Below are 57671 nucleotides of genomic sequence, written 5' to 3' on the forward strand. Positions count from 1 at the left end.
CTATGCGGAACTCGGCACCCTGACGATGACGGGCAACGAGTGGCTGGGCGCGAAGGGCCGCAAGGAGCTGCTCCAGGAGACCGTCTGTCTGATGGGCGCGGACGCCGTGCTGCTGCCTCACCCCGCGGAGCGGAAGCTGGCCAGCGGCCATGGGGCCGGCGGCCAGCGCCTCAGGGAGTACGAGGCCCGCTTCGTGGCCTGGACGGATGTGCCCGCCCGCGTGGCGCGGCTCGAGGATCCGCCGCCCCTCGACCAGCGCCCCCCGCTCACGGCGGAGGACGGCTACCTCATCATCCCCGTGGACCCGGAGTGGACCGGCGAGTCCATTGGCACCGCGGTGCGCGAGGTGAAGCCCGCCGACGCCGCGAAGCAGTAGCCGGGAAGCTCCAGCGCACGAGCACACGCTGGAAACACGAAGCCCCGCGTCCCAGGGAAGGGAGCGCGGGGCTCGGTGCGACGGGCCTTGGGAGCCGGGAGTCTTAGACCTTCGCGCCCGGGGTGGGCTGGAAGACGTCGTTGAACTCCACGATGGCCTTGTTCAGCGAGGCCTTGATGTCGTTGGTGAGCTCGCGCTTGGAGGCGATGTCCTTCGAGAGGTTCGGGTACTTGCCGTCCGTGAAGTCCAGGAACTCACGCATCCAGCGCACCACGTCCGCCACGGGAATCTCGCGAATCCAGCCGCGCTTCTTGGGGTCGTCGCGGTTGGTGGCGGCGTAGATCTGCATGACCTGACGCTCGACGGGCAGCGGCTCGTACTGGCCCTGCTTGAGCAGCTCCACCATGCGGGCGCCGCGGGCCAGCGTCTCCTGCGTGGCCTTGTCGAGGTCCGAGCCGAACTGGGAGAAGGCGGCCAGCTCGCGGTACTGCGCGAGCTCCAGCTTCATGGTGCCGGCCACCTGCTTCATGGCCTTGATCTGCGCGGCGGAACCGACGCGGGACACCGAGAGACCGACGTTGATGGCCGGGCGGACGCCGGCGAAGAACAGGTCCGTCTCGAGGAAGATCTGGCCGTCGGTGATGGAGATGACGTTCGTCGGGATGTAGGCGGACACGTCGCCGGCCTGCGTCTCGATGATGGGGAGCGCCGTGAGCGAGCCCGCGCCCTCTTCGTCGGACAGCTTGGCGGCGCGCTCCAGCAGGCGGCTGTGCACGTAGAACACGTCGCCGGGGTACGCCTCACGACCCGGGGGGCGGCGCAGCAGCAGCGACAGCTGGCGGTACGCCACGGCCTGCTTGGACAGGTCGTCGTAGATGATGAGGGCGTGCATCTTGTTGTCGCGGAAGTACTCGCCGATGGCCACGCCGGCGTACGGCGCGAAGAACTGCATCGGGGCCGGGTCGGAGGCGTTGGCCGCCACCACCGTGGTGTACTCCATGGCGCCGAAGCGGTTGAGCTTCTCCACCACCTGGGCGACCGTCGACTGCTTCTGGCCGATGGCCACGTAGATGCAGTAAACGTTCAGGCCCTTCTGGTTGATGATGGTGTCGATGGCGACGGCCGTCTTGCCCGTCTGGCGGTCACCGATGATGAGCTCGCGCTGACCACGACCCACCGGCACCAGCGCGTCCAGCGCCTTGATGCCCGTCTGCAGCGGCTCGTGCACGCTCTTGCGCTTCACGATGCCGGGCGCCTTCACTTCCAGGCGGCGCATCTCGGTGGCCTCGATGGGGCCCTTGCCGTCCAGGGGCAGACCGAGCGGGTCCACCACGCGGCCCAGCAGGCCCTTGCCCACCGGCACGGAGGCGATCTGCTGGGTGCGCTTGACGGTGTCGCCCTCGCGGATGGCCTGGAAGTCGCCCATGATGGCGACGCCGACGTTGTCCTCCTCGAGGTTCAGCACGAGGCCCTTCACGCCGTTGGTGAACTCCACCAGCTCACCGGCCTGCACGCCCTCGAGGCCGTAGATGCGCGCGATACCGTCGCCCACGGACAGCACGGTGCCCGTCTCCGCGACGGTGACCTTCTTGCCGTAGTCCTTGATCTGCTCCCGGATGATTCTGCTGATCTCGTCGGCGCGGATTTCCATGGGCGTTTTGCGTCCTCGAACAGGGGGCGGGCCGGGTCGGTTCGGGTCCGCCGAAAGCTAGAAGTCGGGGCCCCTTACCATGCACCCCTACCCACTGCAATGCGCACGACATTCGGGGCTTGGGGGCCTAGCGGCCGGGGGGCTCTCGGGGCAGCCAGACGACGAAGCGGGTGCCCCCTTGGGAGGACTCCACCGTGAGGCGTCCCCCATGGGCCACGGCCACCTGCCGGGCGATGTACAGCCCCAGGCCCAGGCCCTCCGCGCTGGCGGGGCGGCCCCGCCGGAAGGGCTCGAACAGGGTGGCGTGGTCCTCCACCGGCACCGTCAGCGAGTCATTGCGGATGGAGAGCGTCACGCCCCCCACCGCGCCCACCAGCTTCAGCAACACGGGCGTGGTGTCCGCGCTGTGCTGCAGGACGCTGCCCAGGAGGGTGTCCGCCAACTGCGTCAGTCGCGTCTCGTCCCAGTGGCCGCGCAAATCTCCCTGCGTCTCCATCAGCAGGGTGCGGCCGGGGTGGGCCTGCCGCCGCTCCTCCAGCACCCGCTCCACCAGCCGGTCCAGCATCAGCGACTCCGGGCGCACCGGCAGTCCGCCGGCCAGCCGGGCCCGGGTGAAGTCCAGCAGCTCGTGGATCATCCGCTCCATCCGCCGGGCCGCCTGGGCCATGTGCCCCACCAGCCGCTGCTGGGGCTCCTCCATCCCGCCGAGCCGCTGCAGGGCCCCGGTGCCCATCTGGATGGTCTGCAGGGGCGTGCGCAAGTCATTGCCCACCACGCCCAGGAGCTGCTCCCGGAAGTGCTCGGTGCGCTCGGCGCGCTCCTCCGCCGCCTTGCGCCCGCTGATGTCCCAGATGGCGGCCAGCCGCACCTGCCGGCCCTCCCACGTCACGTGCTTGCCCAGCACCTCCAGGGGGATGCGCTGGCCGTCCCGGCGCACGCACAGCACCTCGTAGGGTGTCTCCACCCCCCGGGCGACGGCGGACATGACGGCGGGGCGGTACTCCGGCGCCACCCACTCCACCAGGTGGTGGCCGATCAGCTCCCGGGGCGAGTCGTGGCCCAACAGGTGCGCCAGGGCGCGGTTGGCGTCCAGGACGACGCCATTCTCATGCAGGAAGTGCCCGTCGCAGGCCACGTCCGCGAGGCTGCGCATGTGCGACTCGCGCTCCTGCAGCCGCGTCTCCTCGCGCACACGCTCCGTGTCGTCGCGCAGCCACAGCACCACGCCCGCGAGCACCCCGGCCTGGTGCGCCGGAGACAGGCCCACGCGCAGGTGGAGCTCCCCGCTCGCGGGCGACAGCACGCCCGTCAGCGGCGCCTCCACCACGTTCTCCCCGGACAGGGCGCGCGACAGCAGCGGGGCCAGGGACACCGCGACCCTGGGCCATACGTCGACGAGGGGACGTCCCAGGTGCGCCCGCACCTCCATGCCCGACAGCGCCGCCAACGCGCCATTCACCCACACGGGCCGCAGCTCCCTGTCCAGCAGGGCGATGCCACAACCCGTCGCGTTCAGCAGCGCGCCAAGGAAGGGCCAGGCCTCTTCGGGGGCGACCGCGAAGAGCGGGCCACCGGGAAGGGGGTGAAACAGGGACTGCGGCATGTTGAGGTCGTCCAGAAAACCCGGGGTTACCCCGCGTTCCCTTGAGTATACCTCTGACCCAGGCCTACTGGAAATGCCGGTTTGCCCCGGACTGCGGGGTCCAGGGACGACCTGCGGAGTGGGCCACCAGGCGGCGGCCCGTACTCCGGGTGTTGCTAGTGGCGCTTCAACTCGCGGCGCATCTCCTCCAACTGGGTGCGGAGGCTGCCGTCGTAGAGGATGCTGCCCACCTGGGCGGAGACGCCACCGAGGAGGCTGGGGTCCACGCGCGTCTCCAGGATGACGTCGCGCTGGGTGATCTGCTGGAGCGACTGGCGGAGCTCGGCCAGGGTGTCGGCGGGCAGCACGGCGGCGGTGGTGACGTTGCCGCGCACGCGTCCGGCCCGGGCGTCGGCCATGTCGCGGAAGACGCGGGCGATGTCGGCCACGTAGGGCAGGCGGTTGCGGTCCACCAGCAGCCGCAGGGTGTTGGCCAGCACGGGCTCCAGGTGGGGGACCAGCTTCATGACCCCTTCCACGACCTGGGCACGCTGGGCGCGCGAGTAGATGGGGTTGTGAAGCACGTCCGCCATCTCCGGGTTCTTCGCGAAGATATCCGCGAAGGAGGAGAGCTGCTCGGATACGGCGTCGATGCGGCCCACCTCCGACGAAACGTCGAGGAGGGCACGGGCGTAGCGGCGGGCAATGGACACGTTCACCATGGCGGTCGCGCCCTTAGCATGGTGACCCAGGGCCGTCCACCTCCGCCGCCAACGTGCTCGGACGGACAGGGAAGCGACGTGCGGAGGGCAGGTCTGACGAGAGGGGGCTTGGCGAGGAGGCGGCAAGACCCGTACCGTGGGGTCCCGACCGCCCCCATGCACGACCCCGTCATCGGCATCGACCTGGGTACCACCAACAGCGCCGTCGCCACCGTGGAGGACGGCCGACCGCGCCTCATCCCCTCACGCGCGGGAGGCCGCCTCACGCCTTCCGTGCTCGGTGTGACGAAGGCCGGCGAGCGCGTCGTGGGGCAGCAAGCCCAAGCGCTCGCGGAGGAGCATCCCGACTCCGTTGTCTGGGCCACGAAGCGTTTCCTTGGCCGGCGCTACACGCCGGAACTGGTGCAACAGGCAAAGGCTCTCGTTCCCTATCCATTGGTCGCCGGCCCCTCGGGCGACGTGCGCGTGAAGCTGGCCGGGCGCGTGCTGCCCGTCACCCAGGTCTCCGCGATGATTCTCGGCGAGCTGGCACTCGACGCGCAGGCGCACTTCGGCCGCACCGTCACCAAGTGTGTCATCACCGTCCCCGCCAACTTCGACGACAACCAGCGCCAGGCCACGCGTGAAGCGGCCACCATCGCCGGGCTGGATGTCGTCCGGTTGGTGAACGAGCCCACCGCGGCGGCGCTCGCGTATGGCCTGTCGCGCGGCTTCGAGGGCAGCGCGCTGGTGTTCGACTTGGGCGGCGGCACGTTCGATGTCTCCATCCTCGACGTGAAGTCCGGCGTCTTCGAGGTGCGCGCCACCGGTGGTGACCCGCGCCTGGGTGGAGAGGACTTCGACCAGCGCATCGTCCAGTGGTTGCTGGCGCAGGTGGATGACGAGCTCCGCCACGTCGTGTCCCAGGATGCGCAGAGCCTGCGGCGCCTGAAGGTCGCGGCGGAGGCGGCCAAGCGCGAGTTGACGGAGCACGAGGAAGCGACTGTCACCGTGTCGGGGCTGGGCGACCATTCCGCGGGTGGGCGGCGCACGGAGCTGGAGACGGTGCTCACGCGCTCCTTCTTCGAGACGTTGTCGGAGCCGCTGTCCCGCCGCTGCCTGGAGGTGTGCCAGGGCGTGATGCGCGAGGCGAAGATGGACCCGCGCTCGGTGGACGTGGTGCTGCTGGTGGGTGGCATGACGCGCGTGCCGCTGGTGCGCCGGCTGGTGGCGGACTTCTTCGGCCGCGCGCCCTCCACGGACGTGCACCCGGACGAGGCGGTGGCGCTGGGCGCGGCGGTGCAGGCGGACGAGCTGCTTCGCCAGTCGGGTCAGGCGCTGCTGTTGGACGTGGCCAGCCAGAGCCTGGGCGTGGGCGTGCTGGGCGGACGCGTGAAGCGGCTCATCGCGAAGAACACGGGCGTGCCCGTCGTCGCGCGGGACATCTTCTTCCCCGGGACGTCCGGCCAGGCCGAGGCGCGCATCCCCGTGTACCAGGGCGAGAGCGAGTTCCAGGACGAGAACCACAAGCTGGGTGAAGTGGTGCTCAAGCACCTGCACGTGGCCGCGCGTGGTGACGTGCCGCTGGAGGTCGTCTTCGAGCTGTCCGGCGAGGCGATTCTTTCCGTGAAGGCCACGGACCTGACCACCGGCAACATGGAGACGGTGCGCCTGGAGGCGCGCGCGGGCCTGCCGCACGGCGAGGCGGAGAAGCTGGGCGCGGAGCAGGCGAACTACGCGAAGTCGCAGGGCGTGGTGGATGCGAAGCGCGCGGAGGAGCTGTTCCGCAAGCTGCTGGAGCGCGGCGAGAAGCTGGCGCGGATGCTCCAGAAGAGCGCGCAGGAGAACCCCAGTCCTGAGGCGGAGGCCGCGGTGGGCACGGTGCAGCGGCTGCTCGACGGCGGGCGCACCGCGCTGGAAGGCAAGGACGCGGCGAAGTGCGCCGCCATCGCCCGGCAGCTCACGCAGTTGTTGTCCGGCAAGCAGGAGCCGCGCGCCTGACCATGAATGTCCCCACCTCCACCACGCGCGAGGCCGTGTTCGTGGTGGATGACTCGCGCACCGCGCGCGAGGTGGTGAGGCTGCATCTGGCCAGGCTGGGCTGCGAGCCGGTGACGCTGGACGGCGGCGAGGCGTGTCTGTCCGAGCTCGCGCGCCGCGCGCCCATGCTCATCCTGATGGACCTGCGCATGGAGCGCATGCAGGGCGATGAGGTGTGCCGCGCGGTGAAGGCACACCCGGCCGGCCGCAACGTGCCCGTCATCATGTTCACCTCCGCGGGCGAGCCGCACGAGGTGATGCACTGCTGGCGCGCGGGCGCCGACGACTTCCTGCCCAAGCCCGTGGCGCTGGAGGCGCTCCAGGCGAAGCTCGTGGCCGTGCGCGGCGCGAAGGAGCGCGCGAAGGAAGGCCCGCCGAAGGGGCGCCGCATGCTGCTCGTCGAAGGCGGGCGCTTCCTCCACACCTTCCTGGGCGGCGCGCTGGAGCAGGAGGGACTGCACGTCCTCTACGCGCGTGACGCGGTGGACGCGGAGAAGCTCGCGAACGAGCACGCCGCGCAGTTGGACGGCTTCCTCGTGGATGTCTCTCGTGCGCCGCGCGAGACGCTGGCCCTGGCCGCGCGGCTGCGCGACGCGAACCCGAAGAAGCCGCTGGTGCTGTTGTCTCGCGCGGAGGAGTCCACGGACGTGCTCGCCCGTGCGCAGGCGCTCGCCGGGGCGCCGCTGTTGGAGAAGCGGCACCTGGGCGCGGATGAGTTGCTGGGGCGCGTGCTGTCGCGGCTCGTCCCGGAGCGCGTGCCCCTGCGGGCCGCGGAGCGTGTGCCCTTCTTCACCGTGGTGGAGTTCGCCCCGGTGGGCGGTGGCGCGACGTTGACGGGCTTCAGCCACGACGCCAGCCCCGACGCCCTCTTCGTGCGCACCCTCACCCCCGCGCGCGAGGGGACGAAGCTGACGCTGAAGGTGCTGCTCGCCGGGCAGCGCACGCCCTGCTCGGCCGAGGCCACCGTCGTCTGGTCCAACCCGCCCCGCACCCCAGGCCCCTTCCGTGCTCCCGCGGGCATGGGCCTGCGACTGGAGCGCATGGACCCGGCGCTGACGCAGCAGTTCGTCCGCTTCGTGCCCAGGACCCACGGTTTTTCCCCCTCGGGGACTCCTCGCTCCTCAGGTTTCTGAGAGGCCTCGCCTCCCGCAACCCCCTGGAAATCCCGGAGTCCGCTGTCTGCCCGGTGCTGGCATGACGGTGGCAAGAGCGCGCCCGGACCGCGCAGCCACCCGGACGTAGCGGGCTGGACGAGCCAGCTCGCGCACCGGGTGGGGCCAAGACGCGACAAGGGAGAAGCCTCATGCGGCAATGGAAGCGCTACGGGTGGGTGGGACTGGCGGCGGTGGCGGCGGTGGGCTGCGGGGATGACCCGGAGTACGCGAAGGTAGAGAACGAGCCGGTGCAGCAGCAGGCCCGGCTGGAGTCCTTCGAGGAGTGTGCTCCGCTGGAGCAGTACATCGAGGACACGGCGACCCGGCGCATGCGCGCGTCGCTGGAGCAGGCCCGGCCTCGACATGGCGGCTGGCTGTTCGGTGATGGCTCGATGCCTCCGACGGTGGGCATGCCCACGGAGGGCGACGCCAACGGCGGCGGGGCGCCGCGCGGGCCGGATGACTACACGGGGACCAACAACCAGGTGGCGGGCGTGCACGAGGCGGACTTCGTGCAGAACGACGGCACCCGCATCTTCGTGCTGTCCGGGCCCCGACTGTACCTGCACCGCTCCTGGCCCGCGGAGCAGCTCACCCTGGCCTCGTCGATGGAAATCCAGGGCTGGCCCCGGGAGATGCTCTACGACAAGGAGCGCCAGCGACTGGTCATCACCTCGCAGGTGGACGACGACCGTCCGGGACGTCCCACGGTGTGGGGTGGCTCGCTGATGACCGGCGCGCCCGTCATGGACTGCGCGGGCGTGGGCTTCCGGTGTGGCTACATGGGCGGCGACACGCTGAAGGTCACCGTGGTGGACGTGTCGGACCTGGCCGCGCCCAAGGTGAAGCAGCAGGTGTTCCTGCCGGGCTCGTATCTCAGCGCCCGTCGCGTGGACGGCGCGGTCCGGCTGGTGCTGTCGGACGACTTCCGTTGGCCGGCGGACGTGCGCTTCTACCCCGAGTACTCGCCGTCGCTGAACCGCAGCCAGAAGAAGATGAACGAGGCCATCGACGCGCTCATCGCGAAGAATGAGCAGCTCATCCGGGCGCAGACGCTGACGGACTGGGTGGCGCCGGGCAAGCACGTGGCCGAGGACGGAACCGTCACGCCGCTGCCCGTGTCGTGCGGGGACTTCTACCGCTCCAACGCGCCCACCGGGCTGGGCTTCGTGACGGTGCTGTCGCTGGATTTGGACGCCGCGGAGGGCGCGGCGCCGCTGGGCCGCACCAGCATCGTGTCCGCGCCGGGCACGGTGTACGCGTCTCCGGACGCGCTCTACCTGGCGGCGTCCCACTGGTGGTGGTGGCCGGAGGCGAACCAGTCCGACCACACGTACCTGCACAAGTTCGACCTCAGTGCGCCGAACCGCGCGGCGTACGCGGGCAGCGGCACGCTGGAGGGCAGCCTGGTGAACCAGTTCGCCATGGACGAGCACGAGGGCGTGCTGCGCGTGGCCACCACGGTGAGCACCTGGCGCGTCGACCCCAACACCAACGGCAATGGCGTGTCGGCCCCCAACACGATGGAGACCCACAGCCGGGTCGTCACGTTCGGCGCCGAGGGCGGACACCTCCAGGAGCTGGGCCGTAGCGAGGACCTGGCGTCGGGCGAGCGCATCTTCAGCGCGCGCTTCGTGGGCAAGAAGGGCTACGTCGTCACCTTCCGCCAGACGGACCCGCTCTTCACCTTCGACCTGAGTGACCCCGCGCACCCGCGCAAGGTGGGCGAGCTGAAGATTCCGGGCTTCTCCACGTACATCCACCCGCTGGGTGACACGCACCTGCTCACCTTCGGCGAGGACCGCGCCGAGGACGGCAGCTGGACGAGCCGCGCGCTGAAGCTGTCGCTGTTCGACGTGAGTGATTTGGCCCACCCGAAGGAGGCCTTCACGCACCGGATGGGCGGGACGAGCAGCTACAGCGACGCGCAGGGCGACCACAAGGCGTTCAACTTCTTCCCCGCCAAGGGCCTGCTGGCGCTCCCCTTCACGGACTGGGATTACAGCGGCTACGACTACTGGACGGGCTTCAAGAGCGAGCTGCGCGTGTTCCGCGTGGACACGGCCACGGGCTTCACGCCGGTGGGCGCGCTGTCGATGAAGGACGTGTACCAGAGCTTCAACGAGCCGCAGTGGAACTGGTACTGGTCGCCCTCCGTGCGCCGCAGCGTCATGGCGGATGACTACGTGTACGCCATCTCCGACGCGGGCATCCGCGTGTCGAAGGCGGACTCGCTCCAGACGCCCGTGGCCACCACGCGCTTCCAGCCGCCCGTGCGCTGAAGTCGCACCCGCGTCGAGACGACGTGGCGATGACGTGACGGGTCGGGGCCCTCGGGACCGTGGATGTCCGGGGGCCCCTCTCTTTTTTTGACGAAGGAGTCCCCCGCCCGGGCAGGTCAGGTGGGCGAGCGGCGAGGCGTCCCTCGCGATTGGCGCATTCCATGCCGGAAGGCGCTATAGGCCGGGCCGTCATGTCCACCGCCGTCGCACCCTCCGCTCCGTCGCAGCCGCAGACCCGTCGCGGGCTCATCGTCGCGGAGTTTCGCGCGCTGACCCGGCTCGCCGTGCCCATCGCCATCGCCCAGGGCGGCCAGGCCCTCATGGGGTTGGTGGACACGCTCGTGGTGGGGCGTGCGGGCACCTCCGCGCTGGCCTCGGTGGGACTGGGCAATGGCCTGTTCTTCGCCATGAGCGGCTTCGGCATCGGGCTGATGATGGGCTTCGACCCGCTGCTGTCCCAGGCGGTGGGGGCCAAGGCCATGGCGCGGGCCCGGGCGCTGCTCTGGCAAGGCGGCTGGATGTCCCTGTTCGCCGGCCTGCTGCTGGGCGGCCTGCTGCTGTTGACGCCGTTGCTGCTGCCACTGGCGGGCATTGGCGCGACGGAAATCGACGGCGCCTGGGACTACCTGCTGTGGCGCGCTCCGAGCATGCCCCTGATGCTGGCCTTCATGACGATGCGCTCCTATCTCCAGTCCACCGCTTTCACGCGGCCCCTGGTGGTGGCGACGGTGCTGGCCAACGTCCTGAACCTGTTCGCGGACATCCTGCTGGTGTTCGGTGGCGCGGGGCTGCCGGAGTACTTCGGGCCGCTGCGCGCGGTGCCCGCCATGGGCGTCGCGGGCTCGGCGCTGGCGACGACGCTGTGCACGTTGTTGCAGTTGGGCGTGGTGATGTTCGCGGTGTCCAGGCTGCCCGCGGAGCGCGGAGCGCGGCCCACGCGCCTGCCGGTGTGGAAGGACCTGGCGCAGGCGGCGCGGGTGGGCGTGCCCATCGGCCTGCACATCGCGGCGGAGATTGGCGTCTTCGCGCTGGCGGGCGTGCTGGCGGCGGGGCTGGGGCCGGCCAGCGTGGGCGCGCATCAAATCGCCATCGCCTTTTCGAGCGTCACCTTCACGGTGGCCATGGGCATCGGCAACGCCGGCAGCGTCCGGGTGGGCTGGGCGGTGGGCGCGCACGACACGCCCAGGGCGAGGCTGAGCGGCTTCATGGCCTTCGCGGGAGGCGCGGGCTTCATGGCGGTGGGTGCCCTGGTGTTCGCCCTGTTCCCCACGGCGCTGGCGAAGCTGGCGGGAGCGCCGGATGACGTGCTTCCGCTGGTGGTGCCCCTGCTGATGGTGAGCGCCATCTTCCAGGTGTTCGACGGCGTGCAGGGCGTGGGCGCGGGCGTGCTGCGCGGCGCCGGAGACACCCGCTTCACCTTCCTGGCCAACCTGGTGGGGCACTACGCCATCGGCCTGCCGCTCACCTGGCTGCTGGGCTTCAAGCTGGGGCTGGGCGTGGTGGGCATCTGGTGGGGCCTGTGCGCGGGGCTCATCGCGGTGGCCCTGTCGCTGCTCTGGCGCTTCAACCATGTGAGCGCTGGCACGCTGCGTCCGCTCGATGCCTGATTGGGGCCCGGGCCCGGCGACTACCAGGGCAGGTACTGCTGAATCATCTCCCGCCACACGGGCCAGTCGTGGTTGCCGCCCTGCCAGATGGCGAGCTGGTGGGCCAGGTCCTTCTTCCACAGCAGGCTGGAGAGGTGCTCGTTGGAGCCTCGGCAGAAGTCGTGCTCTCCCACCGCGAGCACCATCTCCACGCGCTGGAGCGCGGCGAGCTGCTGGCCGTCGGTGACGTTGGGCAGCCACTGCGTGGCGGAGTGGTAGTAGACGTCCGTGTCCTGGTGGCCGTCGAGGAACTCGTCCGTCTCGAACTTGCCGCCCATGGAGATGAGCCGGCGGAAGACGTGCGGGTGGCGCAGGCCCACGTTGTACGTGTGGAAGCCGCCGAAGCTGCACCCGGCCAGGGTGAGCCGGCCTCCCGTGCCGCGACTCAAGAGCAGCGGCACCACCTCGTGCAGCAGGTAGGCCTCCCACTCCTGGTGGCGGGCGATGCGGTCATGCGGATGGATGGACTTGTTGAACCACGACTCCTCGTCCACCGAGTCCGGACACACGACGACGTAGCGGCCGGACTGGATGCGGTCGGCGATGGCGCCGATGAGGCCGAAGTCCTCTGCCTGGAAGAAGCGCCCCCGGCTGGTGGGGAGCAGCAGCACCGGTTCCCCGGAGTGGCCGAAGACCAGCAACTCCATGTCCCGATGCAGGCGCTCGCTGTGCCAGCGGAGGTATTCGCGGTTCATGGGCGGCAACTTAACCGCGCCGCGTCAACGACTGGCAATGACATGCGGGCTTCGCGTCCGCACTACGTACGAGTGAACACCTCGCGTCGCGCGTGACGCCCCTGGGGTCCGTGACGTCCCACCCCTGATGGCGAGTCACGGGGACGTCGCGAGCCCTCGCGCGACAGGGTTGTGGCGTGTGGAACCGCTCCGAGGGCGTCGGGCCATCCTTCCGGGTCTGGTGGGGTGGGCGAAACTCTCCGGATTTCCGGGTGATAATCGACGAGGGGATTTCTCGTGGTTTTACCTGAGGGCCGGACATGTCCAGTGTGAGCGGCAGTACCAGTGGCAGCAGGGGCGCGGACAGCGCCAGCAGGTCTGGCTCCTCCACCCGGTCCGAGTCGACCGAGTCCGCCCGCGCGGATGCGGCGAAGGCGGAGGCCGCGAAGGCCGAAGCCGCGAAGGTCGAGGCGGCGAACGTCGAGGCGGCCGCGGTGGCTCAGGCGGTCCAGGCGTCGCTGAAGGTGGACGCCTTCACGGCGGCGCCGGCCGCGGCGCCGGTGGAGCTCAACCCCCAGCTGTCGATGCTGTCGCCCACGCCCATCTCCCAGCAGGCGGTGGCGGAACAGCCGCCGAGCATCACGATGGACTCGATGCTGTCCGCCACGCCCCTGGGGACGCCGACGTCCTTCACGGGCACCCTGAGCACGCAGGGGCTGATGGCGGCGGCCAACAGGCTGGAGACGCCGGCGATGCGCGAGGCCTGGAGCGGCTCGCAGCTCGCGGCGCAGCGGGCCAAGGACATCGCGACCGAGATGGGCTTCTCCGTGTCGAGCACCAAGCGCACCAAGACGGGGTCGATTGGCTCGAAGTCCACCTCCGACCACCACACGTCGCAGACGAACGCGTATGCCTATGACTTCCCGGCGGAGGGAGCGAAGGGCACCCAGTTGGCCGAGGCGATTGCCAAGGCGTATGGCTTTCCCGTCGACCAGCTCGGCACGTACCACAAGCAGCCGTTCACGTTTCAGGACAAGGAGTACCGGGTCCAGGTGCTCTGGGGCTCGGGCATCGACCACGACGACCACGTGCACGTGGGCGTTCGCAGCCTGGACTGACGCGCGCGGCGTCACCGGTTGATGCGAGGGCGGGCGGCCCGGGGAGTGATTCCCGGGAGCCCGCCCTTCGCCTTTTCGTGGACCAGGCTGTCGTGCTCAGTCCGGCCAGTTGCCTTCGAGGGGATGGGGCCCGTCGGTGAAGGCTCGCACCAGGTGCGTGCCGCCGACGAAGGCGCCGGCCCAGGAGCCGCCCTTGCCTCCGAAGGACTCCTCGCGGTCTCCGCGTGAGCGCAGCTTGTTGATGCCGACCTTGAAGGCGTGGAGCCGCGCGGCGATGCGCTCGGCGAGGCCGGGGTCGTCCGTGGCCACGGAGGCCACGAGCGCGCCGTTGGAGACGTTGGCCTCTTTCACGAGCTCCTCCTCGGAGTCGACGGAGATGAGCACGTCGATGGGTCCGAAGGGCTCGCGCAGGTACAGCTCACTGTCGCGCTGGACGCCGAAGAGCAGGGTGGGCGGGAGGTAGGCGCCGCGCTCCTGTTGCGCGGTGAAGGCGTCCTCGGCGAGCTCACCCTGGAACAGCACCGCGGTGCCGTGCTCTTTCGCGTCCGCGATGAGGGCGCGCAGCTCCTCGCCCTTGCTGGATGAGATGAGGGGCCCGAAGTCCACGGGCGCGCCGAGGAGCGGATTGCCGACGCGCAACGTCGACACGGCGTCCACGTAGGTGCGCACGAACTTGGGGACGAGGGACTGCTCGACGACCCAGCGCGTGTAGGCGGTGCAGCGCTGCTTGCCGAAGTCGAAGCCCGCGCGAATCTGCTGGCCGAGCTTGTCCCAGTCCGTGAAGGAGGTGATGGCGTAGGCATTCACGCCTTCCATCTCGAGTGCGTAGCGCTTGTCGGTGGCGCGCAGGCGGCGGTGGACCTCGGCGCCGTTGGCTCGGCCGCCGATGAAGGCGACGCCCGCGATGCGCGGGTGGGCGACGAGTGACTCGGAGAGGTCCCTGCCGCGTCCGCCCGCGAGCGAGACAGGCAGCTTCGCGCGGCGCAGCAGGGCGAAGGCGATGGTGAGCGAGACGCCGCCACCCTGGGTGGGAATCTTCGCGATGACCGAGTTGCCCGCGAGCGCCTGGACGAGCACGTTGAGCAGCAGCACGGAGAAGGGATAGTTCCAGGAGGCGATGTTCGACACGAGGCCGAGCGGTTGCCGGCTCTCGAGCATCGGGCCTATCTGCTCCAGGTACCACTCGATGCCCGCGAGGCACCGGTCCACGTCGTTGTAGGCGGTGGGCAGCGTCTTGCCGATATCCCACGCGAGGATTCGCACGAGCAGGTCGCGGTGCTCCTCGAGCAGGTCCACGGCCGCGATGACGGCGCGGCTGCGGTCCTCGAGGGAGCGGGCCGCCCAGGGGATGAACTCGGAGGCGGCCTTCTCGACGCCCGTGGCGACCTGGGCGGCGTCGAGCAGTGGCAGCTCGGCGAGGACCTTGCCGTCGATGGGAGAGATGGCGTCGAACCAGGCGGGTGGCTTGACCCAGGCTCCCGCAATCGGAGAGAGCAGTCGTCCTTGAGAGTCGAAAGCCTCTGGGACCACGCGTCTGGCTTCAGCCAGCAGACGGCGGCTTTCGAGGTGAAGAAGGGGCTCGCCAACGAGTTCGGTATCCAGCACGGTGCACCTCCTCGTGCGTCGGGATTCACTCTGAATCCGCTCAAACCGAGGCCCATGACGAGCCGCGGCGTGGGCGGAATATCGTCACGCGAGTTCGGTCTGTCTGGGCAAGCAGGCAAGGGCCCGGCGGGACGGTGGAGAATGGGACGCTGAGCAGACGAGGGAGCGGACGCGATGATTCGGCTGAGTGCACAACAGAAGGTCCAGAGGCTGCTGCGAGTCTTCACGCGAGGCGGTGGGCCGGGTGAGCGGACCCGTTCGTTCGAGGACTTCCCCGTGGAGGTGCAGGGACAGCTCCTGGAGTTGGCGAGGCTGCGTGAGGGGGAGCTTCCGGTGCTCGCGTGCGTGCTGGAGGAGGCGCGGTGGGTGTTGCTCACCACGAGCCGGGTGGTGATTCGGCGAGTCGAGGGCGTGCGAGAGGTCGACTGGGGGGAACTCAAGGATGCGACGACGGATGGCTTGCACGTCGATGCGGCGCTGGCGTCGGGAGCGCGCGGGAAGCTGGCGCTGAATCGGCTGAAGCTGGTGCGGCATGAGGGCGAGGCCGTCGAGCTGGAGCTGGAAGCGGGGCCTCCGTTCTTCGGCATGTGGAACGCGCTGAAGGCCGTGGCGTCTCCGCACTCGCCGAACTGGACGCAGTGATGTCGCGGGTGCCGTCCATCCCCCTCGGGGAGTAGAGACGCCCCGAGCGGGCGGTGTCATACCTCTTCGTGATGTGAGGAATTGACCGCTCCGCGCGCCGCGCGGTGACGACCACCCACGCGTGCGCTGTACGGTGATTGAGATGACCTGGGCGGTTCAGTCAGGTCATGGGGGATTGCGATGGCAGAGGATGAGGCGCCGCGTGTCTTGACGGAGGAGCCCCTCGCTCATGTCACGGAGACGATGCGCCCGCATCTGCTCCGTGAGCATCTGGAGGCTGTCGGGAGTCTCGCCGAGGAGTTCGCCCCTCGCGAGGACATGAAGGTGCCAGCGCTCGCGTCGGGGCGCTGGCATGACCTGGGAAAATACAGACCCCCGTTCCAGTTCCGCATCCGGAAGGAGAATGGCTTCGAGGCACACCTCGAAGGCGATGCATTGGCGGACCGCGACCATGCGACCGCCGGGGCGCTGTGGGCGCTGGGCATGGACCCCAGGCTCCTATCCGTGGCGATGGCCATCGCGGGTCACCATGGTGGCCTGTCGGACCTGGAGAAGTTCAAGGAGCGCATCGGACGTCCGGAGAAGAAGGCGCTCCTCCAGGAAGCCCTGGCTTCGGGCATTCCCGAAGGACTCCGCGCGTCTCCGGTGGGACTGTCTGGCGAGTCCCTGCTGAAGCGCTCACGGCACCGGCTCGAGTTCTGGACGCGGATGCTCTTCTCGTCGCTCGTTGACGCCGACTTCCTCGACACCGAGGCGTTCTTCGACGCCACCCGTGGCACGGAGCGGCGGGTCGGCGTGACGCTGGAGCAGCTCACCGCCGCGCTGCGCGCGTTCATGGATAGGAAACAGGGTGGGGCGCCAGACACGGAGGTGAACCGTGTGCGCCGGGAGGTGCTCTCCTCGGTGTTCGCGGCGGCTCCGAATCCTCCAGGAGTCTTCAGCCTCACCGTGCCCACGGGTGGTGGAAAGACGCTCGCGTCCATGGCCTTCGCGCTGGAGCACGCCCGCGCCCGCGGGCTCCGGCGCGTCATCGTCGCCATCCCCTACACGTCCATCATCGAGCAGAGCGCCGCCGTTTACCGAGAGGCTTTTGGTGCGCATGGAAGCGCGGTCATCGAGCACCACTCCGCGGTGGACCCGCGACGCGAGACGCCGCGCAACCGGGTGGCCAGTGAGAACTGGGACGCGCCGGTCGTCGTCACCACCACCGTGCAGCTTCTGGAGAGCCTCTTCGCGAACCGTCCGTCGGCGTGTCGCAAGCTGCACAACATCGCTCGCAGCGTCATCGTGCTCGATGAGGCGCAGACGCTTCCGCCAGCGCTCCTGATGACCATCCTGGATGGACTGGGCACGCTGGTCGAGGACTACGGCTGCTCGGTGGTCATCTGCACCGCGACGCAGCCCGCGCTGGGACAGCGACCGGATTTTCCGATGGGGTTCCCGGCCGTTCGAGAGCTGGTGCCGCCGGTGTTGCGCGCGTTCGAGCGCCTGCGCCGCGTGAAGGTCCAGTGGCCGAAGGGACGGGAGAAGACCTCCTACGCCGAGCTGGCCGAGGCCGTGGCGCGCGAGCAGGACGTGCTCGTGGTGGTCCACAAGCGTGATGACGCGCGCGTGCTCTATGAGCGGGTGGAGGCCCTGCTGGGGAATCCCGGGACGACGCTGCACCTGTCCGCGCTGATGTGTCCCGAGCATCGTTCCTCGGTGCTGCGAGACATCAAGGCGCGCAAGCAGCGCGGGGAGCCCGTGCGGCTGGTGGCGACCCAGTTGGTGGAGGCGGGAGTGGACCTCGACTTCCGCGTTGTCTACCGGTGCATGGCGGGATTCGAGGCACTCGCGCAGGCCGCGGGGCGGTGCAACCGCGAGGGCCTGTTGAGTGGGCTCGGGGAGCTGCGCGTCTTCGAGGCGGAGACGGAGCCTCCGCCTGGAGTCCTCCAGACGGCGCTGGGCGTCGCCAGGACGATGCTGGCTCAGCGGCCGGACCTGGACCTGTTCGCGCCAGAGACCTTCAAACGCTACTTCGAGCGGCTCTATGCCACGGCGGTCAGCGACGGCAAGGGCATCCAGGACATGCGCAAGGCGCTGCGCTTCGAGGCGGTCTCCGAGCACTTCAAGCTCGTGGAGGACAAATGGAGCGCGCCTGTCGTCGTGCCCTACGCGGGCTGCGAGCCGTTGCTGGAGGAGCTGCGGTTGCTGGGGCCTTCACGTGACCGCTTGCGAGCCTTGCAGCGCTTCACGGTGACTGTGCCTCGCAAGGTGCGCGAGCAGTGGGTGGCGCGCGAGCTGGCGCGGTTCGTCGCGGACACTGTGGTGTTCCTCGGGCCGGAGCACGTGCCCGCGTACGACAAGAAGTTCGGCCTGGTGCCGACCCGGGTCGGGGTGCTCGACCCGGGAGTGCTCATCCCCGGTTGATGGACTTCTGGAGGTGTGGATGAAGACAGCAGCGAGCAGACGGTTCCGCGTGCGTGCCAGCGGCCCCGTGGCGTGCTTCACGCGGCCGGAGATGAAGGCCGAGCGGGTCAGCTACGAGGTCATGACTCCCTCGGCGGCGAGGGGCGTGCTGGAGGCCATCCTGTGGAAGCCGGCGATTCGCTGGCACCTCCACGAAATCGCCGTCCTGAATCCGGTGAAGTGGACGAGCTTCCGCCGCAACGAGGTGAACAGCCGCGCGGTGGTGGGGAAGTTCGACTACGCGGCGGATGAGGACCGCGCTCAGCGCAACACGGTGGCGCTGCGTGACGTGGACTATGTCCTCACCGCGTCCTTCACGCTGGTGCCCGGCAAGGCGGGCGCCGAGGACAACGTCCGCAAGTTCGAGGAGATGTTCGAGCGGCGGTTGGAGAAGGGCCAGTTCTTCCACGCGCCGTATCTGGGATGCCGCGAGTTCGACGCCCGGGTGGAGCCCGCCGGGGAGGACTTGAGTCCCTCGGAGGCGAGCCTGGGACGCAGACCTTTGGGGCTCATGTTCTACGACTTCGCCTTCGGTGACGCGGCGGCGCGGCCCCTGTTCTTCGACGCGTACCTGGACCACGGCGTGCTCCAGGTGCCGACGTGGGAGCAGGTGCTGGAACGAAATGGAGGTCCGTCATGATGCTCACGGCGCTCAACGACTTCGCGCTGGAGCGGGGGCTCATGGATGACCCGCTTTATGAGACGCGGCCCGTGGACTTTCAGATTCGGCTGAGTCCGGAGGGCAAGTTCCTGGGTCTGGTGCCCACACAGGATGAGCGCGGGAAGGGTCTGCCCGTGCTGATTCCGCGCATTCCCCAGCGCTCGGTGAACATCGCGGCGGGCTTCGCGGTGGACAACTCCAAGTACGTGCTCGGGCATGAAAAGGAGGAGCCCTCCGCACGCGCGGGAAAGGCGGGGAAGGGCGCGGTGCGCTTCGTGGCCTTCTTGAAGCTGCTGCGCGAGGCCGTGGCCCAGACGGACGTGCCCGAGCTGCGCGCCGTGGAGGCGTTCCTCGCGAACGAGAAGGCGCGTGCGAAGGCGCTCGCGGAGCGGCCCGAAGACGAGTGGACCGGGTCGGAGATGCTCGCCTTCGTCGTCGGGGACTCCGTCACGCCCGTGCACCAACTGCCGGAGGTTCGCGCGTGGTGGGAGCGGCGAGGCGAGCAGGCGGCGGCGCTGGGGCGCACGGGGCTGTGCCTGGTGAGTGGCCGGAACGCGGTGCTGGCGGAGACCCATCCCAAGCTCAAGAACGTTCCCCAGGCGCAGAGCTCGGGCGCTTCTCTGGTGTCCTTCAACGCGAACGCGTTTGTGTCCCATGGGCTCGAACAAGGAGAGAACGCTCCCATCTCCCAACAGTCGGCGTTGGGCTACACGCTCGCGCTGAATGACCTGCTCCGGAAGTCGGAGGAGCGCCGTTACCGACAGGGCATCCAGCTCGGAGAAGACTCGGTGCTGGTGTTCTGGACGAACAGCACCGCGGAGCAGGAGAGCCTGTTGCTCAACTGGGCGGACCCCACGGAGGAGACCCTCCGCCGCTTCCTGGAGGCGCCTCGGCGCGGACTGGAGCCGGGGGAGCTGGACGAGCGGAGCTTCTATTCCGTGACGCTCGCGGGCAACTCCGGCCGCGTCGCCGTGCGCGACTGGTTCCAGACGAGCGTCGGTGAGGTGAAGCGAAGCCTCCGCCGCTACTTCGAGGACCTGCGCCTGGGCGAGGCGAAGACGGACCAGCCCATCCCGGTGTGGCGACTGCTCAAGGCCGTGGAGGCGCCTTCGGGCAAGGGGCTGTCTCCGGACCTCGCCACCCGGATGATGGGGGCCGCGCTTCGGGGACATCCGTTCCCGCGCCAGCTCCTCTCCGCATCCCTGGACCGACTCCGGCTTCCTCCCGCCGACGGGAAGCTGGAGCGAGAGCAGCTCCGTCTTCGTGTCGCGCTCATCAAGGCCACCCTCATTCGCAGCCATGCCTTTTCTCAGGAGGTCACCGTGTCATTGGACAAGAACAACCGGCTCCAGCCGTACGTCCTGGGCCGTCTCTTCGCCGTGTTGGAGCGCTTGCAGGCCGTGGCGTTGGGGAGCGACCTCAACTCCACCATCCGCGACCGTTACTTCGCCTCGGCGTCGCGCACGCCCGCGCTGGCCTTCTCCCGACTGCTGCCGCTCTCCGTCCATCACGCCGCCAAGGCAGGTGACGAGGGCAGGTGGCTGGAGCGGACCAAGTCCGAGGTGATGGCCCTGGTGGAGCCCGACTTCCTGCCCAGCGTCTTCGACCTCAACGCGCAGGGCCTCTTCGCGGTGGGCTACTACCACCAGCGCGAGGCGTTCTTCTCCAAGCGCACGCCCTCCGAGTCCAAGCCTCCGAAGGGCGAGCCTTCCGACTCCGCCGACTGACCCCGCTTCCGCTTCCACCCATTCCAGAGAGAGAACGCCATGACCGAGCTCAAGAACCGCCACGACTTCGTCCTGTTGTTCGACGTCCAGGACGGCAATCCCAATGGAGACCCCGACGCGGGCAACCTGCCGCGCATCGACCCGGAGACGGGCCACGGGCTGGTGACCGACGTGAGCCTCAAGCGCAAGGTGCGCAACTTCATCCAGCTCACGCAGGATAAGAAGCCAGGGTTCGACATCTTCGTGAAGGAGAAGGCCATCCTGAACGTGTCCATCAACGACGCGTACAAGGACCTGGGCATCGACCTGAACGAGAAGCCCAAGGTGGAGAAGGACGGCAAGAAGCGCGACACCAAGGGAAAGGCCCAGGGCTCAGAGGTCGAGAAGGGGCGCGAATGGATGTGCAAGACGTTCTTCGACGTCCGTACCTTTGGCGCCGTCATGTCCACGGGCCCCAACGCGGGGCAGGTGCGTGGACCCGTGCAGCTCACCTTCGCCCGCTCGGTGAGTCCCATCGTTTCGCAGGAGCACTCCATCACCCGCATGGCCGTGGCCACGGAGGCGGAGGCGGAGAAGCAGGGCGGTGACAACCGCACCATGGGGCGCAAGAACACCGTGCCCTACGGGTTGTACCGCGCGCATGGCTTCATCTCGCCGCACCTCGCGAGGCAGACGAAGTTCAACCAGGCGGACCTGGAGCTGCTGTTCAAGGCCTTCGCGAACATGTTCGAGCTGGACCGCAGCGCCGCGCGAGGGCTGATGTCCATGCGCAAGGTCATCGTCTTCAAGCACGGCTCCGAGCTGGGCAACGCGCCCGCGCATGCGCTGTTCGACCGCGTCCATGTCGAGCCCGTGCAGCCGGAGAAGCCCGCTCGGGCGTTCAAGGACTACACGGTGAAGGTGGACACGGCGAAGCTACCCGAGGGCATCGAGGTGATGGACCTGGCGGGATGAGCGACGCTCGCGAGACCTGGGTGGCGCTGTCCGCCTTGCAGCACCTGTTGTTCTGCGAACGGCAGGCGGCGCTCATCCATGTCGAGCAACTGTGGCGGGAGGATGTGAACACCGCCCTGGGCCGGCTGCTCCATGAGCGGGTGGACCTTCCGGGGCATGACGCCCGGCCGGGCTGCCGCGTGGAGCGCGCGGTTCGGCTGGGGTGCTCGCGGCTGCGTGTCTCAGGCCGCGCCGACCTGGTCGAGTACCACCCGGACCCCGCCAGTCCCATGGGCTGGCGGCCGTACCCGGTGGAGGTGAAGCGCGGGCGGCGGAAGTCGCACGACGCGGACGCCGTGCAGCTCTGCGCCCAGGCGCTGTGTCTGGAGGAGATGCACGGCGTCGAGGTTCCCGAGGGTGCGCTCTTTCATGGCGCGGAGCATCGGCGACGGGCGGTGCTCTTCGATGCGCGACTCCGGGCTCGGACGGAGGAGGCCATCGCGAGGATGCATGAGCTGCTGGCGCGACGGTGCGTGCCCGTCGTGCCGAGGGCGCCGAAGTGCGCGGCGTGCTCGCTGGAGCCGATGTGTCTGCCCCAGGTCACCGCGGGCCAGCGGAGTGTCTCCGAGCACTTGCGGCGGATGGTGGAGCCCGTGGACCCCTGAAGCGCGGGCCCTGACGTGTCACTGGAGGAGGACTGGCATGACGACCGCGCTCAATACGCTGTTCATCACCGTGGAGGGCACCCGCCTGAACAAGGAGGGCGAGCGCGTGGTGGTGACGATTCAGGACGAGAAGAAGGCGGAGGTGCCATTGCGTCATCTGCGCTCGGTGGTGTGTCTGGCGCGTGCGTGGATGACGCCGGAGCTCCTGGAGAGCTGCGTGGAGGCGGGGATTCACGTGTCGTTCTTCGGGATGACGGGGCGATTCCTGGCGCGAGTCGAGGGGCTGCCTGGCGGCAACGTGCTGCTGCGGCGTACGCAGTTCCGCGCCGCGGATGACGGGGCTCGTACGCTGGCCATCGCTCGGGCGATGGTCGTGGGGAAGTTGGGGAATGCTCGCCAGTTCCTCTTGCATGCGCGGCGGGACGCGGCGGAGGAGCGCAAGGCGTCGCTGGAGGAGGCGGCTCGGCGACTGTCTGGTCATCTTCGCGCGCTGGAGCGGGCGGATGACCTGGACCAGGTGCGAGGGCTGGAGGGCATCGCGGCGCGGGACTACTTCGAGGTGTTCCCTGATTTGTTGAAGGGTGATGCTCGGCGGTTCGTGTTCGATGGTCGGAACCGGCGGCCTCCGAGGGACCCGCTGAATGCGCTGCTGTCCTTCGGGTATGCCCTGCTGGCGCAGGACTGCGCGGGGGCGCTGGCGGGCGTGGGGCTGGACCCGGCGGTGGGGTTCCTCCATGAGGACCGGCCTGGGCGGCTGTCACTCGCGCTGGACTTGATGGAGGAGCTCCGCGCGCCCGTGGTGGACCGGTTGGTCTTCTCACTGGTGAACCGGGGGCAGCTCAAGCCGGAGGACTTCAAGACGGAGGCGGCGGGAGCGGTGATGCTCAAGGACGACGCGCGCAAGACGTTCCTCGTGGCGTACCAGGGCGCGAAGCAGGTCGAGGTCCAGCATGTGTTCCTGGGGCAGCAGACGAGTTGGGGGCTGGTTCCCCATCTGCAGGCGTTGCTGCTGGCTCGAGCGCTCCGGGGCGAGCTGGATGGCTATCCGCCCTTCGCGGTGCGCTGATGCGAAAGGTCACTGTGCTCGTGTGTTACGACGTCCGGGTCTCCGATGCGGACGGGCCACGCCGGCTCCGGCGGATTGCTCGGGCGTGCAAGGACCATGGGGTCCGGGTGCAGTATTCGGTCTTCGAGTGTGTGCTGGAGCCGAAGGACTGGGTGGTCTTGCGCGCACGGCTGCTCGCGGAGCTGGATGATGCGAGCGACAGTCTGCGGTTCTATTTCCTGAGCGAGGATGTGGCTCGGAAGACGGAGCACCATGGCGCGAGGGTGCCGTTGGATGTGGAGGGACCGCTCATCCTGTGAGGGGCTCGCGTGCCCGGATTGGGGCGCGCGGACCTGTGCCGGTGTGGGCTCCGTCGGAGGTTCGCGTTCTTTGAAATCTCCAATAGGATTCAGAGGTTGCGCGGGGGGGCTCGGTGAGCGCCGGGTTTGGGGTCGCTCGTGGGGAGTTGGGTTCGCGCGAAGCGGCTGGATTCCCTTGGAGTTCTGGTAGCTTGGACGGGCAGAGTCGCTCCTCGTGACCGCGAGGAGCGTGGGTTGAAACAACGATCATCAGCGTGTAGTGGTGCATGTGCGTAGTCGCTCCTCGTGACCGCGAGGAGCGTGGGTTGAAACACGAGTGGGACGCGCCGACGGGCCCACTGGGCGGTCGCTCCTCGTGACCGCGAGGAGCGTGGGTTGAAACGCCATCATCGCCACGCCAAGCACTCGGCTGGTGTCGTCGCTCCTCGTGACCGCGAGGAGCGTGGGTTGAAACGTAGTGGTGCTGGCCGTGCTGCTCGTGCTGGGCGGTCGCTCCTCGTGACCGCGAGGAGCGTGGGTTGAAACGAAAACGTGCGGCGCTCCGACGTGGCGCGGCAGAGTCGCTCCTCGTGACCGCGAGGAGCGTGGGTTGAAACTACAGCGACGGCAGCCAAGTCTACTCCGTGGGCTCGTCGCTCCTCGTGACCGCGAGGAGCGTGGGTTGAAACTGCCTAGTTAGGACAAGGGCCGTATTCACCTCGGTCGCTCCTCGTGACCGCGAGGAGCGTGGGTTGAAACATCAAGCGGAACACAGAGGGAACCCCGCAGGCCAGTCGCTCCTCGTGACCGCGAGGAGCGTGGGTTGAAACGTCGCAGCCGCCTGCGCCGTCCCCACTGCCGTCTGTCGCTCCTCGTGACCGCGAGGAGCGTGGGTTGAAACTCGAACTGCTCAGCGAACGTGCGCATCTTCCGTCGTCGCTCCTCGTGACCGCGAGGAGCGTGGGTTGAAACGACGCGTGGCGCATGGAATTCGGCGCGTGGGCGCTGTCGCTCCTCGTGACCGCGAGGAGCGTGGGTTGAAACCGCCGCTGGGACGCGGCCACTGGCCACCTCAACGTCGCTCCTCGTGACCGCGAGGAGCGTGGGTTGAAACTGCGCGGCGGTGATGAGGTATCGACGGCCGGTGAGTCGCTCCTCGTGACCGCGAGGAGCGTGGGTTGAAACTGCCTGCCGGAGCACTCCAGCAGGCCGTCGGGGCGTCGCTCCTCGTGACCGCGAGGAGCGTGGGTTGAAACTGCCGTGCGAGACGAAGGACCATGGGCGCGCCAGGTCGCTCCTCGTGACCGCGAGGAGCGTGGGTTGAAACGCTCGGGACACGGAGCAGACGCTCATCGCCCGGGTCGCTCCTCGTGACCGCGAGGAGCGTGGGTTGAAACTGTTTCAACAGCTCGGCGTCGTCGAAGTCGCCGAGGTCGCTCCTCGTGACCGCGAGGAGCGTGGGTTGAAACAAGGACACGCCGTCCGGCTGGGCGCAGCGCTGGGTCGCTCCTCGTGACCGCGAGGAGCGTGGGTTGAAACCCGCAGTCCCATTGAGGTCCGCATGGCGTGTCAGTCGCTCCTCGTGACCGCGAGGAGCGTGGGTTGAAACCTCTCGCGCCTGGCGCGCTCCTCCTCGGCGGTGGGTCGCTCCTCGTGACCGCGAGGAGCGTGGGTTGAAACGATGCATTGGCGCGCGGGGACGTCAACGAGCCCCAGTCGCTCCTCGTGACCGCGAGGAGCGTGGGTTGAAACCGAACATGGTGACTCCGCGGGTGACTGGGTGAGGTCGCTCCTCGTGACCGCGAGGAGCGTGGGTTGAAACCATTGGTGGGAGCCACGTTGTCGTCTGCACCAAGTCGCTCCTCGTGACCGCGAGGAGCGTGGGTTGAAACGAGGAAATCTGGCTGGTGCGCAACCGGCTGGAGGTCGCTCCTCGTGACCGCGAGGAGCGTGGGTTGAAACACCGTTTTGACGCTCGCCCACCCGTCAGGGGCCGAGTCGCTCCTCGTGACCGCGAGGAGCGTGGGTTGAAACCGCCGAGACGCCTTGCAGCGAGCGCACCGAACCGTCGCTCCTCGTGACCGCGAGGAGCGTGGGTTGAAACTGGAGGCCACCGAGCTCGTCCCTCGCGGCCCGGGTCGTCGCTCCTCGTGACCGCGAGGAGCGTGGGTTGAAACCGGATGTCTGTGAGCCCGAACCCATGGAAGGTGAGTCGCTCCTCGTGACCGCGAGGAGCGTGGGTTGAAACAGGCCGAGCTCCAGGCGGACCTGACGCGCACCCAGGTCGCTCCTCGTGACCGCGAGGAGCGTGGGTTGAAACGCGGGTCCCGAGCTTGCTACAGACGTAGTCGCTGTGTCGCTCCTCGTGACCGCGAGGAGCGTGGGTTGAAACGAATCGTGGGCGCGCGGACAGCAAGAGGCAGACGAGTCGCTCCTCGTGACCGCGAGGAGCGTGGGTTGAAACGCGTCCATGGACCAGAACATCCTGCTGCTCTGCCGGTCGCTCCTCGTGACCGCGAGGAGCGTGGGTTGAAACTCCACAAGCGCCCCAGGGCACGCCCCACCGAGGTCGCTCCTCGTGACCGCGAGGAGCGTGGGTTGAAACACCAGATCGCGCCCACCTGGAGCGGGAGTTGAAGTCGCTCCTCGTGACCGCGAGGAGCGTGGGTTGAAACTGGCTCGCCAACTTCAGCATCTGGAGGGCACGGTTGTCGCTCCTCGTGACCGCGAGGAGCGTGGGTTGAAACACGTCCAGCCCTGCCAGGAAGACGCCGTTCTCGTCGCTCCTCGTGACCGCGAGGAGCGTGGGTTGAAACCAGCTCGCGGAGTCGAATCGTGAGACTGTCGTAGTGGTCGCTCCTCGTGACCGCGAGGAGCGTGGGTTGAAACGGCGGCGTGCCGTTGGAGCAGGTGGTGGTCCAGTCGCTCCACGTGACCGCGAGGAGCGTGGGTTGAAACGGGTTCCCGGCAGGGTCCCTGTCGTTGGCGTCCGTCGTCGCTCCTCGTGACCGCGAGGAGCGTGGGTTGAAACAGCAATGCGACGCAGTTGGGGCGACGGTGGCTCAGTCGCTCCTCGTGACCGCGAGGAGCGTGGGTTGAAACTCTTCGTCCGTGTAGAAGAGGTAGTGCCCGGCCGGTCGCTCCTCGTGACCGCGAGGAGCGTGGGTTGAAACCAGATTCTCACGAAGCAGCGCCAACGCACCCGCAGTCGCTCCTCGTGACCGCGAGGAGCGTGGGTTGAAACGCTGGCGCGGTGGCGTTGCCCAACGTGGGCATGGTCGCTCCTCGTGACCGCGAGGAGCGTGGGTTGAAACCGGAACGGGACCATCGTCATCAACGTCGACTCTTGTCGCTCCTCGTGACCGCGAGGAGCGTGGGTTGAAACGCGGTGAAGAACACGTACTTCAGCAGGTTCCGCAGTCGCTCCTCGTGACCGCGAGGAGCGTGGGTTGAAACCGATTCAGATTAGTGGGCCCCAGTAGTCGTCAGGGTCGCTCCTCGTGACCGCGAGGAGCGTGGGTTGAAACCACGTGTTCCCGCGCCGCCAGCGAAGCGCTCCGGTCGCTCCTCGTGACCGCGAGGAGCGTGGGTTGAAACTACGCGGCCCTCCGGGACTGCTACATCGTGTACGGTTGCTCCTCGTGACCGCGAGGAGCGTGGGTTGAAACACGGAGGACGACCACTCGGGCCTCGTCAAGTCGCTGGTCGCTCCTCGTGACCGCGAGGAGCGTGGGTTGAAACTCTTTGGCCGTCGCGATGGTCTGGCGGTACTGCGTCGCTCCTCGTGACCGCGAGGAGCGTGGGTTGAAATCAGCGCGTCAGCACCGGCAGGAGCGCGTCGAGCAGTCGCTCCTCGTGACTGCGAGGAGCGTGGGTTGAAATTTCACAGCGCTGTCAGCCGTCAAGTCGCGCAGGTCGCTCCTCGTGACCGCGAGGAGCGTGGGTTGAAATGCCAACAACCGGACCACGGAGCTCTGGGTCGGACGCGTCGCTCCCCGTGGCCGCGAGGAGCGTGGGTTGAAACGTGGCGTCCAAATCGCCACGGAGGGCCAGACGCAGGTCGCTCCTCGTGACCGCGAGGAGCGTGGGTTGAAACGTGGCGCTCCAGCAGAGGAGCTTTCCCGCCGCGAGGTCGCTCCGCGTGACCGCGAGGAGCGTGGGTTGAAACCACGAACGTCAAGGCCGCGTCGGGAGTCATTGGTCGCTCCGCGTGACCGCGAGGAGCGTGGGTTGAAACTACCGTCAGAAGCCCGGGTACGTGCGCGACCTGGAGTCGCTCCGCGTGACCGCGAGGAGCGTGGGTTGAAACGGCAGTCGGAATGCCGCCCCCAAGTGGTACGAGGTCGCTCCTCGTGACCGCGAGGAGCGTGGGTTGAAACTCGCCGCCCATGGGGGCCGGGACGCTGACGTCGTCGCTCCTCGTGACCGCGAGGAGCGTGGGTTGAAACCGCCACCAGGTGCTGCACGTCGCGCTAACGGACGTCGCTCCTCGTGACTGCGAGGAGCGTGGGTTGAAACCAGGAGCTTGATCGAGCCGGAGCCGGTCGAGTCGCTCCTCGTGACTGCGAGGAGCGTGGGTCGAAACAAGGGATTCGCGTCCGACGCGCAGTCGAGACGGCGTCGCTCGTCGTGACCGCAAGGAGCGTGGGTTGAAACTGCGATCAGGGCGGCAGCCACCTCTGGGTGGTGCGTCGCTCCTCGTGACCGCGAGGAGCGTGGGTTGAAACCAGAAGCTTGATCGAGCCGGAGCCGGTCGAGTCGCTCCTCGTGACAGTGAGAAGCGTGGGTTGAAACGAGCACGCCTCTTACCTGCTGCGTAAGTACAACGGTCGCTCCTTGTGACCGCGAGGAGCGTGGGTTGAAACGCGTTGGTGCCCGCCTCCGTGCCGCGTTGGCGCAGTCGCTCCTCGTGACCGCGAGGAGCGTGAATTGAAACTGGCTGGCCTCAAAGTCCGCCGACAGGAGTCGCGTTGCTCCTCGTGACCGCGAGGATCGTGAGGAGTCTTCGCGCAAGCTACACCCGGGTGAACGTCAGGCCTGTAGCCTTCGCCCGCTCCAGGGCCTCCTTGATGTCCTCATGGATGATGAGGGCGAGAGGCCAGCCCCCTGTGCGGAACGTCCTGGCCTCTCCCACTTTCGTCGGGTCGATGTGCAGGTCGTCGACGGCGTAGTACTGCCCCACCTTCTCAGCCAGGCCGTCTTCTGGCATCCAGAACTGCACCGCCGACGCTTTCTCGTCGATGCAGTGGATGAGCTTTGTTGCCACCAGGATGAGGTACTGGTCCGCGTGACCTTGGAGATCCACGGGAATGAGCTGTACGTCGCCAGGGGCCAGCGCCGTGAAGATCTCCGCGACCTTGATGTGGACGATGGGAACGCTGAGCGCCGTCAAGGTGAAGTCCAGCGGCTTCCCTGGATGTTGAATGGGGACCTTCAGTCCCCCTTCAACAGGAACCGGGTGCCCTGCGTTGAAATCTCGCGGGTCGTCCACCTCGCGCCCATGACGGTCCGTAGGGTCATCGAGATGCCAACGGCCTGGAGCATGGACATCCTCCTTCAACCTGAAGAAGCGCTGGGACATGGCGGGCATCTAGGGCAATGAACTCTTGGTGAGAAGCTGGTTCAGTCTTGTTCCTGGCGTGCGGACCTCCACCGCCAGTCTATTGAGGGCCCTCGTCAGGACTTCCCTGCACTCCGAAACCTTACGGCAATGGAGGGTCGCGCCGTAGAGGCGTTCGTGGACCAGGTCGTGGTACTCCTGGGGATGCGGCCCTTTGTGACCTTGGAGGGACACGATGTTCTCCACGTCATCCAGCTCCATCCCCGCCTTCCGGAAGATCTTCTCGAACTTGGGTGTCCAGGGACCACCACGTGCCTTGGAGACACTGTTCTTGTTCGTGGCGAGGTGATGCTTCTCCGTGGGGCCGTCACTCATTCCCCGGGCCGCCATCGCCACCGCGTTGGGGGCCAGCGCGATGGTGAATCCCTCGGCCGTCAGCGCCACGGACCGCACGCCGCCAATCGCCATGAAGCGGTAGCCCGCCTGTGCCTCGACAGCGAGTGCCGCTTGCGCGGAGCCCGGCAGTCCCGATGCTTTCGCAGCCAGGCCGAGGGTGCCCCCAATGGCCGCCGTTGCCAGCATGACGAAGATGCGCGCGGCGTTCTCTCCCAGGACTTCCCCATACGCTTCACCAGCCTCACTGAGCTGAGCGAAGTTGGTGGCACGATCTACCTGGCGCACCAGCGAGATCCAACCATTGAGAATCCGCCACACCGTATCCACACCCAGGTAGGCGATTGCCGAAGCCGTCAGCAGGGACGCCAATCCCTTCGAGAAAGGTTCGGGCAGCGTCCAAAGGAGCATGTACATGCTGACAGATGCGGTCACCGTCGCGAGGAGCGCTTGTGGGTCGGCCATGTCCTCCAACGCTTCGGCCGTCTCCTCCCACACGGAGCTCATTGCGATGGCCATGGCCAGCGAGTACTTGCCATCACTGGCCAGCAGAGGGCCTTCGGCAAGCAGATGCAGGCAGTCGCCTGGTTGGTCTTTGCGTGCGCACCACTTGCCATAGGATTGTGTCAGTTCCTCATCCGCATAGGACTCCAGGAGCCGCAGACCCTCAGATGAATCATCCTCCTTCAGCGGGATGAGGCGTGGGCCTCTGCTCTCATACTGGTACACCGCGCTTCTCTCAGGAACCCCGAAGAGCTGGCGGGCTTCGCGAAGGGGATTGGTGAAGACCCGCACATCACGAGCGAGTACCGCCACCGCTTCTTCGAATTCGTCGCCGTCAAGCTCCACGGGCCCTGCATCATCTTCAATGATGGGAGTGTGCACGAGAGTCGGCTCGTTCGCTGTCTCCAGTCGTACCACTCGTGCCGCGGAGCAGCCCACGCTGGCAAGTGCCAGGAACAACCAGACGACCCAACGGGCCTTCATCCGCGTCCTCCAGTTCAGGGGGTACCCTCGACGGCCGAACTCAGGATGCCAGCATCGGCTGACACGTCACGGTTCGAAGTTCTCTGGGGGGCGCAGTGAGGACTCGGCTCGATGTCCCTGGATTGAGTCCCTGTCTCTCACGCCCCCCAGGGACGCAGGAACTCTTCCGACTCCGCGAGGATTCGCGGGAGGGACGCGGTCAGCTCGTGACCGTCATCCACCTCCACCATCCGTACATTCCTTCGCCCCTCCACCCACTGGCGCGAGTAACGGATGTCGCAGGTGTCGTCCTTCGTCCCGTGGATCAACAGCGTCGGCACTCGCACGTCCGGCCAGCCTCCCGTGCGCGCGTCCACCGTCTCCGCATCGTCGATGAACCCCGCGTGGATGCGCACCTTGCGCTTCTCCGCGAAGTCGTCCGTCTCAATCCAACCCGACGTCTTCCAGTGCCCCCACGCAGCCTCACCCATCCGCTTGCGCAACTGCGACACCACGTGGAACGCCGGGGCCAGCAAGACCAGCCCGCACACCCTCGCGTCCTCCGCCGCGATTCTCGCCGCCGTCAGGCCTCCCAGGCTGGAGCCGAAGAGCACTGCCCGGTCCTCCTTCTCTCCCAGCGCCGCTCGCACCGTCTCCAGCATCGCGCTCAACCGGAGCTGCTCCATCGAGGGGACTCGCAGGTTCAACCTCGCGACGTGGACACCTCGCGCCTCGAAGTGCCTTGCCACGGCCACTCCCTTGGCCGAGTCGGGCCCCGATGCGAAGCCGTGCAGATACAGCCAGCGCGGTGCGACGGGCTTCGGGACGGATGGAAGGTCACTCATGACCATCCACTGTAGCGCCTGGCCCTCATCCTCTCGGGGCCTCACCCTCGGAACGCGTTAGCCGCGCTCAACCGAGGCATGAGGCCCGTCGAGGCCCTTCGCTACTTCACTTCGCGCGTGAGCCTGGAGTCCCACGGGCACCAGTGGCTGCCCGGCAGGAAGGCGCCTCCCGCCTCGTCCAGGTGGTCCTCCACGTACACCATGTTCGCGTCGCAGACCTCGATGGCCATCGAGAAGAACTGGATGGTCGACGGGTCCAGATGGAACGAGAACTTCGGATTGTACGGCTGCATCCTCTTGATGATTCGCCCATGCACGTGGACCTCGTTCGTCTCCTGGCCGGAGAGAATCTTCCGTGCATGGTTGATCGTCTTGTCGTCCGTCAACTCGATGATGAACTCGGTCCCAGGTGAGCTCGGCTGCGTGAATGCGAAGCGGGTGGCGGTCGCCATGGCGCAACTCCTGTGAGGGTGGGGCGCCCGGTGTAAAGGGTCACCTCCTCACGCCACAACGCACCCGCGCTCCCCGCAGTGGAAAACCCCTCAATGTCTTGTGCGGGGTTGTGAAATCACACACATCAATCCGTCCAGCGACTCACCCACCCCGAGGCTTGCGGTACCTCGCGAGGCGAGTCGCGTGCTCGGGATTCAACATCCCCACATACGCCAACATCCCGTCGATGCGCGCGCTCCGCTTCGCATCCCCACCGTCCCGGTCCTCCTGGTGAATCATCGCCCGCAGCTTCCGCCGCTCCTCCCGCGACAACCCCAACCCCTCGTTCACCGTGACGCCCGTCACTCGCTGCCGCCCACCCTTGCGCTGCACGCGTGTCTTCTCGGCATTCACCTCGAAGCCTTCTTCGCGCACGTACCTCGCGGCCAGCGCTCGCACCTTCTCCAGCGCCCCCACGTCATCCCCGGAGAACGTCAAATCATCCGCGTAGCGCGTATACGCATAGCCATACCGCCGCCCCAGCCCCGCCAACCTCCGGTCCAGCCGCGTCAGCACCGCATTGCACAGTCCCGGACTCGTCGGCGCGCCCTGCACGCAGACTCGCGGGCCTACCGGGACGTGAAACACCGTCCCCTCTACGTCCACCCGCTGACGCTCCGCCTCCGTCATCAACACCGCCAGCGTCGCCGCCACCGGATAGCCATACCCGAAGGCCAACAACAGCCCTCGCACCCTGCTCACCGTGACGGATGGGAAGAAGTCCTTCAGGTCCAGCTTCAACACCACCCGCTTGCCCACGTGCGGCGCCGCTCCCGTCTTGATGGAGCGCCCCGTCACGAAGCCGTGTGCCTGCTCGCTCACCGGGAGCTTCGACACCAGCACGTCCAACAGTCGGCGCTGTATCGCCTTCAGCTTCCGCTTCGGTGCATGCAACAGCCGCTGGCCTCCGGAGCGCTTCGGCACGGTGAACGTCACGTAGTGCGACACCCGCTCCCGCGCCCGGTGCGTCGAATAGTGCCGCAGTTGTCCCACCGACAAGCCCAGCGCAGTGGCCACGTCCTCCTCCGTGCGCCACACGGGCAGCCCGTACCGCGCGAGCTGTGCCTCGTCCGGGAGCAAGTCGCGCACGTTCCGATTCCGCGTCCGGAACGCCGTGGAGAAGAAACGCCGCGCCTCAAGCGCGCTGAAGAGCCGCTTCCGCTTCTTCGTGTAGACCCGCTTGCCCTTGGGCAGCAGCCGCGCGTCTCTCAGAATCTGGCGCAGGTGGCCGGGCTTCAGCGGTCCCGAGGTGGCCACCGTCTCGCGCACCACGTCGGGTGGACGGTCGCTCGCGTCGCGCTCGAACGGCGCATCCAACCGTGAGACATCGCGAGTCACCGGCTTGGGGGAGAACAACCCCTTGAACCAATCGAGCCAGCTCATGGTGCTCCGGGAGGGGCCAGGGGACGACCTGCGAGGCGCTGGACCCGGGGCTCCCTGCGTTCCGTACGCAGGGACCCTGGAGAAGAGAAGGAGACAGAACACCGCCGCGGCGAAACACCACGGCACCGACGGCTCATCCGCGAGCCCAGGCCCTTCCCGAGAGCATCACCGGTTATCGTCATCGCCGCCGTCCTCGTCAAGCGCCTCGGTGTCGTCCGCCTCTGAGTCATCGTCCGTGTCGGCGTTCCTCGGCCTCCGCGCCGCCGCTTCCGCCGCGCTCACCGTCAGCGCCTCGGCCGAGGCCGGCACCGAGCTCGCCAGCTCCTTGCGCCGCGCCTTCGCCAATCGCAGCAACGCCAGCAGGTGCGCGCACGGCCCCTGATTCATCAGGTGCTCACGGAAGTACTCACAGCCGCACTTGCCGAAGAGCAGCCGGTCCTCGTCGTTCAACACCAGCTCCACGTCCTGCTGGGTCCCCGCGTGCCCGTGCACCACCCAGTCGCGGTAGACCACCTCGCGCACCACCGCGCCCGCGGGTGTCGGCAGCTTGCGCACCTTGCGTGTCTCTCGCGTCGTCTCCGACGTCACCTTCACTGCGTCCGCCGCCGCCAGGCGCTCCGCCTCCTCGCGCCTCGCATCCGGCGGATACAGCCGGCCCAGGTCCACCGGCGCGGTGAACAGTTCGCGGTGCCGCCAGCTCCGCGCCTCCACGTCGAAGATCGCCCGCCCCGCCGCGCACAGCCCCGCCAGCGCCCCCGCGGCTCGTGCCTTGCTCACGCCCAACGCCTGCGCGACCTCCTCCGTGGACACGTGGACGCGCTCGCGCAACAACCCGAGCACCCGCTCCGTCAGCTCGCTGTCCTGCTCGGGCTCCAGCAACAGGTCCATCCCCGCCGTGCCCGTCCACCGGTTCGCCGTCCATCCCGACAGCCCGAGCACGAAGCGCACGCCCGGCCCCAGGTGCACCGCGTAGAAGTGCGGCAGCGCCCGGCCCTTCAGGTAGATGTCCACCTTGTCCGCGTACGGCAGCAACGGCTCCAGCAACCGCAGTCGTCTCCGGCCCCACGTGCGCACCGTGCGCGGCTCCGTGGCGCCATGGGTCGCTCCTCGCAGCGGCACCTCGTGCTCCCACGGCTCCAGCACCAGCTTCGCGTCATGGCCCGGCGTGAGCACGTAGCGCAGCGCTCGCGGGGACACCTTCGCCTTGGTGAAGGTGAGGTGGCGCACCGCCGAGAGCAGGTCCACCGGCCGCACCGTCAGCTTCGTGCCCGGCATCGCCATGCCGCCCTGGAGCTGGAGGAAGCCTCGCACCCACTCGTCCGGCACCTCCACCTTCTGCTCGAAGCGTCCTCCCGAGCCCTTCGTGCGGACCTCGAAGCCCTCCGCCCCCACTCGCAGGTGCGTCTCCCGGCTGGAGCGCATCTCCGCCAGCGCCGCCCACAGCCACGCCGTGAAGTCCACGTTGGTGGTGCCGCAGCGCACCTCGCCCTCGGGCTCGAAGCGGCTCCGGTCCACGATGACCATTCCGTACGAACTCTGGTCCTGACTGAACGCCTCGAAGAAGACCCGGTCCGGATGCACCGTGATGATGGGGTCCATCAATCCCCCCATCCACTCCGAGCTCCACTCGTCCGACTGCCAGATGAGCTGCCCCAACGCCTGGAGCGCCAGTCGTATCGGCAGCACGTCCTTCGCCACCTTCGCGTGGAAGCGCACCGGGCGATGCTGGTCCGCCGACAAGCCCAGCAACGCACGCTCCCGCGTGGACTCGAAGACCGACGGCGTCGCGTAGAGGAGGTCGACCACCGTCATGGCGCGGCCTCCTTCGTGGTCGCGGAGAAGACTCGGGGAACCTCCGACGGGCCTCGCAGCTCGGGCCAGCGCGTGAGCACCTTCGCCAGCAGCTCCACCAGGGCCTCCTTCGGATAGCGCTTGTCCGGCAGCGCGAAGGCTTCACGCATCCGGGGCAACAGCACCCTCGCGGTGTCCTCGTGATTCAGCGCGGCGTTGGCCAGCGCTCCGAAGGCCGCGAGCCGCGTGCGCCGGTGCAGGGGCCTCAACAGCGTGGCCTGGAGCAGGTCCAGGTTGAGTATCGCCAGCGCACTCGCGCGCGCCGAGTCCCGCCCCAAGAGTCGGAACGCGAGCGCCTGCACGTGAATCTGCGGCGCCTCCAGCAAGTCCCTCACCGCCAGCGGGTCCGCCAGGTAGAAGTCATCCGAGCGCTGGAAGAACAGCCGCGCGAGCCGGTTCCGCGACAACAACCCGTCGAAATCCCAGATGGAGAACGCGGGCACCGCCCCCAGGGCGTTGGCGGCCCGACGCGCGAACACGCCGCCTTCCTTCGGCAGCTCCTCGTAGTGCGTCGCCAGCGCCTCCAACACCCGCGTCCACTCCTTCTGTCGCTTGTTCGCGCCATGCTCGGGCACGGGCTGCGTGGCGGCTCGGCTCGCGATGAAATCCAGCAGCTCCTCGTCGCGCCGCTCCAACACTCGCGCCACCAGCTCCGGGTACGCCGCGTGCCAGCCGGAGGCCACGTGCATCCGGAAGGGGCCGCGCACCAGCTCCGGGAAGCGCTCGTACATCGCCACCGCCGTCGCGTCCGTCAGCGGCAACACCCTCGCGAAGCCGAGCCCTGGCAGGTTCCATTCGGCCCCCGCCCCCGCCACCTGGAGGAGCCGACGCCGCGCCACCTGCTCGTCCCGGTCCGCGTCCTTCACCAGCTTGCGCACCTCGGTGTCGAATGTCTCCTCCGTCGCGGAGGTGCGCAGCGCCGCGCTCCACACGTCCTCCCAGCCGCGCACCCGGCACAGCTCCAGCAACTCCGGCAGCGCCTTCGCGTTCTTCACCCCGTTGATGCTCCCCAGGCCCGCCCAGCGCGGGAACACCGAGCGCAGGTGCTCCAGGACATAGGGCACCACGTCGCGCCCGCGCCGCTCCACCAACTCCACGAAGACGTGGGCTGCCACGGTGGGGGCGAACTCCGGATGATGCTCGTCCAGCGCGCGCACCAGCGCCTCCGGCTCCTGGATGGACTGGGTGAGCGCCAGCGCGTCCTCGCGCCAGGCCTCATCGGACACCAGCCGGCGATACACCGTCCACGCCTGCTCCATGTCTCCCCTGGCGAAGAGGCGCTCCCGGTAGGTGCTCCACATCGGCACCGGCTTCTTCGGCCGGGACCAGGTGGTCCCCGGGAAGGGCAGGTGCTGACGGATGAAAGGGCGCGCCGCCTCCGGGTCCACCGCGTCCAGCGCGAGCGCTGTCGCCTCATCCAGCCGGAGGTGGAGCTGCTCCACCTTGCTCAACTCGAGGTGCCGGGCGCTCCGCGTCTTCGCGCCCCGGAAGCGCCGCGCGACGTCCTCGCGCCACACCGGCTCCTGCTTCTTGCCCAGCCCCTGCAGCTTCCAGCTGTACAGCTTGCGGAACACGGCCACGTCGTCGGCGCGGTCCGCATCGTTCAGCCACGTCTCCAGCGCGGCGGTGTACTCGCTCTTCCACGGGTCGAAGAGCTTCCCGCTCGTGGTGACGTTGGCCGGCATCAGCCAGGAGAGGATGAGCGGACGGAAGAGGACCCGGTCCCTCGCGTTCAGCGCCGGTCCCCACAGCCAGGGGAAGCTCCGGAAGCGTGGCCTCTGGGCCAGCGACTCCAGCTCCGCGCGCAGCTCCAGGTCCGACTGTCTTCGCGCGAAGGCGCTCTGGATGGCGGCTTCCATCTCCCGCGCTTCGCGTCGTGCTCGCTGCTCCCAGCTCTCGCTCACCCCCGGTTTTCTACACCGGCCGAGACACGCGGCGCATCAGTCGAGTGCGCTCGCGGGTGTCTCAGAAGCGCAGCACCGGGCCCACAATCACCGACTGAATCAGCTTGGCGCACTCGTCCACTGAGTCCCGTGTGAGCTTCACGTCGCAGAACTGGAAGGCCGTGGCGGCGGAGATGCCCCAGCGCTGGCTGAACCAGGCATCCACTCCCACGCGGAATGCCATGCTCGTGGTGTCCACGTTCTCCCGCAGGAAGTTGCCGAACTCGTCCGGCGTGAAGGTGCTGCCCCAGCTCTTCGACAGCCGCGCGCCCACCCAGGGGGTGATGGGCTTGTCCCGGAAGAAACGCAGCCGCGCCTCGATTCCGACGGCCTTGTAGTCCAACTGGGTGCGCTCCAGCCGGTCCTCCCTCGCCGCGTCTCGCAGCTCCGTGCCCCACGTCTCCGAGACTTCGGCCAGGAGGCCCAGGGACAACCCCGGCGGGGACTCCACGCCCAGGTAGGCATGCAGCGCCGGCCCCTTCGCGCGGAAGTCACTCAGGTGGTCCAGGGAGATGCCCGCGCCCAGCGAGGCATAGCCATTCCAGCCGTCCGCCACCGCCTGGGTGCCCACGCCCAGCACGCCCACCACCGCCACCCACTTCGACACCGTTTTCATGGCCGGCAGTCTATGTCCGACCCGCGCCCGGAGCATGAAGTGGGATGCCATGTCATGAAGCAAACCGCCCTCCGTCACGCAAGGGTCGTCCCGTTTTCGCACCCACCCCCATCGCCAGGCAGGCGTCCCGGCACCGCGAGGCCGGTGGACGTCCGCTGGTGTTCCTTCGTGGGGGGTGGGTGCGCTTCGCGCCGGTGGAGTCCGGCGGTTAGGCTTCGTCCATGTCCGTCACCTTTGAAGCCGCGGCCAGCGCCGTCCGCGACGCCCTCTCCGACGCGGGACGGGGACTCGTCGAGCGCGAGGCCATGGTGGAGCTCATCGCGCTGTCCGCCGTCGCAGGGGAGCACCTGCTGGTCATCGGTCCCCCCGGTACCGCGAAGAGCGAGGCCGTCCGCCGCACCGCTCGCGCGCTGGGCGGCTCGTATTTCGAGTACCTCCTGGGCCGCTTCACCGAGCCCTCCGAGCTGTTCGGCCCCGTGGACCTGCGCAAGCTGCGCGAGGGGCTGGTGGAGACGGAGACCACGGGCATGCTGCCCGAGGCGGATATCGCCTTCCTCGACGAGGTCTTCCTCGGCTCCACCGCCATCCTGAACACGCTGCTGGGCCTGCTCAACGAGCGGACGTTCCGCCGGGGCCACACGCGCATGCACTGCCCGCTGCGCGTCTGCGTGGGCGCGGCCAACGCATTGCCGGAGGACGAGTCGCTCGCCGCCTTCGCGGACCGCTTCCTGGCGCGCATCTTCGTCGAGCCCGTGCCGGACCCGCGACTGGAGGACCTGCTCGCGGGCGGGGCCTCGCTGTGGGGCGACGGTTCGGGACGCCGTGCCTCGCTGGAGGCGCTGGATGTGCTCGCGCAGGCGGCGCGCGAGGCGGACCTGGCGCCCGTGCGTCCGCATCTGGCCCACGCGCTGCGCTCCCTTCGCGGGGCGGGGCTCGCGCTGTCGGACCGGCGCGCGGTGAAGGTGCAGCGTCTGGTGGCCGCGGCGGCCGTGCTCGCGGGACGCTCCGTGCCGAGCACCGCGGACCTGTGGCCGCTCGTGTACGCGGTGCCGACGAAGGAAGGCCAGGCGCTCGCGCGGGATGTGCTGCGGGAGTTGCTCGCGGCGACGGAGAACCCGGCCCTCTCGGCGGCGGCGCTGGAGGCCAGTGCGGGGCCGTGGGCTCGGGCGCAGCGAATCGCCCAGGCCGGGCAGGTGCTGCTCGCCGAGCGGCCCAGTGACACCGACGCCGAGGCCTTCTCCGCGTGGCACCTCAAGCTGGAGGGCGTGGCGCGGGAGATGGATGCCAGCTTCGCTCCCGAGTTCCTCACCGAGGACCTGAAGGTCCTGCGCGCCGGGCTCACGGAGGCGCTCGCGCTCGTGTCTCCGGTGTCGCTGGAGGCTCGCGGCGCCGGGCTCTCCTGACCGGAGATGTCGTGGCGGCGCGGTCCGCGTCGACGACGTGAGGGACGGGTCTTCAAGACGTGCGAGAGGGCGGTGGAGTGGAGTCATGAGCAGTGAAAGTCAGGGGGCCCTGCCGGTTCGCTGGGGACCGCGCGCGGAGCCGATGGAGCCGCTCGCCGTCGTCGGCGTGGGAGAGGTGGCGCACGTGCTCGCGCGACGGGCTCTCCAGGAGGACGACGCGAGGCTGGGCGCGTGGCGCGGTGTCGCGGGGCAGGGCGTCCTTGTGCTGTTGGGCGCAGCGGAGTCCCTGCCTTGGGTGGATGGTGTCCTGTACCTGGGCCGCGACAGCACCGCGCCGTCACTGCTGCTGCCGTGTGCGCTCGCGCCTGACGTGGTGGCCTCGTTGCTGGAGCGTGCGCTGCTTGCGCTGGTGGGGAACACCGCGACGCCGCTCGCCGTGCTTCCAGGCCCGCTTCAGCTCGTCTCGGTGGCCTCGGCTCGGCCGGTGCATCGCGCCACGCTCGTCGCGTGGCTCGCTGGCGAGGAAGCCGTCGCGGGAAGGGACGGGGCGTCTTGAGCTCGCTGCCTCCCGCGCTGCGCCCGTGGGCGGAGTCGCTCGCGCTGTTCCCCGAGGAACTGGCCGTGCACCTGGGACCGTTCGTGGCCCGGCTGTCCGCGGCCATGGGGACGTTGCGGCCGCGTGGAGAGACAGAGGGTGGCGAGCCCCAGGGCTATGACGGAATCACCCGCCGGGGCTCCTTCGACCGGCTGCTCGTCAGTGAATGGCTGTGGGCCCTGGAAGCTCCGGACGAGCTGGTGCGTCGCGCCGCTTACGGTGAGCTGTCCTTCCTCAAGCCCGCCTTCCGCCAGCCCCAGGGTGCGCGCCGCATCGTCGTCCTGCTGGACGCGGGACCCGACCAGCTCGGCAACCCTCGCATCGCGCACCTCGCGCTGCTCATCGTCATGGCCCGCCGTGCCCAGGCAGCCGGAGCCTCCTTCGCGTGGGGCGTGCTTCAGGCCTCGCCCGAGCGCGGCACCTATTCCGAGGTGACTCCCAGCGTGCTGCTCACCTGGCTCGCCGCGCGCGACGTGGAGCCCCCCACCGCCGAGCGACTCGCCGCATGGCATGCGGCTTTGTCCCTGGGGGACGCTCCGGAAGAGACGTGGCTGGTGGGGAGTGCTCGCCTCGCGCGGCTGCCCGGTGCTCAGTCGATGTCCCGCATCGAGGTGATGGAGGTGCTGGTCCCCGAGGAGCGCAAGCTCACCGTGGACGTGCGTCCCGCCTCCCGTCCGGTGCGTTCAATCGTGCTGGACCTGCCGCCTCCAGACGACAGCATCCGTCTGCTGAGGGACCCGTTCCAGAGTCGCGTCGCGAAGCCCGTGTCGATGGCCGGACGTCCGAAGGCCAGCTCGTTCCACTTCTCGGCGGACGGCTTCCGGCTCGTGATGTTCCACTCCGACGGCGGCGTGTCCGCGATGGCGATTCCCGACTCGGTCAGCTCCACCGCGCCTCGGCCTCGACGCATGAAGCTCCAGCCCGGTCATCTGATGCTGGCCGCGGGGTGGCGCTCGAATGGTGGACTGCTCGCGTTGATGGAGCGGGCGGACCGCTATGTCCTCCACGGCACGCTCAAGTCCCAGCCTCCCCGGGCCGACGCGAGTGAGCGGCGCCCGGTGACCGAGCGGTGGACGCCGGGCCACGCGTCGGAGCGCCCCGCCGCGCATTCAGGCCTCGGCCGGCTGTTCTCGTGGAGGGACCGCGATGGAGAGTCGGTCCTGCTGCTGACGCGGACCGGAGAACTCTTCCTCGTCTATCTGGTCAAGGCCGAGCACAAGGTCGAGTTGATGGCGCTGGACAACTCGGTGACGGCGATGGCTCGGATTCACGGCAAGCTCGTCTACGTCCGGAGTGGCCCCAGCGTCCCCGTGGGCACGGGGTTGCGGGGCTTGTATCCCGTGTCTCCGAATCCGCCCAATGTCTGCAAGCCTGTCTACATCGCGCCCTTGGAGGGGCCGCCCTCGCCCGCGCGGACGACGCTCCATGTCGTGGGGCCGGACGCGTCGACGAGCACGGTGCTGGAGGCACGAGGGGGCGAGGCCTTCTTCGGTCACGCGGTCGGAGTCAAGGTGCCTGGGGACTCGGGGTTGCTCGCGATGAGTCACGGGCCGAGAGTGTGGCGACTGTTTCTAGAGGGCTCCGTCCAGGACATCATGGTGCCTCCAGGCTTCTTCGTGGTCGGCGTGGGCTGCTGGCACGGCGCTCCGGGGCAGGCCGGGTTGGTGGTGCTGGGACCGGATGAGCGCACCTTGTCGTGGTTCGGCGCGAAGGAGCACCACGTGCTCACTCGGGCCTCGGCTCCGGTGGTGCACGCGGAGACCAGCCACGCCACGTCGCTGCTCGGCTTGCTCACGCAGACCGGGGAGATGGTGTTGCTGGACCTTCGTGACGGACAGGTGCGCTATCGCGCGACGGCGGAGGGCTCTTGAGGAACTTCGCGCACGCGAGGACCGCGCCGCGCCAGCACGTGCACCGGGGCACGGTGAATGCCTCGGCGTTCTGGTTCGACCCGGAGCTGCTCGGCGAGCAGGTGGCTCGGCGTCGGGTGATGGCGCTGTGGGCGCCGGGCATGTCCGTGCTGTTCGTGGCGGGGGGATATCTGCTGCGGTCTCCGCGCGTGCAGCGCGTCTCGACGGCGTCGAGCCCGGGGCTGCCCCTCACGCTGGAAGGCGGTGTGCTCACCTCCGCGCCGCTGACCGCGTCGGAGTGGGGGCGGTTGGGCGCGGCGAGGGATTCGCTCGTGCTCGTGCGCTCGGGCCACGCCCAGGTGCATTCGCTGTCGGGCGCGCGCGTCGTGGACCTGTCCTCGTGGTTCGACGTGTCCGCGTGGACGGTGCTGCCCACGAAGGGGTTGGGGGCGCCACCACCACCCGTGGCTTCCGCCGTCGAGCCCATGGCGCCTGTCACCCGCGCCTTCTTTGGTGGCTCCATTCCAGAGCCGTCGCGAGAAGCACGTGTGGTGATGGCGCGGATGGAGGGGCGCGCTCTTCCGCCCGAGGTCGTGGTGGCCAGGCGTCCGGGATTGCTCGCGCGGCTGCGCTCCGCCTGGAAGAGGTCGTCCGCCGCGGGCCCGGGTCCTCGTGATGATGTCGTGGGTGCGCGCGCCGGGATGTTGTCGCGACTGCGTGCCCTGTGGGGAGCATCGTCGAAAGTGTCGAGCGGGGCGACGTCGGGAAGCGAGGGCCCTGGAATCGTCGGCAGGTGGCTCGGACTCCTGGCGGCATGGCTGGGCCGTGCGTCCTCCACGGCGGGCGCGCTGCCCTCGGGGGACGGCAAGGGCACCTCCACTTCTGGCGCGCGGCGCAATGCCCTGACTCCGAGGACGCCATCCCTGCTGAGCCGTCTGTGGGCGGTGTTTCGTTCTCGCTCGGGGACGCAGCAGGCCCCCGGAAGCGGAGCGGGGGCTCGTCCCACGTCACCCCGGCCCTCGGGTCCTCCTCCGGGCCCCGGGCCGCTGTCGCGCCTGTCCCAATGGCTGGTGCGCAACACGCCCCTGGGAGACCTGCTCGGGCGCCGCAAGGCGGAGTACCTGCGCCGCCTCTTCGAGATGTTCGAGGGCGGCGACCTTCACGAAGCGCTGCGCCACGCCATCCCCCTGGGTGGGAACCTGACCGCCAACACCCGCGAGGCGCTCGGCCTGCCGGGGCCGAGAGAGGAACTCAAGCTCCAGCTCGGACCGCGCGGTCCGGCCTCGACCTTCGCTGGAGGCGACGCGCTCTTCGAGGCGCTCCGCCAGCGCTACCGCGCCGCCTTGCAACGCTTCGAGCGCGAGGGTCGCATCGACGAGGCCGCGTTCATCCTCTCCGAACTGCTCGGCGCTCACGAGGAGGCCGTCGCCTTCCTGGAGCGGCACGGGCGCTTCAAGCTCGCGGCCGAACTGGCCGAAGGACGCGGACTGCCACCGGGGCTGGTGGTGCGTCAGTGGTTCCTCGCGAAGGACTTTCGGCGCGCCATCGATATCGCCCGGCGCCACAACTGCTTCGCGGACGCCGTGCTGCGCCTGGAGCGCACGCACCCCACCGAGGCGAACGCGCTGCGCCTCTCTTGGGGCCAGTCACGCGCCGACGCGGGAAACTGGGCCCAGGCCGTCCACGCCATCTGGCCGGTGCAGGAGGCTCGGCCCCAGGCGCGCGAGTGGCTGGAGCGCGGCGCGGAGGTGGGCGGCGTGAGTGGCGCGCGGCTCCTGGCGCTGTGGGTCGGCTCGATTCAGGGAGGGCTGGAAGCGGCGCGCCCTCGCGTGCTCGCGCTGCTGGACGATGACTCCTCGCAGGGCCCTTCGGAGCGGCTGGCCTTCGCCCAGGCCCTGCTGAAAGAGCCTGTGTCCGCGGCCCGCGCCGCCGTGCTCGTCCCCACCGCGCGCGCCCTCCTGCGGGACCGCTCCCTGGGCCGGGCCCACTTCCTCTTCGAGTTCATCCCCCAGCTCCTCCAAGGCCTGCCGGACGGCGCGCTGCGCGCGGACCTGCCCGCGCTGGTCCCTCCAGCCCAGTCCTCCTGGGTCCACGACACCCGGCGGACCCTGCTGATGGCGACGGCCTCACTCGCGGACGCGGGACCCTTCCCCATCCACGACGCGGTGGCGCTCCCCGGAGACCGGCTCCTGCTCGCGCTGGGCGAGGCGGGCGCCGTCCTCATGAGCGCCGAGGGCCGGAGGCTCGCGCACTTCGATGTGCCCGCCTTCTCCCTGGTCGCCTCGCTCCATGGAGACCGGGTGCTGGCTGTCGCCCCGCGCGGCGAGGTGCACCATGTGTCCCGGGTGGACGTGGTGCGGCGTCGGGCCACCACGTGGTGCGACGTGTCCATGAACGCGTGGGCCCCCACCTACGACGGCGAGGTGTGGTTCGTCGCGTCCAGGCACACCGTGATGATGCTGGATGCCCAGGCCCCCGAGCCGCGTGCCCTGTGGCGCGTGTCGGAGGTGCAGGGGCTCGTCGCCTGGCTGGCCGCGAGCGAGACGCACGTGTGCTTCGTCACCTCCGATGCGGAGCGCTGGGTCTACGAGCTGGGGAACGGTCCCACCCTGCGCGTGCGCGACTCGTTCATGCCCCGACGGGAAGGCGTCTCCGTCCTGCTCCTCTCCTGCGCCCTCACCGCCGATGGCGAGGTGCGCGCTTCCGTCCACTTCAGCGACCGCGAATACCCCCGCATCACCGACGCGGACTGGCTGTGGGTGAAGCCGCTGGGGTCCCGCCTCGCCACGGCGCTGCCCGCGGACCAGGAGTCCCTGGAGCGCGTGAGGGGCTTCCTCTCGGAGTCGTGGCGCGCGGAGCTGGTGTTCGTCAACGAGGTCTGGCGCGTCCGCCTGTTCGACGCGCGTGACATCCTCCGGGCGCGGCTCACCTTCACCACCGACGGGGATGAGCAGCTCCCACGCGTCCAGCTCACCTCCACCGCGCTGCTCGTGTTCGACCCCCGGGGCCGCCTGCTGTGGCTGGACCTGGAGCACGGCACGGTGCGCAACGGAGGGCCCGCGTGAGCCGCGTCGTCAGGACGGCTTGAGCAGGTGAGCGGGCAGGTCCACCGACGTGCCGCGCAGCACGCGCGCTTCGTCGTCCACCTCCAGCACCACCCGCACGCCCTCCACGGAGACCATCAGCGCGGGAGGCGTGCCCGGCAGCGCCATCAGCCACGTGGACGCCATGGGCAGCTCGGTGCCCACCAGCTCCGCCGCGTGGAGCAGGTGCATGCGCACCGCGTGCCCCACCGAATGCGGCAACAGGCGCAGCGGCAGCGCCACGTCCTCCGCCAGGCTCAGCGCATACGGGCCGGAGGACTCGCGCGCGCTCAGCTCCGGCGGATACCGGAGGTTCGAGCGCAGCGCCGTCAGCATCGCCTCCGGCACGTGGGGCTTGCGCAGATAGCCCACCACGCCACCCAGCGGCACCTCCTGTCCGCTGAGTGACTCGGAGAACATCAGCACATTCAGGTGCCGCAGCCGCGCATCCGTGCGCAGCTGCCCGTACAGCTCCCAGCCATCCATCCTCGGCAACACCAAGTCCAACAGGATGAGGTCGGGGTGCCCCGCGCGAGGCCGCGTGCGCAGCCAGTCCAGGGCCTCCACGCCGTCCGAGGCGTGGCTCACGGCGACGCCCTCCGCGTGGGCCGCATCGGCCAGCCGTGACCGCCAGGAAGGGTCGTCCTCGACGAGGAGCAGGTGACGTAGGGCCTGAGACATGGTGCCGGGGGGAAGAGACCTGTTTCAGATACCGCGCGCCAGCATTTCCCGCCTGTTGGACGCAGCGGGGCCCGTTCGGTGGAAGACAGCCGGAGAGGTGACGCACGGCGGCGCGCGGGAAGTCCAGATTCGTGGAAGTTGGAAGAGCACCAGTCTCATTGACCCTGGGCACGTCTTGTTGGCCACGCCCAAGGTGGTCACCCTGAGTAGGACCATGGCTCTTCGTCTTCAGCTCGCGCCTCCTGCATTGCGTACGCTCGACAAGTGTCCGGCCCCGGTCCGGCAGCAACTCCAGGGGGAGCTGGCCGCGCTGGCCGCCGGACTGCCACTCGAGGGGCCGCTGCTCCCGGAGGAAGTGGGACTGGTGGTGCTGGGCTCCGGCTTCCGCGTGCACTACCTGCTGGAGCAGGAGCACCGCCTGCTGCGGCTCACGGATGTGATGGCGCCCGCGTCGTCACATTGAGCGACAGTCGCCGCGAGCCTTCGGGGATGTCGACACGAAATGAAGTGTGGCCTGGATGGCGCATGGCTTCTGCTCGGTTGTAGACGGGCGGGCGAGTGCCCTAAATCCACGCGCACCTCGTGCCCGGCCCCGGGGCACTCCTTCCGACACGCCCTTGCCCATCCCCCTGGCTGACTTCCTGCTTCAGAACCGCGACACCATCCTGCAAGCGTGGGAGGCGGAGGTCCGCTCCATTCCCGCGGCCCAGGCCCTGGCGCGCCCCGCGCTGCGCGACGGACTGCCCCACCTGCTGGAAATCATCTCGGCGATGATGCGCGGGCCCGACTCGGAGCTGGCCGCGGGGCTGAAGGCCATCAGCGACGACCACGCCCTGGAGCGGCTGGGCGGGGGCTTCGACCTTCGGCAGGTCGTCGCCGAGTACCGGCTCTTGCGAAGCTGCGTGTTGCGCCTGTGGTCCGCGCGCGGCCACCCGACGCCCCGTCCGGAGGAGGAGCGCATCTTCCACGAGGCGATGGACGAGGCCGTCGCCTCCGCCGTCAGTCGCTACACCCGAGCGCGCGAGCGCACGTTGCATGCCATGGACCTCATCAGCGCGGCGGCGCTGGGCAGCCCCGACGTGGCGGGCTTCCTGCTCCGGCTGCTCCAGGTGCTGCGCGACACGGTGCCCGCGGTGGACGTGGCCGCGGTCCTGCTGCGCGACGGCGAGGACACCCTGCGCGTGGAGATAGGCGTGGGGGAGGGCGTGGAGGTAGGTGGGCGTGTGTCCGTGGGGCAGGGCTTCGCCGGCACCATCGCCGCCACACGCCAGCCCTTGCTGGTGCACGACGCCAGCCTCGACGAGCGGGCCCACTCGGCCGTGGTGCGCACCGCCGACGTGCGCGCGCTGTACGGCGTCCCGCTCGTCCTGAACGACGCGCTCATCGGCGTGGCCCTGATGGGCAGCCGTGGCAGCACCGAGCTGTCCGAGGAGGACCTCCTGTTGTTCCGTGCCATGGCGTCGCGCGCCACCGCGCTGGTCGCCCAGGCCCAGGCCCGCGCGGAGGCGAAGGCGTCCCTTTCTCGCCTGCGCGAGAGCGAGGCCGGCCTGCGGCGCTGGGAGGAGGTCTTCTTCGGCCTGGGCGTCGGCGTCGTCGTGGTGTCCGCCCAGGACGACACGATGCTGGACGTCAACCCCGCCTTCGCGCGCATGCACGGCACCACGCCGGAGAGCCTCATCGGCCGGCCGCTGGAGACGACGATTGCCCCCGAGGCCCGTGGAATGCTCCCGCGCCACGCCACCGCCGCGAACTCCAAGCTCTCGCACGAGTACGAGTCGCTCCACCTGCGCGAGGATGGCAGCCGCTTCCCCGCCTTCTCCCACGTCACCGCCTTCCGCGACGAGACGGGGCGGGTGTCACGGCGCGTGGGCACCGTGCTGGACATCACCCAGCGCCGCGTGGTGGAGGCGGACCGGCAGCGGCTCTTGTCCACCATCGAATCGGAGCGCGCGCGCCTGGCCGCCGTGCTGGAGCAGCTGCCCGCGGGCGTCTTCATCGCGGACGCGCCCAGCGGCCGGCTGGTGCTCGCCAACCGGCAGGTCTCCGAGCTCACCGGGCGTCCCTTCCTGCCCATGTCCAACGTGGACACCTTCACCAGCGCCTACGGCGCCCGCCATCTGGAAGGGGCGCCGTATGCGCCGGACGCGTGGCCGCTGGCGCGCACCCTTCGCACGGGCGAGGTGGTGCAGGGAGAGGAGGCGATGCTGAAGCACGCGGACGGCCGGACGCTCACGGTGCTCGTCTCCAGCGCGCCCATCCGCGACAGGGACGGAGCGCTCATCGCCGGGGTCGCCACGCTGGCGGACGTCACCGAGCGCCGCCGCGCGCAGGAGGCCGCGCTCCAGGCCGCCCGCTTCGGTGAGCGCCTCATCGCCATCGTCAGCCACGACTTGCGCAACCCCCTCAACGCCATCCACCTGTCCACCACGCAGCTGCTCCACAGCGAGGTGCTCGCGGAGCGGGAGCGCCGCTTCGTCACGCGCATCGCCCGCTCCAGCGCGCGGATGACGCGGATGATTTCGGAGCTGCTCGACTTCACGCGCGGGCGGCTGGGCGGAGGCATTCCCATCCAGCGCACGCCGGGAGACCTGCGGGCGGTGGTGCGCCAGGGCGTGGAGGAGCTGGAGGCCGCGTGGCCGGAGCGCTCCCTGCGGGTGGAGGGCGGCGCGGGCCGCTATGACGGCCAGTGGGACGCGGACCGGTTGCTCCAGGTGGTGAGCAACCTGGGCGGCAACGCGCTCCAGTACAGCAAGCCGGAGGCGCCCGTCACCCTCACGCTGACGGACCTGGGCGACGAGGTGAGGCTGGAGGTCCACAACCCCGGAGAGCCCATCTCCGCCGAGGCGCTGCCCCACCTGTTCGACCCGTTCCGCCGCGCCACCAGCAGCCACCAGGGCAGCAGCATCAGCGGCGGCCTGGGCCTGGGCCTCTACATCGTCGAGCAGGTGGTGAAGGGCCACGGGGGCCGCATCCAGGTGACCTCCACCGAGGCGCACGGCACCGTCTTCCAGGTGACGCTCCCGCGCGCGCCTCCGCCGGCCTGAGTCGTCAGTCCCTCAACCCGCGGCGTTCACCACGCGGGCGAGCGTCGCGCGCAGCTCCCACAGGTCCACCGGCTTGGGCACGGCGGCCTGCACACCGTCGGGCAGGGGCTGGCTGCTGCCGGCGCCGGATACGACGACGACGGGCAGGGCGTTCAGCGTGGCGTCCTCGCGGACATGGCGCATCAGCTCCCACCCGCTCATCACCGGCATCATCAAGTCCAGCAGCACCGCGTCCGGACAGGGTGGACGTCGCAGGCGCTCCCACGCCGTCTGGCCGTTGCCCGCCGTCTCCACGGCGAAGCCCTCCATCGTCAGGAACTCCTCCAGGAGCTCCCGGCTGTCAGCGTGGTCTTCCACCAGGAGGACGAGGCTTGGCGTGCACATGGAGACTGAGACTCGTACCGAAGTCTCAGTCCTGCCAGCCGCACCGCGTCGATACGTCCTCGCGGGGACGGTGCGGGTGTTCGCCAGCGCACGCTTCCGAAAAACAAGGGGTGTGCGGGGATCAGCTCGCGGGGTCCTCCTCCGGCAACAGCCTGTCCTCCAGCACCTCCTCGGGAGACTCCCCGGCCTGTACGCGCAGAGAGGCGTACCTCAGGCCCGTCACCTCCGCGAGCGCGTCCGCGCGTCCGAAGACGAGCCCCGCGCGGCGCGCGTACAGCCGCAGCGTGCGCGCCAGCTCCGCGCCGGTGCCGAAGCGCTCCTCTCGCTCGGGCGCCAGGGTGCCTCGCAGGAGCGGCTGGAAGGCCACGGGCACCGCGCGCAGCGCGTCCTCCAGGTCCTCGCGGCTGTAGGCGCGGATGCGACGGCGCAGCTCCCGCGCCGCGGCCAGGCTGACGGCCTCCTGCATGGCCGAGTCCAGCGCGTGCACCTCCTCCGCGCTGTCCTGGGAGAGGGCCCGCTCGCGGCGCTGGCGGCGCTCCGCCTCGAAGCGGTCCGCGCCCTCGAAGAGGTGTCGGCCGGTGAGCAGTTGGAGCAGCACCAGCCCCAGGCTGAACAGGTCCGCGCGTCCGTCTAACGCCTGCCGCGCGACGTGCTCGGGGGCGGCGTAGGCGAGGCTGGTGGGGTGCTCCTGCGCCTCCGGAGCGCCGGAGAGCGTGGACGACGCGGCGCCGAAGTCGAGCAGCTTCACCGCGCCGTGCTCGGTGATGAGGATGTTGTGGGGACCGACGTCGCGGTGGACGACGCGCAGCGGCCGGCCGTGCTCGTCGGTGAGGGTGTGCGCGTGGTGCAGCGCCTCGGCGACTTCGGCGGCGACGTAGAGGGCGAAGCCCTCCGTGAAGGGCAGGTGGGCGCGGGCAGAGGCCTCCATGAGCGAGTCCAGCCGGTGTCCCGGGGTGTGCTCGAAGACGAGCACGGGCGCGTCATCGGGACCCTTCAGGTCATGCACGCTGACCACGTTCGGGTGGTGCAGGAGCGCGGTGAGCCGCCCTTCCTCCAGGAGCCGGTGCGCGGCCTCGGCGCGCAGTGGACGCTTGATGACCGCGTAGCCTCCGAAATCCGACTCGTAGCGGCGGCGCGCGAGGAGCAGCTCCCCGTGGTGCGCGGCGCCCAGCGACTTGACGAGCTCATATGAGGCGCGACCGGAGCGCAGCAGCACATGCGGCTGGGCGGAGGCGTCGGACGACGGGGGCGACATGGCGACTCTCCTCATGACGGACGGACCCGACGGGCCCGCGGACTCACTCGGAGAGTATGGTCGTCCTCCGGCGGGAAGTCACCTCATGGGTAGTGTCCGCCCCGGCCGCTGCTTCAGGCCCCCGAGGCCGGCTTCAAGAGCCCGTCCTGTCGTGCGTACTCGCGCACCTGCGCCACCTCGTCCAACAGCCGCGGCGAGTCCGGGAAGACCTTCTCCGCGCGCTCCGCCAGCCGCAGCCCCTTCTCCAGGGACTCCTTCGTGCGCGCATCCCCCAGGCTCCGCAGCATGCCGGCCCACGCCTGCTCCAGCGTCTTCAGGGCCTGGTTGGAGCCCTCTTCCCACAGGGCCATCGCGTCGTCCTCGCGGCTGCGGATGACGTCCAGGAAGTAGCCCAGCTCCACCAGCGGAACCGCGTTGCGGCGCGACACGGAGACGGACTGTTCCAGCAGCCGCTGCACCTCCGCGAAGGCGACCTCCGGGTCCACGCCGGGCTCCTCCGCGAGTTGGAGCAGCCGCGCCAGCTCCAGTAGCGCGGGCGCGAAGGTGGGGGCGTCCCGCGTCAGCTCGCGCAGCAGTCGCAGCTGCTCCGGGCTGGCGTGGTTGGTGTCGCCAGCCTCGCGAGTGGTCAGCAGGCGCTTCATCAGCTCATCGGCGGTGGGGTGCCCGGCCATGGTGGGTCCTCTGTCTTCGAGCCTGCCATTTTTAAGGCGATGTCTTGATTTTCGGCTTTACGAATGGGAGGTGTCAAGCGCCGAAGCCGAAGCGTCCAGGACCTGTCAGGAGGGGCTCGCCTTGCGTGGGAGGTCTTGTCACAGGTGCTGGACCTCCTGGGTTCTGAGGAGGTGCTGCCTCAGAGGGAGCGGAGGAGGGCGTCAGAGGAGGGACTCGGACGGAGCGTGGGGGCGTGGCGGGTGGGCGGCGGGTCTGGCGGGGACCGGGAGACTACCCGCCATATCGGTATTTCGCCTGATGACTTGCTGGGTTATAAGTCCTGTCGGACACGCGTCCGAGGACGGCCTGTGCCTGTGTGGGCCGGGGCCTCGGCCCGTACTCATAAGGTTGACGCGGTGAAGACCCACCCTGAAGGTTTCGCCTCCACCCGCAAGTCGCCCCGAGGACGCCTGGGACGGCCGAGCGACCGCGCCCGGCAGTCGCGTCAACAACTGGAGCGTCGCCTGGCGGTGAGTGTGGGCGAGGAGGCGCGGTCGGCGCGGATGCGCGCGGGGCTGACGCAGGCGGATGTGGCCGAGCGCATCGGCATCGCCGCGGAGGTCTATGGGCGGATGGAGCGCGGGAAGATGATGCCCAGCGTGCCGACGCTGTTCCGGCTGTGCCTGGCGCTGCGCTTGTCGGCGGACGTGGGGTTGGGGCTCGTCACCGCGGCGTCGGTGGGGGCCGCGCTGTGGGAGGAGGACTCGCGGGACAAGGACCACCTGCCTGAGATGCGCCGCCTCATGCGCACGCTGCGTCGCATGTCGCGCGGCCAGCTCAAGCTGGTGAACCAGGTGGCCTCGGCCATCCTCCCCCAGCGCTGAACGCGTTTTCGGAACCCGAGCGAACCCAAGCGAGCCCGAGCAGGCGGGCGTCACCTCGCGCGACGTCTTCGCGGCATTCAGTGCGCGTGGGCCTTCGTGGTAGATGCATGAGCGTGGCCCTGGCCCCGGCAATCGCGGGCTCGAGGTCGGGAGCGCTTTGGGATGCATGGGGCTGACTCCGAGTCCTTCGAGTGGGTGTTGCGGTCCGCGGGCGAGTCGTCCTCCGCCCGCCTGCGCGACGCTCCGGGCGCCAGGGAGGCCGTGGAGCGGGCCTTCACCCAGGCCGCTTCGCTCTCCGCCGCCGCGCCCGAGCCGCGTGCCTTCGCTCGACACCTGGGGGCCTGGCTCTCGCGGGCGGGGGACCCGGTGCTCGCGTTGGAGCGACTGCATGCGCGGGATTTCGCGCTCGCGCTCGCCTGCGCCGAGGGACTGCCGGCGGCCACCACGCTCCTGGAGCAGGAGGTCCTCCTCGCGCTGCGCGTTCCGCTGTCTCGCATCCATCCCTCGCCGGTGTTCGTGGACGAGGTGCTGCAGGTGCTCCGGGCGAACCTCTTGATGCCTCGCGCGGACGCGCCCTCGCGGCTGCTGGGTTACGCGGGCGTGGGCCCGCTGCTGCACTGGGTGAGTGTCTCCGCGGTGCGGCTGGCGTTGAGGATGCGCAAGGCTCAAGGAGAAGAGTCCCTGGTCGATGCCGAGGTGCTCGCCGCGCACCCTTCGCCGGGAGGGCTGGAGCTGGGCTTCGTCCGGGAGGAGGCGCGGGGACACGTGCGCGCGGCCTTCATCCGCGCGGTGGCCTCGCTGGATGATGAGGACCGGGAGTTGTTGCGACTGCACTTCGTGGAGCGACTCTCGCTGGAGCGGATGGGCGCGCTGTTCGGCCTGCACAAGTCCACCCTGTCGCGTCGGCTCTCCTCGGTGCAGGCGCTGTTGGAGAAGCGGACGCGTCGCGCGCTCTCCGAGCGGTTGGCACTGCCCGAGCCGGAAGTGGACAGCCTGATGCGCGCCATCCATGGACGGTTGGATTTGAGCCTCTCGGGACTGCTGGCGGCGCGCGAGTGAGCTGCCCGGACGAGAACACGCTCTCGGGATATGCGAGCGGCGGGCTGGACTCCGAGGGCACCGAAGCCGTGCGCCAGCATGTCTCCGGCTGCTCGGAGTGCCGGAGCGTGCTCGCGGTGCTGGGCGGGTTCCAGACGCCGTCACCGAGGGTCGACGCGGGGCTGCTCGTCACGGGCGCGCGCGTGGGGCGCTACATCGTGCTGGGGCTGCTCGGTGAAGGAGGCATGGGGCGCGTCCATGCGGCGTATGACCCGGAGCTGGACCGCAAGGTGGCGCTCAAGCTGCTGAACCTCGCGCGGCTCGGGGAGGGCTCGCTCACTCAAGCGCGTCAGCGACTGGAGCGCGAGGCGCGCACGATGGCGCGGCTGTCGCATCCGCACGTGGCCCACCTGCATGACGTGGGCGAGTTCCAGGGGCAACTCTTCCTGGTGATGGAGTTGGTGGAGGGAGGCACGCTGCGGCGGTGGTTGTCGGAGAGGCCGCGCACGCGCCGGGAAATCCTCGCGCGCTTCATCCAGGCGGCGGACGGGCTGGCGGCCACCCATGCGCTGGGCATCAGCCACCGCGACTTCAAGCCCGACAATGTCCTGCTGACGCGCGACGGTCAGGTGCGCATCACCGACTTCGGTCTGGCCAACGCGGCGGTGCTGGAGCCGTCACTGGGGGAGGTGCGCATCATCGACGTTGGCCCGGCCAACGCGGCGACGGGAGAGCCGTCACGGGGCGAAGTGCGCATCACCGACGTCAGCCCGACCAGCGCGGCGACACTGGAGCCGTCACGAGAAGCAGAGCCACTCGTCCCCGGCACGGAGCCACTCACCGTCACCGGAGTGTTCCTGGGGACGCCCGCGTATGCGGCGCCAGAGCAGCTTCAAGGAGCGCGCGGTGATGCGCGTTCGGACCAGTTCGCCTTCTGCGTCGCACTGTACGAGGCGCTCAACGGACAGCGGCCCTTCGCGGGCGCCACGAGCGAGGAGTTGCTCGCGTCCATGCTGCGCCAGGAGGTGCGTCCCGAGAAACGGAGCGTGCCCTCGTGGCTCAAGGCCGTCGTCCGACGAGGACTCCACGCGGACCCGTCGCGGCGCTTCGAGTCCATGCAGGTGCTGCGCTCCCGCCTCTCGCAAGAATCAAGCGCCTGGAAGCGCAGCGCCGTGGCGGCGGTGCTCGCGGGAGGACTGGTGGGTCTGGGGTTCCTCGTGTTCAGCCCTTCCTCGGCGACACCGAGCGAGGCCTGTCAGGGCAGTGAGCGGCACCTGGCGGGAATCTGGGACACGTCCGTGCGCGAGTCCACGCATCTGGCCTTCCTGAGAACGGAGGACCCGTTGGCCGAGGCCTCGTTCCAGGCCGTGGCCTCCACGTTGGAGCGGTGGACGCGGGACTGGACGCTCGCGCATCAGTCCGCATGCGAGGCGACGCGCGTCTTCGGTGAACAGTCGGAAGCAGCGATGGGGCTGCGCATGACGTGCCTGGACCAGCGGCTGGGAGAACTGTCGCGACTGACGGTGGCGCTGCAGGGCGCGGACGCGCGGACGGTGGAGCGGGGCTTCAGGCTGGGGACCTCGCTCGGTGGCGTGAGCCGCTGCGCGGACGTGCGCACGTTGCAGGAGGCCGTGTCTCCACCAGAAGACCCGACGGTGCGCGCGGAGGTGGACGCGGTACGCGCCGAGCTGGCCCGGGCCAACGCGGAGCTGCTCGCGGGCCACACCTCGGAGGCGCTGCGCATCGCACTGCCCGCTCGAGCGCGCGCCCTCGCCACGCGGCATCGACCCCTGGAAGCGGAGGCGCATCAGCTCTGCGCGCTGTTGCAGGAGGACGCGGGTGCGTTCGAGGACGCGCGCGCATCACTGGCCCAGGGCTCGCTGGCGGCAGAGGCGGGGCGACACCTGGGCGTGCTCGCGCGGGTGCTGAAGTCCCAGGCCTGGCTGCACGGGTACGGCCTGGGGCGCACCCCGGAGGCGTGGCCCTTCCTCCAGCGAGCACGGGCCGTGGCGGAGACGCTGCGAGACGCCGAGCTGGATACGATGCTGGACCACGTGCAGGCGGAGTTGCTGGAGCAGGAGGGCCGCTTCTCGGAGGCGGAGCCGCTGCTGCGTGCCTCGCTGGAGACCGCCACCACGCGCGGACAGACGCACGCGCGCGCGGAGCTGAGCGGCCGGCTGGGCCTGCTCGCGCGGCAACAGGGGCGCCTCTTGGAGGCGAAGCGCTGGCAGGAGGAGGCGCTGCGGCTGCATGAGGAGCACTTCGGTCCGGCGCACCGGGACACGGGACGGGCCCTCGCGAACCTGGGAGGCACGCTGGCCCTCCTGGGCGAGCTGTCGAGGGCCGAGGCCGTCCTCCAGCGCGCGCTCACCATCCTCCGCAAGACGCTGGGCGAGGAGAACCTGTCGGTGGCGCGGACCTTGTCCAACCTGGCCCTCGTCTACTTCGAGTGGGGACATGGAGCCCAGGCGCGGGAGGCCGCGGACGGGAGCTGGGCCGTGGCGCGCAAGAGCGTGGCCGCCGACAGCCCGGTGCTGATGGGGATGGCGTCCAACCGGCTCGGCGTCCTGGGAGAGCAGGGCGAGCGTCCGCTGGAGCTGGAGCATGTCCGACGCGTCCTCGCGCATCGCGAGCGTGTCTATGGCGCTTCACACCCGGAGGTGGCCCTCGATGTCCACGAGGTGGGCAGGCTGCTGCGCCTCTTGGGGCGTCCGGATGAGGCGCGAGGCTTCCACGCGCGCGGCGTCGCGCTCCAGGAGCCGCTGCTCGCCAAGGGCGAGATGGATGGCGCGGGACTGCGCTCCCTGGCGGATGCCCAACTCTTCCTCGGGAAGGTGGACGAGGCGCGGCGTCACGTGGATCAGGCGCTCGCGAGCATGGAGCGCGATTTGGGCCCCTCCTCGTCCGAGCGAATCGAGGCGCTGCTCCTCCTGGGAGACGTCCAGCTCGCGCGAAGTCAACCCGCCGAGGCCCTGGCGCCGCTGCGCACCGCGCTGGAGGTGCTCACGGCCCGGCAGGTGAGCTCCGCGCGAGTTCCGAGAGTTCGTCGTCGGCTCGCGCGAGCGCTCCGGTTGACGGGCGCGACGCAAGAGGCCTGCGCGGAGGCGCACCGTGCCTGGGAGGAGCTGGCTCCGTGGAGCAAGGCCTACGCCCAGGAGACGGCGGAGGCGCGGGCCGAGTTGGGGCACTGTCGACAAGTTGTGCGTTGACCGATGGCCAGGCTCTCCCAAGAGCGAGCCCTGGTGCGTCCAGAGGCCTGGTGTTCAGCGGCTCGGCAGGCAGAGCGTGTCGGGAGGGCAGCGCTCGGGGCCCATCGCCCCGGGCCTCGCGGGTTCCCTCAGGCGCTCCGCGTCATCGCGCGGCCCCACCGTCTGTTCAGCCGTGAGCGTGTCCTGCTGGGACGCCTCCACGGAGGGGATGAAGCTCAGCGCGGCCAGCACGACGAGCAGCAGTCCGAAGAGCAACTGAAGCAGGCGAGCGCGCACCACATGGATGGTCGGAGGGGCGATCATCCCACGCCCTCCCCGACGACAATCCACGTCCCAGCGGTCACCACGTCCCCCACCGAGCACGTCGGCGGAGCCAGGGGGAGCAGGCAGGCAGCGAGAGACAGGGACGAGGACGGCGGCGTGGCGATGGACGCCAGCCGGCACCAGGACGGGGACAGACAAAGACTCATGACGCGGGGCTCCGGAGTGCGGGGAACTTGGTGAGCCCCCGTGCGCATGTCCTCCCTCCCTCGGGGACAAGCCCCGTGTCGGGTGTGTGACGCGGTGGATGCGCTCCGTCCAACCCGGGACGGAGCCGAAGGTTTCGCGGTTGCTTCTGCTCTGCGGGTGACGACTTCGCCGGAGGGATGCTTGTCACTCCGCTCCGTCCCTGGCCTCATGCGAGCCAGGGGCCCTCGGGAACAGACGTGACGGAAACGATTCGGGGAAGGCGACGCGGAGGACTCGGCGCGCGCGCGTGCATGGCGGTGTGGCTGCTGGCGCTGCTCGTGCCGGTGCTCCCCTCCCATGCGCAGGCCCCGGCACCGTCGGATGCGGGGAGCCCGGACGCGGGAGTGGCCGAGGAGGTGGGCCTGGCGCGCACGGACGCGGGCTGGGCGGTGGATGTCGCGACGCCGGATGGTGGCGGGGTCGAGTCCGTCTTCATCCCTCCCGCGCTGACGCAGGACTCTCCCGCGCCCTATCCGCCCAAGCTCGCCTCGGAGCGCGTGTCGGGCGTCGTCCGCCTGGAACTCCTGGTCGACGACGCGGGCGAGGTGGAGTCCGCCACGCTGGTGCAGGGCGTCCACCCGCTGTTGAACGAGGCCGCGCTGCACGCCGCGCCGTCGCTGCGCTTCACGCCGGCCACCGTGGATGGGAAGCCGGTGCCGGTGCGCCTCGCCTTCGAGTACCGCTTCGAGGCGCCCGTCGTCGCCGAGGACGCGCGCCCCGAGGCCCCCGTCACCCTGCGCGGCCTGGTGCGCACCAAGGGCAACCGACGTCCCGTCGTCGGCGCCACGCTGGTGTCGGAGAGCGCGCCGGATGCGCCGGTGCAGACGGACACCGACGGCCGCTTCGAGGCGCGCTGGCCCTCGGGAGGACACCGCGTCCGCATCTCGGCTCCTGGCCACAAGCCCGGCCTCTTCCGCGAGGCGCTCCGGGAGCAGGAGGCGCTGGAGGTGGTGTACGGGCTGGAGCCGCTCGTCATCAACCCGTACGAGACGGTGGTGCGCGGAGACCGCGAGCGCACCGAGGTCAGCCGCGTCACGCTGCACGACGCGGAGCTGCGCGAGGTGCCCGGCACCATGGGCGACCCGTTCCGCGTCATCATGCTGTTGCCCGGCGTGGGCAGCATGTTGTCCGGCGTGGCGTACCCCGTGGTGCGAGGCAGCCAGCCCGCCGCCACCGGCTACTTCCTGGATGGCATCCGCGTCCCCATCCTCTTCCACCTGTTCCTCGGTCCGGCCGTCATCCACCCGGACTTCATCGACTCCATCGACTTCTTCCCGGGCTCGCCGCCGCCGCGCTACGGGCGCTTGTTGGGCGGCGCGATTGAAGGCCGGCTCAGCAGGCCGAGAGATGACCGCGTCCACGGCAGTGCGTACGCGGACCTCATCAACGCGGGCTTCTTCCTGGAGACGCCGTTCGTCTCCACCGGCACCAACGTCAGCCTCGCGGGGCGCTACTCCTATACGCCGTGGCTCATCGCGCTCGCGGCCAACAAGCTCCAGGACCCGCCGTCGCCGGGCCGCGTCAACCCGCAGGTCGTCCTCGACTTCTGGGACTACCAGCTCCGCGTCGAGCAGGACGTGGGCCAGGGCAAGCTGCGGCTGTTCGCCTTCGGCTCGTCGGACACGTTCGGCTCCGAGGCGCAGGACGAGTTCGGCGACACCGCGCTGCAGTCCATCATCTTCCATCGCGTGGACCTGCGGCACCGACACCCGCTGGCCGGCGGCGAGTTCGAAATCGGCGTGACGTGGGGACTGGACCGCTTCGCCGTCACCAGCAGCACTCCGCC

The 57671-nt window shown here is 69.4% G+C and carries 43 protein-coding genes and 1 CRISPR repeat array (2 of these 44 cut by a window edge); of the genes, 24 read left to right on the top strand and 19 right to left on the bottom strand.

The window, feature by feature from the left end:
• A protein-coding gene (locus G4D83_RS38615; protein ID WP_163869930.1) for a hypothetical protein crosses the window boundary here: on the top strand, positions 1 to 376 show its 3' portion. 167 nt of this gene lie to the left of the window's left edge; the window shows 376 of its 543 coding nt (coding positions 168–543); its start codon lies off the left edge, out of view; the stop codon is at positions 374 to 376.
• Positions 377 to 479: 103 nt separating this feature from the next.
• Here G4D83_RS38615 and atpA read toward each other — a convergent pair whose 3' ends face one another.
• The 3 genes from atpA to atpH form a co-directional block, all read right to left on the bottom strand.
• A complete protein-coding gene (atpA, locus tag G4D83_RS38620; RefSeq protein ID WP_163869931.1) occupies positions 480 to 2027 on the bottom strand; it encodes a F0F1 ATP synthase subunit alpha in 1548 nt (515 codons plus the stop codon).
• 127 nt (positions 2028 to 2154) lie between these two features.
• Complete coding sequence (locus G4D83_RS38625) at positions 2155 to 3630, bottom strand: PAS domain-containing sensor histidine kinase (RefSeq protein ID WP_163869932.1); 1476 nt, start codon at positions 3628 to 3630, stop codon at positions 2155 to 2157.
• A 155-nt stretch (positions 3631 to 3785) separates the two neighbouring features.
• Positions 3786 to 4331: an ATP synthase F1 subunit delta gene (gene atpH / locus G4D83_RS38630; protein WP_163869933.1), complete on the bottom strand. Its 546-nt coding sequence runs from the start codon at positions 4329 to 4331 to the stop codon at positions 3786 to 3788.
• Positions 4332 to 4487: 156 nt separating this feature from the next.
• On the opposite strand from atpH, the gene G4D83_RS38635 reads away from it, so the two are divergent.
• The 4 genes from G4D83_RS38635 (at position 4488) to G4D83_RS38650 (ending at position 11393) form a co-directional block, all read left to right on the top strand.
• Positions 4488 to 6311: an Hsp70 family protein gene (locus G4D83_RS38635; protein WP_163869934.1), complete on the top strand. Its 1824-nt coding sequence runs from the start codon at positions 4488 to 4490 to the stop codon at positions 6309 to 6311.
• Between the two features lie 2 nt (positions 6312 to 6313).
• The gene (locus tag G4D83_RS47030; protein WP_163869935.1) at positions 6314 to 7483 is read left to right on the top strand and encodes a TIGR02266 family protein; all 1170 of its coding nucleotides are present in this window, start codon (positions 6314 to 6316) and stop codon (positions 7481 to 7483) included.
• 170 nt (positions 7484 to 7653) lie between these two features.
• Positions 7654 to 9786 (top strand): beta-propeller domain-containing protein, encoded by a 2133-nt coding sequence (locus G4D83_RS38645; protein WP_163869936.1) that lies wholly within the window; start codon positions 7654 to 7656, stop codon positions 9784 to 9786.
• Between the two features lie 191 nt (positions 9787 to 9977).
• Positions 9978 to 11393 carry an MATE family efflux transporter gene (locus tag G4D83_RS38650; RefSeq protein ID WP_163869937.1) on the top strand — a complete coding sequence of 472 codons (1416 nt, stop codon included), beginning with the start codon at positions 9978 to 9980 and terminating at the stop codon, positions 11391 to 11393.
• Between the two features lie 20 nt (positions 11394 to 11413).
• Here the strand turns inward: G4D83_RS38650 and G4D83_RS38655 are convergent, their stop codons facing one another.
• Complete coding sequence (locus G4D83_RS38655; RefSeq protein WP_163869938.1) at positions 11414 to 12127, bottom strand: esterase family protein; 714 nt, start codon at positions 12125 to 12127, stop codon at positions 11414 to 11416.
• 299 nt (positions 12128 to 12426) lie between these two features.
• Here G4D83_RS38655 and G4D83_RS38660 point away from each other — a divergent pair, with 299 nt between their 5' ends.
• Positions 12427 to 13224 carry a hypothetical protein gene (locus G4D83_RS38660; RefSeq protein ID WP_163869889.1) on the top strand — a complete coding sequence of 266 codons (798 nt, stop codon included), beginning with the start codon at positions 12427 to 12429 and terminating at the stop codon, positions 13222 to 13224.
• A 96-nt stretch (positions 13225 to 13320) separates the two neighbouring features.
• Here G4D83_RS38660 and G4D83_RS38665 read toward each other — a convergent pair whose 3' ends face one another.
• Positions 13321 to 14754 carry an aldehyde dehydrogenase family protein gene (locus G4D83_RS38665; protein WP_240357066.1) on the bottom strand — a complete coding sequence of 478 codons (1434 nt, stop codon included), beginning with the start codon at positions 14752 to 14754 and terminating at the stop codon, positions 13321 to 13323.
• A 249-nt stretch (positions 14755 to 15003) separates the two neighbouring features.
• Between G4D83_RS38665 and G4D83_RS38670 the strand changes: the two genes are divergently transcribed.
• The 8 genes from G4D83_RS38670 (at position 15004) to cas2 (ending at position 23270) form a co-directional block, all read left to right on the top strand.
• Positions 15004 to 15471: a hypothetical protein gene (locus tag G4D83_RS38670; protein ID WP_163869940.1), complete on the top strand. Its 468-nt coding sequence runs from the start codon at positions 15004 to 15006 to the stop codon at positions 15469 to 15471.
• Between the two features lie 207 nt (positions 15472 to 15678).
• Complete coding sequence (locus G4D83_RS38675; RefSeq protein ID WP_240357067.1) at positions 15679 to 17880, top strand: CRISPR-associated endonuclease Cas3''; 2202 nt, start codon at positions 15679 to 15681, stop codon at positions 17878 to 17880.
• Between the two features lie 19 nt (positions 17881 to 17899).
• A complete protein-coding gene (gene cas5c / locus G4D83_RS38680) occupies positions 17900 to 18559 on the top strand; it encodes a type I-C CRISPR-associated protein Cas5c (protein WP_205522827.1) in 660 nt (219 codons plus the stop codon).
• Positions 18556 to 20307 carry a type I-C CRISPR-associated protein Cas8c/Csd1 gene (gene cas8c / locus G4D83_RS38685; RefSeq protein WP_163869943.1) on the top strand — a complete coding sequence of 584 codons (1752 nt, stop codon included), beginning with the start codon at positions 18556 to 18558 and terminating at the stop codon, positions 20305 to 20307. Before cas5c ends, cas8c begins: the two co-directional genes overlap by 4 nt.
• Positions 20308 to 20346: 39 nt before the next feature.
• Positions 20347 to 21261, top strand: coding sequence for a type I-C CRISPR-associated protein Cas7/Csd2 (gene cas7c / locus G4D83_RS38690; RefSeq protein ID WP_163869944.1), 915 nt, complete (start codon positions 20347 to 20349; stop codon positions 21259 to 21261).
• Positions 21258 to 21905 carry a CRISPR-associated protein Cas4 gene (gene cas4 / locus G4D83_RS38695; protein WP_163869945.1) on the top strand — a complete coding sequence of 216 codons (648 nt, stop codon included), beginning with the start codon at positions 21258 to 21260 and terminating at the stop codon, positions 21903 to 21905. The genes cas7c and cas4 overlap by 4 nt, the downstream gene beginning before the upstream one ends.
• 37 nt (positions 21906 to 21942) lie before the next feature.
• Entirely contained in the window at positions 21943 to 22971 is a 1029-nt protein-coding gene (cas1c, locus tag G4D83_RS38700; protein ID WP_163869946.1) for a type I-C CRISPR-associated endonuclease Cas1c, read from the top strand.
• Positions 22971 to 23270, top strand: a complete 300-nt coding sequence (gene cas2, locus G4D83_RS38705) for a CRISPR-associated endonuclease Cas2 (protein WP_163869947.1) — start codon at positions 22971 to 22973, stop codon at positions 23268 to 23270. Before cas1c ends, cas2 begins: the two co-directional genes overlap by 1 nt.
• A gap of 204 nt (positions 23271 to 23474) precedes the next feature.
• Positions 23475 to 28185: a CRISPR direct-repeat array (repeat unit 37 nt; unit sequence GTCGCTCCTCGTGACCGCGAGGAGCGTGGGTTGAAAC).
• A gap of 78 nt (positions 28186 to 28263) precedes the next feature.
• On the opposite strand, the gene G4D83_RS38710 is transcribed toward cas2, so the two are convergent.
• The 8 genes from G4D83_RS38710 to G4D83_RS38745 form a co-directional block, all read right to left on the bottom strand.
• Positions 28264 to 28830, bottom strand: coding sequence for an imm11 family protein (locus G4D83_RS38710; protein ID WP_205522830.1), 567 nt, complete (start codon positions 28828 to 28830; stop codon positions 28264 to 28266).
• 9 nt (positions 28831 to 28839) lie between these two features.
• Positions 28840 to 30189, bottom strand: a complete 1350-nt coding sequence (locus G4D83_RS38715) for an AHH domain-containing protein (protein ID WP_163869949.1) — start codon at positions 30187 to 30189, stop codon at positions 28840 to 28842.
• Between the two features lie 137 nt (positions 30190 to 30326).
• Positions 30327 to 31013: a YqiA/YcfP family alpha/beta fold hydrolase gene (locus G4D83_RS38720; RefSeq protein WP_163869950.1), complete on the bottom strand. Its 687-nt coding sequence runs from the start codon at positions 31011 to 31013 to the stop codon at positions 30327 to 30329.
• Between the two features lie 101 nt (positions 31014 to 31114).
• Entirely contained in the window at positions 31115 to 31465 is a 351-nt protein-coding gene (locus G4D83_RS38725; RefSeq protein ID WP_163869951.1) for a BP74-related protein, read from the bottom strand.
• Positions 31466 to 31607: 142 nt separating this feature from the next.
• Positions 31608 to 32888 (bottom strand): reverse transcriptase domain-containing protein, encoded by a 1281-nt coding sequence (locus tag G4D83_RS38730; protein WP_163869952.1) that lies wholly within the window; start codon positions 32886 to 32888, stop codon positions 31608 to 31610.
• Between the two features lie 165 nt (positions 32889 to 33053).
• Positions 33054 to 34700, bottom strand: coding sequence for an SWIM zinc finger family protein (locus G4D83_RS38735; protein WP_163869953.1), 1647 nt, complete (start codon positions 34698 to 34700; stop codon positions 33054 to 33056).
• Complete coding sequence (locus tag G4D83_RS38740; RefSeq protein WP_163869954.1) at positions 34697 to 36643, bottom strand: gliding motility protein; 1947 nt, start codon at positions 36641 to 36643, stop codon at positions 34697 to 34699. The genes G4D83_RS38735 and G4D83_RS38740 overlap by 4 nt, the downstream gene beginning before the upstream one ends.
• Before the next feature lie 61 nt (positions 36644 to 36704).
• The gene (locus G4D83_RS38745) at positions 36705 to 37298 is read right to left on the bottom strand and encodes a porin family protein (RefSeq protein ID WP_163869955.1); all 594 of its coding nucleotides are present in this window, start codon (positions 37296 to 37298) and stop codon (positions 36705 to 36707) included.
• Between the two features lie 221 nt (positions 37299 to 37519).
• On the opposite strand from G4D83_RS38745, the gene G4D83_RS47035 reads away from it, so the two are divergent.
• The 4 genes from G4D83_RS47035 to G4D83_RS38765 all read left to right on the top strand — a co-directional run bounded on the left by G4D83_RS47035 (position 37520) and on the right by G4D83_RS38765 (position 44211).
• Positions 37520 to 38701: an AAA family ATPase gene (locus G4D83_RS47035; RefSeq protein ID WP_163869956.1), complete on the top strand. Its 1182-nt coding sequence runs from the start codon at positions 37520 to 37522 to the stop codon at positions 38699 to 38701.
• Positions 38702 to 38786: 85 nt separating this feature from the next.
• A complete protein-coding gene (locus G4D83_RS38755; protein WP_163869957.1) occupies positions 38787 to 39257 on the top strand; it encodes a bpX5 domain-containing protein in 471 nt (156 codons plus the stop codon).
• Entirely contained in the window at positions 39254 to 41167 is a 1914-nt protein-coding gene (locus G4D83_RS38760) for a hypothetical protein (protein ID WP_163869958.1), read from the top strand. The genes G4D83_RS38755 and G4D83_RS38760 overlap by 4 nt, the downstream gene beginning before the upstream one ends.
• Positions 41164 to 44211: a bpX6 domain-containing protein gene (locus G4D83_RS38765; RefSeq protein ID WP_163869959.1), complete on the top strand. Its 3048-nt coding sequence runs from the start codon at positions 41164 to 41166 to the stop codon at positions 44209 to 44211. Before G4D83_RS38760 ends, G4D83_RS38765 begins: the two co-directional genes overlap by 4 nt.
• Before the next feature lie 9 nt (positions 44212 to 44220).
• Here the strand turns inward: G4D83_RS38765 and G4D83_RS38770 are convergent, their stop codons facing one another.
• Entirely contained in the window at positions 44221 to 44910 is a 690-nt protein-coding gene (locus tag G4D83_RS38770) for a response regulator (RefSeq protein ID WP_163869960.1), read from the bottom strand.
• 214 nt (positions 44911 to 45124) lie between these two features.
• Here G4D83_RS38770 and G4D83_RS38775 point away from each other — a divergent pair, with 214 nt between their 5' ends.
• Together G4D83_RS38775 and G4D83_RS38780 are read left to right on the top strand one after the other, a co-directional pair.
• A complete protein-coding gene (locus G4D83_RS38775) occupies positions 45125 to 45373 on the top strand; it encodes a hypothetical protein (protein ID WP_176434720.1) in 249 nt (82 codons plus the stop codon).
• Between the two features lie 154 nt (positions 45374 to 45527).
• Entirely contained in the window at positions 45528 to 47954 is a 2427-nt protein-coding gene (locus tag G4D83_RS38780) for a PAS domain S-box protein (protein ID WP_163869961.1), read from the top strand.
• 12 nt (positions 47955 to 47966) lie between these two features.
• On the opposite strand, the gene G4D83_RS38785 is transcribed toward G4D83_RS38780, so the two are convergent.
• The 3 genes from G4D83_RS38785 to G4D83_RS38795 all read right to left on the bottom strand — a co-directional run bounded on the left by G4D83_RS38785 (position 47967) and on the right by G4D83_RS38795 (position 50264).
• Positions 47967 to 48338 carry a response regulator gene (locus G4D83_RS38785; RefSeq protein WP_163869962.1) on the bottom strand — a complete coding sequence of 124 codons (372 nt, stop codon included), beginning with the start codon at positions 48336 to 48338 and terminating at the stop codon, positions 47967 to 47969.
• A gap of 121 nt (positions 48339 to 48459) precedes the next feature.
• Positions 48460 to 49593 (bottom strand): protein kinase domain-containing protein, encoded by a 1134-nt coding sequence (locus G4D83_RS38790; protein ID WP_163869963.1) that lies wholly within the window; start codon positions 49591 to 49593, stop codon positions 48460 to 48462.
• 113 nt (positions 49594 to 49706) lie between these two features.
• The gene (locus tag G4D83_RS38795; protein ID WP_163869964.1) at positions 49707 to 50264 is read right to left on the bottom strand and encodes a hypothetical protein; all 558 of its coding nucleotides are present in this window, start codon (positions 50262 to 50264) and stop codon (positions 49707 to 49709) included.
• A gap of 396 nt (positions 50265 to 50660) precedes the next feature.
• On the opposite strand from G4D83_RS38795, the gene G4D83_RS38800 reads away from it, so the two are divergent.
• The 3 genes from G4D83_RS38800 to G4D83_RS38810 all read left to right on the top strand — a co-directional run bounded on the left by G4D83_RS38800 (position 50661) and on the right by G4D83_RS38810 (position 55375).
• Positions 50661 to 51128, top strand: coding sequence for a helix-turn-helix domain-containing protein (locus tag G4D83_RS38800; RefSeq protein ID WP_338041967.1), 468 nt, complete (start codon positions 50661 to 50663; stop codon positions 51126 to 51128).
• A 162-nt stretch (positions 51129 to 51290) separates the two neighbouring features.
• The gene (locus tag G4D83_RS38805) at positions 51291 to 52187 is read left to right on the top strand and encodes a transcriptional regulator (RefSeq protein WP_163869965.1); all 897 of its coding nucleotides are present in this window, start codon (positions 51291 to 51293) and stop codon (positions 52185 to 52187) included.
• Positions 52184 to 55375 carry a protein kinase domain-containing protein gene (locus G4D83_RS38810; RefSeq protein WP_163869966.1) on the top strand — a complete coding sequence of 1064 codons (3192 nt, stop codon included), beginning with the start codon at positions 52184 to 52186 and terminating at the stop codon, positions 55373 to 55375. The genes G4D83_RS38805 and G4D83_RS38810 overlap by 4 nt, the downstream gene beginning before the upstream one ends.
• Before the next feature lie 54 nt (positions 55376 to 55429).
• On the opposite strand, the gene G4D83_RS38815 is transcribed toward G4D83_RS38810, so the two are convergent.
• Both G4D83_RS38815 and G4D83_RS38820 read right to left on the bottom strand, forming a co-directional pair.
• Entirely contained in the window at positions 55430 to 55678 is a 249-nt protein-coding gene (locus G4D83_RS38815) for a hypothetical protein (protein WP_163869967.1), read from the bottom strand.
• The gene (locus tag G4D83_RS38820) at positions 55675 to 55845 is read right to left on the bottom strand and encodes a hypothetical protein (protein ID WP_163869968.1); all 171 of its coding nucleotides are present in this window, start codon (positions 55843 to 55845) and stop codon (positions 55675 to 55677) included. The genes G4D83_RS38815 and G4D83_RS38820 overlap by 4 nt, the downstream gene beginning before the upstream one ends.
• A gap of 291 nt (positions 55846 to 56136) precedes the next feature.
• Here G4D83_RS38820 and G4D83_RS38825 point away from each other — a divergent pair, with 291 nt between their 5' ends.
• Positions 56137 to 57671 carry the 5' portion of a TonB-dependent receptor domain-containing protein gene (locus tag G4D83_RS38825; protein ID WP_205522831.1) on the top strand. The gene runs 1228 nt beyond the window's last position, so only the first 1535 of its 2763 coding nucleotides appear in the window; its start codon is at positions 56137 to 56139; its stop codon lies off the right edge, out of view.

The organism is Myxococcus eversor, from assembly GCF_010894455.1.
GTDB lineage: Bacteria > Myxococcota > Myxococcia > Myxococcales > Myxococcaceae > Myxococcus > Myxococcus eversor.

What these genes read in the sequence shown, in the direction of transcription:
- atpA (WP_163869931.1), bottom strand. Translation starts at nt 2,027, where the DNA reads ATGGAAATCCGCGCCGACGAGATCAGCAGAATCATCCGGGAGCAGATC.
- G4D83_RS38625 (WP_163869932.1), bottom strand. Translation starts at nt 3,630, where the DNA reads ATGCCGCAGTCCCTGTTTCACCCCCTTCCCGGTGGCCCGCTCTTCGCG.
- atpH (WP_163869933.1), bottom strand. Translation starts at nt 4,331, where the DNA reads ATGGTGAACGTGTCCATTGCCCGCCGCTACGCCCGTGCCCTCCTCGAC.
- G4D83_RS38635 (WP_163869934.1), top strand. Translation starts at nt 4,488, where the DNA reads ATGCACGACCCCGTCATCGGCATCGACCTGGGTACCACCAACAGCGCC.
- G4D83_RS47030 (WP_163869935.1), top strand. Translation starts at nt 6,314, where the DNA reads ATGAATGTCCCCACCTCCACCACGCGCGAGGCCGTGTTCGTGGTGGAT.
- G4D83_RS38645 (WP_163869936.1), top strand. Translation starts at nt 7,654, where the DNA reads ATGCGGCAATGGAAGCGCTACGGGTGGGTGGGACTGGCGGCGGTGGCG.
- G4D83_RS38650 (WP_163869937.1), top strand. Translation starts at nt 9,978, where the DNA reads ATGTCCACCGCCGTCGCACCCTCCGCTCCGTCGCAGCCGCAGACCCGT.
- G4D83_RS38655 (WP_163869938.1), bottom strand. Translation starts at nt 12,127, where the DNA reads ATGAACCGCGAATACCTCCGCTGGCACAGCGAGCGCCTGCATCGGGAC.
- G4D83_RS38660 (WP_163869889.1), top strand. Translation starts at nt 12,427, where the DNA reads ATGTCCAGTGTGAGCGGCAGTACCAGTGGCAGCAGGGGCGCGGACAGC.
- G4D83_RS38670 (WP_163869940.1), top strand. Translation starts at nt 15,004, where the DNA reads ATGATTCGGCTGAGTGCACAACAGAAGGTCCAGAGGCTGCTGCGAGTC.
- cas5c (WP_205522827.1), top strand. Translation starts at nt 17,900, where the DNA reads ATGAAGACAGCAGCGAGCAGACGGTTCCGCGTGCGTGCCAGCGGCCCC.
- cas8c (WP_163869943.1), top strand. Translation starts at nt 18,556, where the DNA reads ATGATGCTCACGGCGCTCAACGACTTCGCGCTGGAGCGGGGGCTCATG.
- cas7c (WP_163869944.1), top strand. Translation starts at nt 20,347, where the DNA reads ATGACCGAGCTCAAGAACCGCCACGACTTCGTCCTGTTGTTCGACGTC.
- cas4 (WP_163869945.1), top strand. Translation starts at nt 21,258, where the DNA reads ATGAGCGACGCTCGCGAGACCTGGGTGGCGCTGTCCGCCTTGCAGCAC.
- cas1c (WP_163869946.1), top strand. Translation starts at nt 21,943, where the DNA reads ATGACGACCGCGCTCAATACGCTGTTCATCACCGTGGAGGGCACCCGC.
- cas2 (WP_163869947.1), top strand. Translation starts at nt 22,971, where the DNA reads ATGCGAAAGGTCACTGTGCTCGTGTGTTACGACGTCCGGGTCTCCGAT.
- G4D83_RS38710 (WP_205522830.1), bottom strand. Translation starts at nt 28,830, where the DNA reads ATGTCCCAGCGCTTCTTCAGGTTGAAGGAGGATGTCCATGCTCCAGGC.
- G4D83_RS38715 (WP_163869949.1), bottom strand. Translation starts at nt 30,189, where the DNA reads ATGAAGGCCCGTTGGGTCGTCTGGTTGTTCCTGGCACTTGCCAGCGTG.
- G4D83_RS38720 (WP_163869950.1), bottom strand. Translation starts at nt 31,013, where the DNA reads ATGAGTGACCTTCCATCCGTCCCGAAGCCCGTCGCACCGCGCTGGCTG.
- G4D83_RS38725 (WP_163869951.1), bottom strand. Translation starts at nt 31,465, where the DNA reads ATGGCGACCGCCACCCGCTTCGCATTCACGCAGCCGAGCTCACCTGGG.
- G4D83_RS38730 (WP_163869952.1), bottom strand. Translation starts at nt 32,888, where the DNA reads ATGAGCTGGCTCGATTGGTTCAAGGGGTTGTTCTCCCCCAAGCCGGTG.
- G4D83_RS38735 (WP_163869953.1), bottom strand. Translation starts at nt 34,700, where the DNA reads ATGACGGTGGTCGACCTCCTCTACGCGACGCCGTCGGTCTTCGAGTCC.
- G4D83_RS38745 (WP_163869955.1), bottom strand. Translation starts at nt 37,298, where the DNA reads ATGAAAACGGTGTCGAAGTGGGTGGCGGTGGTGGGCGTGCTGGGCGTG.
- G4D83_RS47035 (WP_163869956.1), top strand. Translation starts at nt 37,520, where the DNA reads ATGTCCGTCACCTTTGAAGCCGCGGCCAGCGCCGTCCGCGACGCCCTC.
- G4D83_RS38755 (WP_163869957.1), top strand. Translation starts at nt 38,787, where the DNA reads ATGAGCAGTGAAAGTCAGGGGGCCCTGCCGGTTCGCTGGGGACCGCGC.
- G4D83_RS38770 (WP_163869960.1), bottom strand. Translation starts at nt 44,910, where the DNA reads ATGTCTCAGGCCCTACGTCACCTGCTCCTCGTCGAGGACGACCCTTCC.
- G4D83_RS38775 (WP_176434720.1), top strand. Translation starts at nt 45,125, where the DNA reads ATGGCTCTTCGTCTTCAGCTCGCGCCTCCTGCATTGCGTACGCTCGAC.
- G4D83_RS38785 (WP_163869962.1), bottom strand. Translation starts at nt 48,338, where the DNA reads ATGTGCACGCCAAGCCTCGTCCTCCTGGTGGAAGACCACGCTGACAGC.
- G4D83_RS38790 (WP_163869963.1), bottom strand. Translation starts at nt 49,593, where the DNA reads ATGTCGCCCCCGTCGTCCGACGCCTCCGCCCAGCCGCATGTGCTGCTG.
- G4D83_RS38795 (WP_163869964.1), bottom strand. Translation starts at nt 50,264, where the DNA reads ATGGCCGGGCACCCCACCGCCGATGAGCTGATGAAGCGCCTGCTGACC.
- G4D83_RS38805 (WP_163869965.1), top strand. Translation starts at nt 51,291, where the DNA reads ATGCATGGGGCTGACTCCGAGTCCTTCGAGTGGGTGTTGCGGTCCGCG.
- G4D83_RS38815 (WP_163869967.1), bottom strand. Translation starts at nt 55,678, where the DNA reads ATGATCGCCCCTCCGACCATCCATGTGGTGCGCGCTCGCCTGCTTCAG.
- G4D83_RS38820 (WP_163869968.1), bottom strand. Translation starts at nt 55,845, where the DNA reads ATGAGTCTTTGTCTGTCCCCGTCCTGGTGCCGGCTGGCGTCCATCGCC.